The organism is Prauserella halophila, assembly GCF_024171895.1.
GTDB classification, from domain to species: Bacteria; Actinomycetota; Actinomycetes; order Mycobacteriales; family Pseudonocardiaceae; genus Prauserella; species Prauserella halophila.
In genome coordinates, this window is record NZ_JAMTCQ010000009.1 from 1048979 (window position 1) to 1104428 (window position 55450).

The window sequence follows — 55450 nt, forward strand, 5'->3', positions numbered from 1 at the left end:
GCCCGCACCGTGGGTTATTCCGATCCGTTCGGGTTCAGCGCCGCATTCAAACGCGTCCGGGGTGTCAATCCCAGTGAGTTCCGCAGGCAAGCGACCGGTTAGTCCGGGACGGTGTTGCAGGTCCGGGGACGGGGTGTCAACGAGCGCGGCCGCCGAGCTGGTGAGCCCGTCCTCTGCGCGAATGCCCGGTGCAGAACACACGTGTCCGAGTGCAGGACACGCGGTTCTGAGTGCAGGACACGCGCGGCCGGAGTTCGCGGCTCGGCAGGGCTGGTTGACACCTCGGCTCAGTGGGTAGCCACGTGTGCGGCAGATCCCGCCATCGGTAGGGAGGAGACCGTCCATGTCCGGCTTCTTCGGCGAACCCGGCCCCAGTCCGTTCGACCAGCTGCTCGCCCAGTTCTTCGGCGGTTCGAGCCGCGGTGCGATGCCGGGGCGCCAGGCCCCGCTGGGCATCACGCGGTTGATGAGCGAGCAGGCCCTGGCGCTGTTGTCGGCGTCGGTGCAGCAGGTCGGCAGGCAGGGCAGCGCCGAACTCGACTCGCTGCATCTGCTCTGGGGCGCGACGCAGGTGCCGGGCAGTCGCGAGCTGATCCAGCGCGCGGGCGGCGACCCGGACGCGCTCGCCACACAGATCGGCGAGCATGCCGAGCGCGGCTCCGCCGGCGGCCCGTCGTCGGCCCCGGTCCTCACCCCGGCGGCCAAACGCATCCTGATGGACGCCCACCAGATCTCCCGGCAGCTGCGTTCGAGCTACATCGGCCCGGAGCACATCCTGCTCGCGCTCGTGGCGCACCAGGACTCCCCGGCGGGACGGATGCTCGGCGACTCGGGCGTGACGCCGGAGACGATCCGCCGCGCGCTGGCCGGCCCGGAACCCGGCGGCGCCTCCACGGCGTCGCAGCCGGGACAGGCCACGGGCCGTGGCGGGGGCTCGGGGACGTCACGTGGCGGCGGCGGGACGGGCAACACCCCGACGTTGGAGCAGTACGGCCGCGACCTCACCGCGCTGGCTTCGGGTGGTGAGCTCGACCCGGTGGTCGGCAGGGACTCGGAGATCGAGCAGACCATCGAGGTGCTGTCACGCCGGACGAAGAACAACCCGGTGCTGATCGGTGAAGCGGGCGTGGGCAAAACGGCGATCGTGGAGGGCCTCGCGCAGCGCATCGCCGATCGGCAGGTGCCGGACATCCTCGGCGACCGCAGGGTGATCCAGCTCGACCTCACGGCGATGGTCGCGGGCACGCGATACCGCGGCGATTTCGAGGAGCGGATGACGGCCCTGCTGGACGAGATCCGCGAACACCGCGACGAGCTCGTCGTGTTCATCGACGAGCTGCACATGGTCGTGGGCGCGGGGTCGTCGGAGGGTTCGATGGGTGCGGGCAACATGCTCAAACCGGCGCTCGCCCGCGGTGAGCTGCACATCGTCGGCGCGACGACGCTCGACGAGTACCGCACCAACATCGAGACCGACCCGGCGTTCGAACGTCGGTTCCAGCCGATCCTCGTGCCGGAGCCGACGGTGGAGGACGCGCTGACGATCCTGCACGGGCTGCGCGACCAGTACGAGGCGCATCACCAGGTGCGGTTCACCGACGAGGCCCTGAACGCCGCGGTCACCATGTCCGACCGCTACATCACCGACCGGCATCTGCCCGACAAGGCGATCGATCTGATCGACCAGGCGGGCGCGCGGGTGCGCATGCGGTCGGCGCAGCGGCCGGAAGGCCTCACGGAGCTGCAGGACCGCCTCGACCAGCTGTCCCGTGACCGCGACCAGGCCGTGAGCGAGGAACACTACGAACGGGCCTCGGCACTGCGGGACGAGATCAACGAACTGCGGGAACGGATCGAACAGGCTCGCAACCAGGACCGGCCGGCCGGGGAGGCAGAGGTCGGTCGGACCGACATCGCGGAGGTCGTGTCGCGGCTCACCGGCATCCCCGTCGCACAGTTGACGCAGGAGGAACGCGAACGGCTGCTCAAGCTGGAGGAACACCTCCACCGACGGGTCGTCGGTCAGGACGAGGCGGTCGAGGCGATCGCGGAGGCCGTGCGCCGCACCCGGGCGGGCCTCGCCGAACCCGATCGGCCGTCCGGCAGCTTCCTGTTCCTCGGCCCGACCGGGGTCGGCAAGACCGAATTGGCCCGAGCACTCGCCGCGGCGTTGTTCGGTGGCGACGACCGCATGATCCGGCTGGACATGTCCGAGTACGGCGAACGGCACACCGTCTCCCGCCTGATCGGTGCCCCACCGGGCTACGTCGGCTACGAGGAGGCGGGCCAGCTGACCGAGGCCGTTCGGCGGACGCCGTACTCGGTGGTGCTGCTCGACGAGATCGAGAAGGCGCACCCGGAGGTGTTCAACATCCTGCTGCAGGTCCTCGACGACGGCAGGCTCACCGACGGCCGCGGCCGGACCGTGAACTTCACCAACACGGTGCTGATCATGACCAGCAACATCGGGTCGGAACTCGTGCTGAGCGGTACGCAGGGTGCGCTCGGCTTCGCCGCTTCCAGCGGCGACGACGGCGACGAGCCGCTGCGCGACCGGCTGATGCGCAGGTTGCGGGACAACTTCCGGCCGGAGTTCCTCAACCGCATCGACGAGATCATCGTGTTCCGCAAGCTCACCTCCGAGCAGCTGGAACAGGTGACGTCGCTGCTGTTGGAGGAGACGCGGCGCAAGGCACGCGCGCAGGACGTCGAGGTGGACGTCAGCGAGGACGCGGTGCGCTGGCTCGCCGAAGCGGGATATCAACCCGAGTACGGCGCCCGCCCGCTGCGGCGCACGATCCAGCGCGAGGTCGACAACGTCCTGTCGCGGATGCTGCTCGGCGGGGAGATCGCCGAGGGGGCCACGGTGCGCATCGACGTCGGAGGCAAGGGGCTGACGTTCGACGTCGTCGAGCCCGCGCGGGTGTGAAGCGCATGACTGGGTGACCGGGTGGCCGGATCGGAGACGTGTCCTTCGCCGGCGAGCACGTTCGCACCTTCGAGGAGGCGCGCAGCCGGTTGCTGGCCGTCGCCTATCGCATGCTCGGCACGGTCGCCGACGCCGAGGACGCCGTGCAGGACACGTTCGTCCGCTGGTCCGCGGCGGTGATCAGGAGGCGTTGCGCAGCTTGTTCGTCGACGACGCCGTCGCGCTGGCCACGGCGCGGGGTGCGTCGTGGTTCTCCGTACACCCCGCGCCGTACGCCCTTGGCGCACCGTTGCGGCGTGACGTTCAGCCGTCGCACGTCTCGACGAAGTGCTGCAGGGTGTCGTTGAAGGCGACTTCGTGCTCCAGGTTCGGCAGATGTGCCGTGCCGTCGACGACGGCGAGCCGGCCCCGGGGCAGGGCGGCCGCCGTGTCCCGGGCGATCGGCACCGGGGTGAGGGTGTCGTGCTCGCCCACGACGACGAGCGCGGGCACGGTGATCTCGGCGAGCTCGGGCCGGTAGTCGGGCCGCATCGCCCGGCCACGGAGTGCGGCGGCGGCGCCGTCGAGCGGCGTGGCGGTCATCATGCGGCGGACGTGCCGGGCGGTGGCGGGGAGTGCCCGGATGCTGTCGGGTGCCAGCATCCGCGGCAGCATGTCTCCGGCGTACCGTCGCATGCCCTCGGACAGCAGGCGGTCGGCCGTGGCACGGCGGGCTCGGACTCCGGCGGCGTTCTCGGGATGTGGGGACGACGCCGCGAGTAGCATTCCCCGGACCCGATAATGCTCCGATCTGTATCGGAGTAATCGGTGGGTTGCGAGGGCGATCTGTCCGCCCATCGACAGTCCGCCGAGGACGAAGTGCTCGACGTCGAGCTCGTCGAGCAGTGCGAGGATGTCGCCGGCGAACACCGCGAGCGGGGTGCACGTGTCCCTACTCGGGGTGTCGCCGTATCCGCGCAGGTCCGGCACGATGACGCGCCGTCCTGCGGCGGCCAGTCGTTCCCGTTGCGGCCACCACATCGACCGGTCGAAGGGGTGGCCGTGGAGCAGTACGACGGTGCGGCCGTGTCCCGCGTCGTCGTAGGCCACTCGTGCGCCTGCTGTCGTCGTAGTTCCCGTCGCCGTCATGGTTGTGACGCTAGAAGGGCATGCTGATCGGTGCAATCAAAACATTGACCTCGGTGCAATATTCTGCGACGGTGCGGGCATGGTCGGTTCCCGTGACGAGGACTATCGGGCCATCGCCGATGCGGTCGCCGCGGAGATCGCATCGGGCCGGCTCCGGGTGGGGGAGCAGTTACCGCCGCAGCGTCGGTTCGCGCGCCGTCGCGGCATCGCCGGCTCGACGGCCTCCCGCGTGTATGCGGAGCTGACCCGGCGGGGCCTCGTCGTCGGCGAGGTGGGCCGGGGCACGTTCGTCCGGGCCGCGACGCCACCCGTCGATCCTTCCGGCGGGGAGCCGGCACGGGCACGGGTCGACCTCGAACTGAACTTCCCGTCGTTGCCGGGGCAGTCGGAACTGCTGACCCGCGGCCTGTCGGGTGTCCTCCGCCCCGATGCGTTCGCTGCGGCCTCGGCGCCCGTCCCCGTGGGCGGCAGTGCCGAGGCGCGCACGGCCGCCGCGGGCCTGCTCGGGGACCTCGACCCGGACGGCGTGCTGTTCACCGGTAACGGACGGCAGGCGATCGCCGCCGCGGTCGCGGCCCTCGTGCCCCCGGGCGGACGGCTCGGGGTGGAGGCGCTGACCTACCCGGTGGTGCGCGGGATCGCCGCCGGCCGCGGTGTCACCCTCGTGCCGCTCGATCTCGACGAGGACGGACTTCGTCCCGACGCGCTCGAGCAGGCGGCGGTCGACGCCGTGTACGTCCAGCCCGCGTTGCAGAATCCGCTCGGGCCGACGATGCCGGAGGAACGGAAGAAGGCATTCGCCGCGGTGGTCCGGGACCGCGGCGTTCCGGTGATCGAGGACCGGGTGAACGCCTTTCTCTGTGACGATCCGCGGTTGGCCGACCACATTCCGGAATGCACGGTCGTCGTCGACAGCCTGTCGAAGCGGATCGCGCCCGGGTTGACCCTCGGCTTCGTCGTCGCGCCCGCGGAACGCCGGGACGACGTCGCGCGGGCACTGCGCTGCGGCGGATGGGCGGCGACCGGATTCGCGCTGGACGCGGCTACCCGGTGGATCGCCGACGGCACGGTCGGCGAGCTCGTCGCGGGGAAACGTGCCGATGCGGCTCGGCGGCAGGAACTGATGCGGACCCGGCTGGACGGGTTCGCGGTACGTGCCGATCCGCGTTCCTATCATTGCTGGTGGGAGCTTCCCGAACCGTGGCGGGCGGACACCTTCGTCGCCGCAGCGGCACGTCACGGCATTGCGGTCAGCCCGGCGGCGTCGTTCACGATCGACGAGGGGCATGCCCCGTCCGCGGTTCGGCTGGCGCTGGCCGCTCCGCCCGAATCCGTGCTCACCGACGCACTCGACGCGCTCGCACGCCTCGCACGCGGCGGCCCGGACGACACGGACCCGAACTGATCGAAAAATCGATCGGACGGGCCGGTTTCAGCAGAATTCGATCTTCATTCGCCGTGAGTGGTGCCGGAACCCGCCGAAGTGCGCCGGTCCGTGGCGAAACTTGAGCTTCGCCACATCGCGGCCTGAAATCTGCTACCCGGGGTTAACGTGAAACAAGACCGGATTTCCCGGAGAATGCATCCGGCCCCGAGTTCGCTTTTTGTTCCGCCATCCGTAGAGGGAACCGCCATGACCGCATCCGGCAATGCCGACCAGACGAACGTGGGCGCCCCGGCCGACCCCGGCACACTGGCTGCCCGTGCTGAAGACGCGACGCGCAGTCTGCAGCAGTGGGCCGCCCGCCGCGGCACGGCTCCGCGCGCCGATCACGAGGCGGAACTGCACGAAGTGCTGGGTTCGCTGCGGCAGCTCGCCGAGAACCTCGCCCGGTTCCTCCCCGAAGCGGGTACGCGGCTCGAGCAGCAGCTGTGGTCCGGCAACGTCGGTGACGACGCGGCCTACGGCGAAGCGACCCAGTCGACGTTCGAAGCGGCAGCCGCGTTGGCCCGCGCGCAGCGCATGGCCGCTCAGCTGGGGCGGGAGCTCCACGCCGCGGAACTGGCGAGCCGTTCACTCGTCACCCAGTGACTCCTCCGGTCAGGCGCCGCTCGGCGGTCTGAACGGGAACGTCGCCGGCCCGCTCGCCGGTGCGCCCTTCGCCGGTTCCCCTTCCGGCGGTGCGCTGTTTTCCGCTGCCCTGGTTGCCTGAGCCCTGGTTGCCTGAGCCCCGGTTGTCGGTGCGTGGCCCCTCGGCCCGGAGAACGGCGTCCGTTTCGCGTTGTTGCCTGACCGCTTCGATCAGTTCCGCTTTGCTCATGTGGGCGGTCGAGAAGATACCGACTGCTCGTGCCGACTCAGCGAGTTCGGCCATGTTCATATCGTCATTGTCCTGCTGTCCCGGGATGTGCACCATGTTCGGCAGATACCCGGCGGCGTGGTTTCCAAACCGAACCGAATTCGCATGAAAGTCCATTCAGGACACAAATCCCGCCTTTTGACGTGAGGTGGGACACAATTGCGGGTTCGCGGTCGGGCGAATTCGTGGCCCCGGGTGTCACCGCGGTGCGGCAGGAATGTAGGCGCGGCAGGGCCGGCGCCCGGGTGCGGGTGCCGGCCCTGCCGCGATGTCGTTCTACTTGACGTCGATCCGGCGCGCCGTGTCCTCGGGGAGCTTCGGCACGTGCACGCTCAGCACGCCGTCGGCGAGTTCGGCACCCACCTGCTCGGTGTCGACACCCTCGGGCAGGGTGGCCGCGTACCGGAACTGGCCGGTGCGGCGCGTGCGGCGACGGAAGTGGCCCTCACGCTCGGTGACCTCGCCGCTCACGGTCAGCTTTCCGTCGGCCAGGTCGACCGCGATGTCCTCGCGCTTGACGCCCGGCACCTCGATCTCGACGACGTACTCCTCGTCGGTCTCGCGAACGTCCGCGGCCGGCGACCAGGTCTGCGGGGTTCCGTCCGCCCCGCTTGTCAGTAGCCGTTGCAGTTCGGCGACGTCGTGCAGCGGGCTGCGGACCGGACTCCAGGTGTGCAGCGGACGCGGGGTGCGGGTGGTGCGCAGAACCGGGAATGCCATGTCGCTGATCCCTTCTCGGGCTCGAGGCCCGCGGCTCGGGCCTGTCACTCGGTTCAACGGAGTTGCGGCAGGCTTTGTTCCCAAACTTGAGCTTTGATTGCTCAAGTTCTTGGCTCGCATGTTCGTCACTTCTGCTGTGTCTGTGCCTCCGCTACGCCCTCACTTCCGCTGCGTCCTCACCTCCACTACGCCCTCGCCGCCGCTGTGTCCTTATAGGGGTAGGGGGTATACGATGGCGGCGTCGGAAGCGAAGGAGAGGCGTCATGCGGGGTTACAGCGGAGACAAGGATGCCTACCTCAAGCGGCTGCGCCGGATCGAGGGGCAGATCCGCGGATTGCAGCGGATGGTCGAGGACGACGAGTACTGCATCGACATCCTCACGCAGGTGTCGGCCGCGACGAAGGCGCTGCAGTCACTGTCTCTGGGTCTGCTGGACGAGCATCTGAAGCATTGCGTCGCCGAGGCCGTCGCCGAAGGCGGCGAGGCGGCCGACGAGAAGGTCCGGGAGGCCAGCGAGGCGATAGCGCGCCTCGTGCGGTCGTGACCGGGAAACGCCAGGCGATTTCACAGGGAAGGTGACAACGATGTTCGAGAAGACCTACACCGTGACCGGGATGACCTGCCAGCACTGCGTGGCGTCGGTGACCGAGGAGGTCGGCGAGCTCGACGGCGTGCAGTCCGTGAACGTCGACCTCGACACCGGAGCGGTGACCGTGACCAGCGAGGCGGAGCTGGCCGAGGACAACGTGCGCTCGGCCGTCGAAGAAGCCGGGTACACGCTGACCGCATGAGGTCGCGAACCCGTGTATCGAGTCGCGCACCCGTGAGCGACGAGCTGTGAAGGAGGCGGCGATGACGGCCGGACCGCGGACACCGGAGGGTGCCGAGGCCGCCGGGCAGGATCCGGTGGCTGAGCACGAGGTCGAGTTGGCGATCAGTGGCATGACGTGTGCCTCGTGTGCGAACCGCATCGAACGCAAGCTCAACAAGCTCGACGGCGTCGCGGCGTCGGTGAACTACGCGACCGAGAAGGCGCGCGTGTCCTATTCCGCCGGGGTGACGCCGGATCGGCTGGTCGAGACGGTCGAAGCCGCGGGCTACGAGGCGGCGCTGCCCGCCCCGGAGGTATCCGATGAGGCCGGGGCTCACGACGGGTCGGCCGCCGAACCCGTCGACCGCGAAGCGGAATCCCTTCGGCAGCGCCTCATCGGGGCGATCGTGCTGGCGGTGCCGGTGATCGTGCTGGCGATGGTGCCGCCGCTGCAGTTCGCCAACTGGCAGTGGGCCTCGCTCACGCTGGCCTCGCCGGTCGTGGTGTGGGCGGCGTGGCCGTTCCACCGCAGCGCGCTCATCAACCTGAGGCACGGCGCGGCGACGATGGACACGCTGGTGTCGATGGGCGTGTCCGCGGCGTATGCGTGGTCGCTCTACGCACTGTTCTTCGGCAGCGCGGGCATGCCCGGGATGACGCACGCCTTCGAGTTCACGATCGAACGCGGGGACGGCAGCGCGAACATCTATCTCGAGGTCGCCGCGGGTGTCACGATGTTCTTGCTGGCGGGCCGGTACTTCGAGGCGCGCGCGAAGCGGCGGGCCGGTGCAGCGCTGCGGGCGTTGCTCGACCTCGGTGCCAAGGACGTCGGCGTGCTGCGCGACGGCCGCGAGGAGCGCATCCCCGTCGACCGGCTCGGTGTCGGTGACCGGTTCGTCGTGCGGCCGGGGGAGAAGATCGCGACCGACGGAGTCGTCGTCGAGGGCGCGTCGGCGGTCGATGCGAGCATGCTCACCGGTGAGTCGGTGCCGGTCGAGGTCACCGAGGGCGACACCGTCGTCGGCGCGACCGTCAACCAGGGCGGCAGGCTCGTGGTCGAGGCGACCCGCGTCGGCGGGGACACGCGGCTGGCGCAGATGGCCAAGCTCGTCGAGGACGCCCAGGCCGGTAAGGCCGAGGTGCAGCGGCTCGCCGACCGCATTTCCGGCGTGTTCGTGCCGATCGTCATCGTGCTGGCCGTGGGCACGCTCATCGGCTGGCTGGCCACCGGTGGCGCAGTCGAGGCGGCGTTCACCGCAGCCGTCGCCGTGCTGATCATCGCGTGCCCGTGTGCACTGGGCCTGGCCACGCCGACAGCGCTGCTCGTCGGTACCGGCCGCGGCGCGCAGCTCGGCATCCTCATCAAGGGCCCCGAGGTGCTCGAATCCACGCGCAGGGTCGACACGGTCGTGCTCGACAAGACCGGAACCGTGACCACCGCGGCGATGACACTCGGTGCGGTGCATCTCGCCGAGGGGACGGCCCGCGAGGAGGCGTTGCGGCTGGCCGGTGCCGTCGAGAACGCCTCGCAGCATCCCATCGCCAGGGCCATCGCGGACGCGGCGGAGCGGGAATTCGGCGCGCTGCCGGAGGCGAGCGACTTCGCCACGACGAACGGCCTCGGCGTGCACGGTGTGGTCGAGGGCCACGCGGTCGTCGTGGGCAGGGAGGCGCTGGCGAGGGAGTGGAGCCTGACGCTGCCGGACGAGCTCGTGGCCGCGAAGGACGCCGCGGAACGCGATGGTGGCACCGCGGTGATCGCGGGCTGGGACGGCGAGGCGCGTGCCGTACTGGTCGTCACCGACGAGGTCAAGGCGACGTCGGTCGAAGCGGTGCGGCGGATGCGGTCGCTGGGACTGCGCCCGGTGCTGCTGACCGGTGACAACGACGCGGTCGCGCGGGCCGTGGCCACGCAGGTCGGTATCGACGATCCGGCCGACGTGATCGCCGAGGTACTGCCCGAGGACAAGGTGGCCGTGGTGCAGCGGCTGCAGTCGGAGGGGCGTGTCGTCGCGATGGTCGGCGACGGGGTGAACGACGCTGCCGCGCTGGCCTGCGCCGACCTGGGGCTGGCAATGGGTACCGGTACGGACGTCGCGATCGAGGCGGGCGACCTGACGCTGGTGCGCGGCGATCTCACCGCGGCGGCCGACGCCATCCGATTGTCCCGCCGGACCCTGCGCACCATCCAGGGCAACCTCTTCTGGGCGTTCGGCTACAACGTGGCCGCGCTGCCACTCGCGGCGGCGGGACTGCTCAACCCGATGCTCGCCGGCGCCGCCATGGCGCTGAGCTCGGTGTTCGTGGTGACGAACAGCCTGCGGCTACGCCGCTTCTCCTGAGGCGGGGGTTTTTCGCGGTCGGGCTCAGCGGCTGCGCCAGTGGGGTACGCCGAGAAAGATCAGGCGCAGCTTCCGCTCGGCTTCGGCCGTGATCTCCGCCGTCGCGCCGGGGCGCGCCTCCAGCAGTTCGAGCGCGGTCGCGAGCATCGCGGACACGATGAGGTCGGCCAGCATGTGCAGGTCTTCGGTGGACCAGTCGCGCAGACGGTCGAACCGCGCGAGATCCACGGCCAGCTCGCCGGCCAGGAGTTTCAGCTCCACGCCGATGGTTTGGCGCACGGCGCCGGTGCCGCCGTAGCGTTCCCGCACCAGGAACCAGTAGTGCTCCTCGTGTGAACGCACGTGCTCCGAGAGCGTCCGGACCGACGCGCGGATGAGGTCTGCCGAACCGTCGGGGGTGTTGCGTGCACCGCGGATCATCGTCCGCAGCGTGCGCATCGACTCCTCGACGAGCGTGACGCCGAGTTCGTCCATCGACTCGAAATGGCGGTAGAACGCCGTCGGCACGACACCGGCCTGCTTGGTGATCTCCCGCAGGCTCAGTCCGGCGAATCCCCGCTCGGACGCCAGCCCCAGTGCGGCGTCGAGCAGCGCGCGGCGCGTCCGTTCCTTGCGCTCGTTGCGGGTCTCCGGTGCCGTCATGGCCTTCGAGCATACGTCGGGCGGTCCTGTAACCCCGTTCACATCGACCGTGTTCACCTTGCGCCTCCACGTGATCGCCTACAGGATTGAGTGTACAGTCGTTCACTGAAAACGGAGGCGCGGAATGGCGATACCCACAGTGGTGCGGCGCGCGGCGACCCGGCCGGGATCGCTGCCCGCCTCGCTCGGGTCGCTGGCGGAAAGGCTGCTGACACCGCACGGAGTCGACCGCTACCTCGAGCTGATCGATCCGATGCTGGTGCGCACCGACGTCCGCGGCGAGGTCGTGGCGCTGCGCAGGCCGACCAGGGACTCGATCACGCTGACGGTTCGCCCGAGCAGGGCGTGGCGGGGTTTCGCCGCGGGGCAGTTCGTGCGTGTCACCGTCGACATCGACGGCGTGCGGCGCACGCGCTGCTACTCGCCGGCCGGCAGCGCTCACCGCAGCGGCGAGCTCGAATTCACCGTCAAGGCCCACGAGGGCGGGCTGGTCTCACGTCACGTGCACGAACGTGCCCACCTGGGCATGGTGCTCGGGCTCTCGCCCGCAGGCGGCACGTTCGCACTGCCCGAGCAGCGGCCGGACTCCGTCGTGCTCGTCGCGGGAGGCAGCGGCATCACGCCCGTGCTGTCGATGCTGCGGACGCTGGTCGACGAACGGTATCCGGGCGAGGTCTCGCTGCTGTACTACGCGCGGACTCCCGCCGACGTGCCGTACGCAGAGGAGCTGGACGAGCTCGCGGCGCGGCGTGGGGTGCGCATCCACGTGCGGCACACGGCCTCCGACGGCCATTTCACCGCCGAGCACCTGCGCCGCGTCGCCCCGTGGTTCGCGCGCGCCACCACCTTTCTCTGCGGTCCGCCGCCGCTGATGGACGCCGTGCGCGCGCTGTACGCGGATGCGGGGATCAGTGAACACCTGCACACCGAGGAGTTCACGCCACCGGTGCCGGCGGTCGCCGGGACCGGCGGCCGGATCCGCTTCGCGCGCAGCGGGGTGGACATCGTGAGCGACGGCAGGCCGCTGCTCGAACAGGCGGAGGACGCCGGACTGTCCCCCGAACACGGCTGCCGCATGGGCATCTGCTTCTCGTGCACCCAGCGCAAGGTCTCCGGCGTCGTGCGCACCGCGAGCGGCGAGGAATCCGCCGAGGACGACGAAGAAATCCAGCTGTGCGTCACCGCCGCGGCCGGTGACGTCGAGATCGACTGTTAGGAGCACCCATGACGGGCTTGCAGGACCGGCTCACGTCGGAGCAGGTCGAGGAATTCGGCCGCGAGATGGACGAACTGCGGCAGCGGGTCGTCGCCGACCTCGGCGCCGAGGACGTCGAGTACATCCAGAACGTCATCAAGACCCAGCGGGGCCTCGAGGTCACCGGCAGGGCACTGATGTACGCCGGGTTCTTCCCGCCCGCCTGGCTCGCGGGAGTGAGCGCGCTGTCGCTGGCGAAGATCCTCGACAACATGGAGATCGGCCACAACGTCATGCACGGCCAGTACGACTGGACGCGTGACCCGGCGCTGAGCTCGCAGCGGTTCGAATGGGACAACGTGGCACCCGCCGAGAACTGGCGATACTCCCACAACTACATCCACCACACCTACACCAACATCGTCGACAAGGACCGCGACGTCGGTTACGGCGTGCTGCGCATCGACCCGGCGCAGCAGTGGCATCCGTACTACCTCGGCAACCCGGTGTACGCGACGTTGCTGGCGATCTTCTTCCAGTGGGGCGTCATGCTGCACGACCTCGAGATCGACCGGGTCGTCAAGGGTGAGCGCAAGTGGTCGGAGTTCAGCGAGGAGCGCCGCCGCATCGGCAAGAAGATGGGCACGCAGATCGGCAAGGACTATGTGCTGTTCCCGCTGCTCACGGGGCCGCTGGCGCCGCTCACGTTCGCGGGCAACGCCGCGGCCAACCTGACGCGGAACCTCTGGTCGTTCGGGATCATCTTCTGCGGCCACTTCCCGGCCGACGTCGAGAGCTTCTCCGAGGAGGAGACCGAACACGAGACCCGCGGACAGTGGTACCTGCGGCAGATCCTCGGCTCGGCCAACATCACCGGTGGCCCGCTGTTCCACATCCTCTCCGGCAACCTCTCGCACCAGATCGAGCACCACCTGTTCCCGGACATCCCGGCGCGGCGGTATCCGCAGATCGCGGGCGAGGTGCGGGCGATCTGCGAGAAGTACGGATTGCCGTACCACACAGGGCCGCTGCACAAGCAGTTGTGGTCGGTGGCGAAGAAGATCGTCAAGTTCGCACTTCCCGGCAGCGGGGACTCAGCGCCGGAACCGGCTACAGTCGAGCGCGACCGGACACCTGCTGCGGCGTGACACCCGCAGAACACACGAGGGAGCGGTGACATGGTCGGCCGATTCGAAGCGGGTAAGGACACGGTGCAGGTACTCACCGAGCAGGCGGCGTCGCACGTCGGCAACATCGCCGGGATCATCACGGGCGCGGTGCGCGACGTCGCCCGCGAGACGGGTGACTGGATGACCGAGCTGATCGAGATGCGCGAGGCGTCCGGCAAGGCCGTGGCCGACGACGAGCGGGGCCCGTCCGACCACTGACGGCGCAGGCCGCGGGGCAGGCGCATGTGGCGTGTGCCTCCCCGGGCGGACCGGGCGTGCCCGCGGTGGTCATGATGTCGGGCGTGAGTGACGTGATGAGTACGGCAGACCTCGTCGACGAGCACGGCGAGGCGCTGCGCGTGTGCGATACCCAGTTCCGGCAGTTCGGCTCGCACCGCGAGTTCTCCGGCAGGGTGCGGACGGTGTCCTGTTACCAGGACAACGGCCTGGTCAAGCAGCTGCTGAACTCCGACGGCGAGGGCTGCGTGCTCGTGGTCGACGGCCGCGGGTCGCTGCACACGGCACTGACCGGTGACCTGATCGCGGGCGCGGCGGTGCGCAACGGCTGGGCCGGGCTCGTCGTCAACGGCGCGGTGCGGGACTCGGCGGTGCTGGGCGGACTGCCGCTGGGCGTCAAGGCCCTCGGCACCAACCCGCGCAAGAGCAGCAAGGACGGGGTCGGCGAGGTCGACATCCCGGTCGGATTCGGCGGCATCACGTTCCACCCCGGCGACACGCTGTACGCCGACGACGACGGCGTGGTGCTGCTGCCCCGCTCCTGACCGGCCGTGGGTGAGAACGCGGCTGTGGGCGAGAACGGCCTCACGGCCGCGGCGGGGCGCAGGCGAGGTGGCGGCGCCGGGCGGTCAGACTGACGGTATGCAGGCTGTCGTCTACGCCGGTTACGGCGAACCGCCCGTGCTCACCGACGTGCCGGAACCCGAGTGCCCGCCGGACGGTGTGGTGATCGCCGTCCGCGCCACCGGCGTGTGCCGGTCGGACTGGCATGCCTGGAAGGGTCACGAGCAGGTGCCGTTGCCGCAGATCCCGGGGCACGAACTGGCAGGCGTCATCACCGAAACCGGCCCCGAGGTCACCCGCTGGCACCCCGGGGCGCGGGTGACGGTGCCGTTCGTGTGCGGGTGCGGCCGGTGCGAGTACTGCGCCGCGGGCGAGGCCCAGGTGTGTCCGCATCAGACCCAGCCGGGGTTCACCGGACCGGGCTCGTATGCCGAGCGCGTGGCACTGCACGCGGCGGACCTGAATCTCGTGGCGGTGCCCGAATCCGTGGACTTCACCGCGGCGGCCTCGCTCGGTTGCCGGTTCGCGACGGCCTTCCGCGCGGTGACGGCCCACGGCAGCATCGGGCCGGGGAACTGGCTGGCCGTGCACGGCTGCGGGGGCGTGGGCTTGTCGGCGGTGCAGATCGGCGTCGCGCTGGGCGCACGGGTCGTCGCGGTCGACGTCGCGGACTCGCCGCTCGAGAGTGCCCGCACTCTCGGAGCCCGGGCCGTCGTGAATTCGGCGGGTTCCGGTGCCGCCGAGACCGCAGCCGCAGTCCGGGAACTCACCGGGGGCGGTGCACACGTGTCGCTGGATGCCTTCGGATCGGCCGGCACCTGCACCCAATCGGTGCGCAGCCTGCGCCGCCGGGGCAGGCACGTGCAGGTCGGCCTGCTGTTCGGCGAGGCAGCGACGCCGCCGGTCCCGATGGACGTCGTCACCGCGCAGGAACTGGAGATCTACGGCTCCCACGGGATGCCCGCGCGGGACTATCCACAGCTGCTGGGCATGCTCGCCGACGGCAGGCTGCGGCCGGAGGACCTGATCGGCGAGACCATCGGCCTCGCGCAGGCACCCGCTGCTCTGGCTGCGATGGACGCGCCCACCGCGGGCACGGGGATGACCGTCGTCGAACTGCCTGGCTGAGTCACCGGCGCGTGGAGCCCGGGCCGCAGCTCGGCTGTTCGCCGTGTTCGAGATCGCCCCGGAGACGGCGTTCGCGTTTCCGCTGGAGGGGACGTTCCTGCCGACCCGGTGGCGCTTCACGTGACCCGGTGCCCGGCCGCAGCCGGACTCAGTCGCGCAGGCGGTACTCCTTGAGCAGGCCCTTGCTGATGATCGTCTTCTGGATCTCGCTCGTGCCCTCGCCGATGAGCAGGAACGGCGCCTCGCGCATGAGGCGTTCGATCTCGTACTCGGTGGAGTAGCCGTAACCGCCGTGGATGCGGAACGCCTCCTGCGTGACCTCGGTGCAGTACTCACTGGCGATGAGCTTGGCCATGCCCGCTTCGACATCGTTGCGCGTACCGGAATCCTTGAGCCGCGCGGCGTTGACCATCATCTGGTGGGCCGCCTCGACCTTCGTGGCCATCTCGGCCAGCTTGAACGAGATCGCCTGGTGCTGCGCGATGGGCTTGCCGAACGTTTCGCGCTGCTGGGCGTACTCGATCGCCAGCTCGAACGCGCGGATCGCGATGCCGCACGCGCGGGCCGAGACGTTGACCCGGCCCACCTCGATGCCGTCCATCATGTACGAGAAGCCCTGGCCGGGAGCGTCGCCGAGCACCATGTCGGCGCCGATGCGGAAGCTGTCGAACACGGCCTCGGTCGTGTCGACGCCCTTGTATCCCATCTTGTCGATCTTGCCGGGAATCGTGAGTCCCGGCAGCACCTCGCCGTAGCCCTCCGGTTTCTCGACGAGGAACGTCGTCAGGTTCCGGTGTGGACTGCCGGCTCCCTCGTCGGTGCGGGCCAGCAGGGCGACGAGCGTCGACGTGCCGCCGTTGGTGAGCCACATCTTGGTGCCGTCGACGACGTAGTCTCCCTCGCCGGCAACGCCCGCGTCGGCAGGGGTGTCGCCCTCGGCGGCTACGCGGGTGGCTTTGGTGCTGATCGCGGCGACGTCGGAGCCGAGGTCGGGTTCGGACATCGAGAACGCGCCCCGGACCTCGCCGGTCGCCATCCGGGGCAGGAAGTGACGCTTCTGCGCCTCGGTGCCGTGCCGGGCGATCATGTGCGCCACGATGAAGTGGGTGTTGATCACGCCGGAGACGCTCATCCAGCCGCGCGCGATCTCCTCGACCACGAGCGCGTAGGTCAGCAGTGATTCGCCCAGCCCGCCGTACTCCTCGGGGATGGTGATGCCGAACAGCCCCATCTCCTTCATGCCTTCGACGATCTCGGCGGGATACGTGTCGCCGTGTTCGAGCTCCTGCGCACGCGGGATGATCTCGTTGTCGACGAATTTCCTGACGGTGGCCAGGATCTCGGACTGCACGTCGGACAGTCCGGTGGTCTGTGCCAGGCGGGCCATGACTGTTCCTCCTGAGGCCTGGGGCGGGGTGTGCGGATACACGGGTGGCAGCCGGGAGGCCGCACGCGACGGTGGGCGGTCGCTCGGCTGCCACCTGCCGCCGTCGTCAGCCGGTGACGCGTTCGACGACCGCGGCCAGGCCCTGGCCGCCGCCGATGCACATCGTTTCCAGGCCGTAGCGGGCCTCGCGCCGGTCCATCTCGCGAGCCAGGGTGGCGAGGATCCGGGTACCGGTCGCGCCGACGGGGTGGCCGAGGGAGATACCGGAGCCGTGGACGTTGAGGCGGTCGAAATCGCCGGCACCGAAGTTCCATTCGCGGGTGCAGGCGAGCACCTGAGCGGCGAAGGCCTCGTTGAGCTCGACGAGGTCCATGTCGGACATCGCGAGCCCGGCACGGTCCAGCGCCTGCCGCGAGGCCGACACCGGCCCGATGCCCATCGTTTCCGGTGGCACTCCGGCGAGCGCCCACGACACGATCCGCACCAACGGGCGCAGACCCAGTTCGGCGGCCTTGTCGGGGTGCGTCACGACGCACATCGCGGCCGCGTCGTTCTGCCCGCTGGCGTTGCCTGCCGTGACGGTCGCGTCCGGATCCTGCTTACCGAGCACGGGTTTCAGCCCGCCCAGTGTGTCGGCGGAAGCGTCGGCACGTGGGTGCTCATCGGTGTCCACAACGGACTCGCCCTTGCGGGTGCGGACGGTCACCGGAACGATCTCCTCGGCGAACACGCCGGATTGCTGCGCCGCCACGGCCCGTTGATGCGAGGTCAGGGCCAGCCGGTCCTGCTCCTCGCGTGGGATCGAGTACTCGCGGCGCAGGTTCTCGGCGGTCTCCAGCATGCCGCCCGGCACCGGGTGGTTCCGGCCGCCCGCCGTGATGCGGCCCCGCGCGAGCCCGTCCTCCAGCATCACGCCGGACCCCTTGGTGCCCCAGCGCATCTCGGTGGAGTAGAACGCCACGTTGCTCATGCTCTCGGCGCCGCCCGCCACGACGACGTCGCTCGCGCCGCTCTGCACCTGCATTGCGGCCTGCAGCACCGACTGCAGGCCGGAACCGCACCGGCGGTCGACCTGCATACCGCCGGTGGTGATCGGCAGTCCGGAGTTCAGCGCGACCAGCCTGCCGATCGCGGGTGCCTCGCTGTTCGGATAGCAGTGGCCGAGCACGACGTCGTCGATCGCCTCGGGGGAGATGCCACTGCGTTCCAGCAGGCCGCGCAGGGCGGTTTCGCCGAGGTCGGCGGCGCCGAGCGGACGCAGGACGCCGCCGAACCGGCCGATCGGGGTGCGGACCGGCTCGCAGACCACGGCCTCACGGGGCATTCCGGTGCTCATCACATGTACCTCCCGCCGGTGACCTCGAGGACGGTCCCGGTCATGTAGGACGACAGGTCGGAGGCGAGGAACAGTGCCACACTCGCCACTTCGGACACCTCGCCCGGCCGGTGCATCGGGATCTCGGCCATCTTCTGATCCCACACGTGCTCGGGCATGGCCTCGGTCATCGCGGAGCGGATCAGTCCCGGCTGGATCGCGTTGACGCGCACGCCGTGGTGGGCCATCTCCTTGGCCGCAGCCTTACTCATGCCGACGATGCCCGCCTTGGCCGCCGAGTAGTTGGTCTGGCCTGCCATACCGACCTTGCCGGACAGCGACGAGATGTTGACGATCGCTCCGCGTTGCTGCGCGCGCATGATCGTGGACGCCTTCCGCATACCGTTCCACGTGCCCTTCAGGTGGACGTCGATGACCTGGTCGAACTGTTCCTCGGTCATCGTCCGCATCGTCGCGTCGCGGGTGATGCCCGCGTTGTTGACCAGGACGTCGAGCGCGCCGAAGTGGTCGGTGGCGGCGGCGAGGAGCGCATCCGTGTCCGTCGGCGAGGTGACGTCGCAGCGCACGGCCGTCGCGACGGCGGAGCCGCCGAGCGCGTCCGCGGCGGTCGCGGCCGCGGCCTCGTCGACGTCACCGACGACCACCCGCGCCCCCTCGGAGACGAATCGTTCGGCGATGGCGAAGCCGATTCCCTGTGCGGCGCCGGTGAGTACGGCGACCTTGCCGTCGAGTAGACCCATGTCGTTGCGGTGTCCTTTCGGTGTGGGTGTCGGGTGGTGCTGGGTGTCGGGTGCTGCCGGGCGTTCAGGCGGGGCCTGCGACGAGACCGGCGTCGTGCAGCCTGCCGATCTCGGCCTGGCTGAGACCGAGGCGCTGGCTCAATACCGCGTCGGTGTCGGCCCCGAGCGCCGGTGCGGGGCGCGGAGGGGAGGCCTCGCCCGCGGTGCGGATGGGGCCGGCCGCGGTGGCCATCGTCCCGATACCGGGCTGGTCGATCTCCCGGACGACGGACGTGGCGTCGTCGAGCGCCGACTGCGCGGCCTCGGCCATGTCGCGGTAAGGGCCCCACAGCACGCGGGACTCGTCGAGCAGGCGGGCGACCTCGTCGTACGGGCGGGCGGCGAACCACGGCCGCAGGATCGCCTCGATCGTCTCGCGGAACCGGTAGCGGTCGGACTCGTCGGACAGGTCGGCGCCGAGGGCGGGTTCGAGCGCGGCGAACACCTCGGCGGTCCCGGTGGCTGTGCAGAGCCCGGCCCACTGTCCGGCGGTGAGTGCGACGACGATGACCCGGCGGCCGTCGGCGGTGGGGAAGTCGACGCCGAAGCTGCCGTAGGTGTGGTTGCCGATGCGCTCCCGCGCGCGGCCGGTCCGGTGCGCCTCGGCGATCCAGCCCAGGTCTCCGATCGCCGACAGTGCCACATCCGACAGGGCGATCGTCGACGACGAGCCTTCGCCACGTCGGTTGCGGCGGTGCAGCGCCGCGAGGATCGCGGTCACGGCGTGCTGGCCGCACAGGAAATCCCAGGCAGGCAGGGCGTGGTTGACCGGCCTGTCGTGGTCGGCCGGTCCGGTGACGGCCGGAACACCGACGGCGGCGTTGACGGTGTAGTCGACACCGGGTTTGCCGCCTGCCACTCCTTCGACGTGCACGTGGATCGTGTCGGCCCGGCGCGCGGCCAGTTCCCCGGAGGTCAGCCGGGCGCGGCCCGCGACGTTGTCGAGGTAGATGCCGGCATCCTGGCCGGATTCGGTGGCGAGGGCGAGGAGGAGCTCGCGGCCCTCGGGATTGCGGAAGTCGAGAGCGAGGGAACGTTTGCCCTTGTTGAGGTTCGCCCAGTACAGGCTCGTGCCGTGAGCGTCGACGGGCCAGCGGCGGAAGTCGCCCCCACCTCCGGGAGGGTCGACCCGCAGCACGTCGGCGCCGAGCCGGGACAGTGCCATGCCCCCGGACGGGCCCGCCACGAAGCTGGCGCATTCGACCACGCGGAGGCCGTCGAGCGGGGCGGAAGCCGAATCGGACGTCATGCCGGTGGTCCGGTGTCGCCCGTCGGGCGTGGGTGCGGGGCTGGCATGTGCTCGACCTCCAACGGTGCAGGCAGGAGCCTTTCTATTTTTTATAACCTAAATATATGATTTCCGGAAGGGTGGCAGGCTCGACGGCTGCGAGTGAGGTGGGTCATGGCGGACACGACGGCGCGCACCAGGGGAAAGCGCTCCCTGCCCGACCAGGTCGCCGCGCACGTGCGCGAGCTCGTCATGTCGGGGCAGCTGCGGTTTCCGGAGTTCGTGCGCCTCGACCAGGTCGCCGGTGACCTCGGGGTCAGCGTGACGCCGGTCCGGGAGGGACTGCTGGCGCTGTGCGCCGAGGGGCTGTTGCAGCTCGAGCGGCGGCGCGGGTTCATGGTCGCCCCGCTGTCCGGGGACGACGTGCGCGACCTGTTCTGGGTGCAGGCCCAACTGGAGGGTGAGCTCGCCGCACGCGCCACCCCGCGGCTGTCCGACGACGACCTCGCCCGCCTCGAGGAGCTGCAGCGCGGCCTCGCCGACGCGCTCGCCGAGGACAGGGTCACGGAGATCGAGGAGCTCAACCATCGATTCCACCACCTGCTCGCGATGGCGGGCCGGTCGCCGAAACTGACGTGGTTTCTCGGGCAGGCCGTCAAGCACACGCCGTCGCGCTACTACGAGATGATCGACGGCTGGGTGCAGGCCTCCGTCGACGATCACTATCCGATTCTGGAGGCGCTGCACGCGCGCGATGCGGAGGCGGTCCGGACCGCGATGCAGGAGCACGTCCGGCATGCGGGCGAGCTGCTGGGCAGGCACCTCGACCGACTGGACGGCGAGTGAAATCGCCGTGCCGGGCAGGCCCGCGGTCCGGTGCGGAGTCGTCCCTGTGTGTGACGGTCGGCGTCGTGTGAAACGGCTGTGATGTCCGTACTCTGCCGCGTATGAGGATCAGGAAGACGGTCGCGGCATTGGCCGCGGTGAGTGCGCTCGGTGGAGTGGCCGCCTGTGACGAGCCGGTCGAGGACGACGGCAACCAGCAGGAGGAGGACGGCGGCGGCCAGTACGGCGACGGCGAGGGCGGCGACGACGACGGCGAGGACGGCGAGGACGGCGACGACGGCGAGGGCGAGGACGGCGAGGACTGACCGTCCGCCGCAGGCGGGAATGGACACCGACTCCCTGTCGCACGCTCGCCGGATGACGGGTGTGGGCACCGGCGCCGCGGTCAGCTGCGAGGCCGAGCCGAGGGCCCGCGGCGGGCGCGTCCCGCTCGCGCGGCCAGGGCGAGCAGATCGGCCGAGGCACCGGACGGAGTCGCCTCGGGGTGCCACACGGCACGGAGGGTGCGCTGCAGCTCGACACCGGTCGTCGCGACCTCACGCAGCGATCCGGCCGCCAGCTCGGGCGCGAGCACCAGCTCACTGAGCAGCGCGGGACCGGTTCCGGTCGCCACCGAACTGCGTACCGCGGCCGTCGATCCCAGCTCCAGCAGCGGCTCCGCGGGGGTGAGCCCCGCGGTCAGGAGTGCCTGTTCAGCGGTGTCACGGGTGCCGGAGCCGATCTCCCTGGTGATCAACGGGGTGGCAGCGAGCTCGGCGGCACCGATCGGAGTCCGCCGCCGTGCCCAGGGGTGCCCCGGGGCGACCACGAGGACGAGCCGGTCCCGTGCGACGGTCTGTGAACGCAATTCGCGCAATCGCCGGGGCGATTCGATGAACCCGAGGTCGATCTCGCCGTGCCGGGCCAGCTCGCACACCCGAGTGGAGTTGAGCACCTGCAGCCCCACGTGCAGATCGGGCAGCTGCCGCCGCAGGTCGCCGATCCACGTCGGCAGCAGGTGTTCGGCAACCGTCAGACTCGCCGCCAGGGACAGTTGCGCCGAGCGCTCGCGGCGCAGCGCACGGGCGCCCTCGACGAGGCGGTTGACATCCTCGATCACGCGATCGGCCCAGCTGCACACGAGGCGCCCGTCCGCGGTGAGTGCCGATCCGGTGTGTGACCGGTCCAGCAGCCGCAGGCCGAGCCTGCGCTCGAGCGCGGAGATGCGTTTGCTCGCCGCGGGCTGGGTGGTCCCCGTCCGTTCGGCCGCGGTCGTGAGGCTGCCGTGCTCGCCGACCAGTACCAGCAGGCGCAACGACTCGACGTCGGGCAGGGTGGACATGCCTCCAGGTTATGACGTGCGAACGAGTTGACGGTACCGCCACCGGAGGGCGCGGCCCGACGATCGAGGTGTGATCAAGCACCACGCCTCCCTCGCGGGCCCGTCCCGGAAGACGGAGCTGTTGCCCGGCGTCGCCGCGGCCGCGGTGGGTACGGCGGCAGCCTTCGCCGTGTCGCTGCTGTGGTCCGCGCTCGGAGCGCTGACGGTTGCGGTGGTGCTCGGTGTCGCGACGGGCAGGTGGATCCCCGGACGGTGCCGAGCGGGATTGTCGTGGGTGACCGCACGGTGCCTGCGTCTCGGTGTCGTGCTGCTGGGCCTGCAGCTCGGTGTCGGTGACGTCCTGGCTCTCGGCCCGGGCGTCGTGGCCGCCGTCGTGGTGACCGTCGTGGCAGCCTTCTTCGGAACACTGGGTCTCGGCCGCCTGCTCGGTGTCTCCCCTGGACTTCGGCTCCTGGTCGCGACCGGGTTCTCGATCTGCGGAGCCTCCGCGATCGCGGCGATGGACAGCGTCACCGACAACGACAGGGAGGACGTGGCCACCGGCGTGGCTCTCGTGACGCTCTACGGCAGCGGAGCCATCGCCGTGGTTCCGCTGCTGGGCGGGTGGCTCGGCATGGAACCGGAGCAACTCGGAGCGTGGGCAGGCGTGTCGGTCCACGAGGTGGCGCAGGTGGTGGCGGCGGCATCGCCGGCGGGCGCCGCCGCAGTGGCCGTGGCCGTGGTCGTGAAGCTCAGCCGCGTTGTCCTGCTCGCGCCGATGGTCGCGGGCGTCGGCATGGTGAACAGGCACCGCACGGCCGGGACCGGCGCCGGAGCACGTCCTCCGCTGCTCCCGCTGTTCGTGGTGGGTTTCCTGGCGATGATGGCGGTGCGGAGCACCGGTGTCGTGCCGCCCGCGGTGCTCTCGGTGGCGGAGGTGACCTCGACGTTGCTGTTCGCCGCCGCACTGTTCGGCCTCGGAACCGGCGTCGATCCGGGAGCGCTGGTGCGGACGGGGCGACGAGGCGTGATCCTGGGTGCGCTGTCGACACTCCTCGTCGCCGCAGGCGGGTGTGCGGCATTGGCGGTGGCGGGTGCGGTCTGACGTGCCGGTCGCGTGCTGTCACCGCAGTGGGACGAGTGCTGCGTTCTGGGGCATCGTCCGGGCGCCGAACGTGTGCTTGAGATCGGTCATCTTCTTGCCGAGCACGACGCCCTTCTTGCCTGACGCGAGTGCGTACCGCACCGACTGGGTGTACATGTCGAAGTACACGTTCCGCCTGCCACCGCGATGGAGCGGCAACATCGACCACGATCGCATCACCGGCCACTGTGGATGGTCGAGGATCAGCGCGAGCGCCCGCAGCGCACCGGAGGCCGGGTCGACATAGCGCACGCCGTGCACGTCCGGCCGGCCCAGCAGGTTCTCGAGGTAGCGGGTGAACATCGGCAGGGGCACGATCGGCACGTCGTGATGCTTCTCGGCGTTGTGACGCAGCAGCGCCGCGACCTCGCCGGGGTCGGCGTCGGCCATCGGGCCGATCCTCACCTCGAGGCGGGGGTCGTCCTCGATGGCCGTTGCGATCTGGTTGAGGCTCCGTTTGCGGCTCTTGCGCAGCCCGGACATCCAGTGCTGCACGGACTCGAACGGTGCGGTGTCGAGCACGTTGACCGGTTCGGTGGGCCGCACGACGCGCAGCCGTGTGTTCATGGCTGCCGCGTCGGTGTCGCCGAGCTGCCGCGCCAGCAGCAGGCGCGCCCCGCTGCCCAGGGCGTCGCGCATGGCCGGTGCGTAGTCGGTGAGCAGCCGCTGGACCGTGCCGTCGGCGAACCACCAGCCCGGTGCGGATGCGTTGTTCGGCGCCCGGACGTCGAGTCCGCCGAACCGGCCACCGCGCATCGTGTGCGCGAAGCGGTGACGCCGGGTGGGAGGCCCGACCCATGCGGCCCACACCACACCGCACGGACCGTCGTCGCCATGGAACACCGTGACGTACTGAGGTGTTCTGGCCGCCCATGCCTGGGCGGTGAGGACGTCCCAGCTCCAGTCGGCGTGCAGTCCCGCAGTGATACGGAGCCCTGGCCAGTAGCCGGGTTCGGGGTCGAACCGCGGGTCCAGTACCTCGTAGTCGGTGATCGGTCTCGACCCCGCCCGCGTGGGAGCCGTAGCGCGGGCGCCGCCTCCCGTCGCCGCCCGGATCATCGGCACACCGGCCGCGGGGCGACGACCGACTGCAGCGGCCGGGGCGCGAACCCGAGCGAGCCCTTGACGTCCTGCATTCCGCGGCCGGACGAGATCGAAGGCCTGCCGTTGTCGATCATGAAGCCGACCACCCTGGCGTAGGCGTCGAAGTACAGGTGCCGTTTTCCTCCCCGGTCGGGGGGAACGGCTGCCCAGTGCTGGTGCAGCGGTGTCACCGCGTGGTCGAGCACGTTGGTGAACGCGAGCAGCCTCCCGGACGAGGCGTCCCGGTACGTCAGGGTGGCCACGTCGGGTCTGCGTACCAGGGCGTGCAGATACTCGGCGGTGACGGCTCCGCGGAGGTCCAGTGGAACGCGGCCGAACTTCGCCCGGTGTGCATGCAGCAGCGTGGCGAGCTCGGCTCCCTCGAGATCGTCCCTGGACCGTCCACATCGGATTGTCAGCGACGGGTCGGCGGCGATCTTCCGCCGTTGCCCGCGGATGCTGTGCCGCCTGCTCCGCGCCAGCGACGAGACCCACCCGTCGACGTCGGTGAACCCGTTCTCCAGCAACGTCGTGGGCACGGCGTCGCGCACCGCCCGGCCCCTGCCGGTGACGGCCGGCAGCTCGTCGTCACGGACGTAGCGGTGGACGACACCGCCGCAGCCGGGGCCGATGAACGACACGAGAGCACGTTCGGCGGAGCGCATGAGCTGCCGCTGCGCGGTCGGGTCGAGCCCCGGTGCGAAGACGCGGCCGGAGGTGCCGGGCATCCACGGCTGGTGCACCTCGGCGAGCCGGGGTGTGAACCGTGCGGCTCCACCGACGGGCCTGCGGCGGTGCAGGTCTCCCGGACGGGCGACGGTGACCGACAGCGCGGCGACCGGCGTGCCGCGATCACGTGCGACGACCAGCAGGTTCGGGCACCGCGACGAATTCGTCTCGAGGCGGAGCATGTCGTAGTCCCACGGTGCGGGCAGTTGCCGGGCCGCGGCGAACTCGGCCCAGTCGGCGGGTTCCGGATCGGTGCGAGGATCCAGGACGTCGATGTGCACTGTCATGTCACGCTCCCGGCGCGATTCCGGTGGATGTGCCCTGTCGTGTCGCGCGGTGTCTCCCGGTGTACCGCCTGCGGACCACGCCGGTCACCGAGGAGTGGCCGCGGTGCCGCAACGGTGTGCAGCTGCCGGGTGTCACGGAAACCGAGGGCCGCCTTCTCGTCCAGCATCGCCCTGCCCGCGGTCAGCTCGGTGCTGCCGAGGTCGATCGCCTGTGCCACGGCCTGGGCGTACGCGTGCCGGTGGAGCCCCGGCCTGCCGCCGTCCACACGGGACACGGCTGCCCAGTGGTGGAATGCGGCCGTACCGCGGTCGGTGATCATGGTGCTGAAGCCGAGCAGGCGGCCCGTCGGGGTGCGGTACGTGCGGGTGAGCACGTTCGGCCTGCGCAGCAGCGCGTCGAGATAGGCAGGTGACACGGGGCTGCGGGTGTCCAGGTGCAGCCCGGCGAACCGCGAACGCTGACCGCCCGCCCAGGCCCGGGCGTCCTGACGTGCCCGGTGTGCGTTGAGGAGTGCGGCGAGTTCGCTGGCATCCAGGTCGTCGCGGCCTGCGCCGACGTCGGTACGCACCTCCGGGTCGGCGTCGATCGCGTCGACGGTGGCGCGGACGTCGGTGCCGAGGCCCGCACGCCACTCGTCGACCGTGGCCGGTGGGTGCAGGACCGCCGCCGGATCGATCACGCGATGCGGCCGCTGTGGTCCGGACATCGCGTCCGCGAGGTCGTCGGTCATGGCCCGGTACAGCACGCCGAGCAGGCCCGGGCCGACGCGGTGCACCAGCGACCGCTCGAACTCCCTGATCGCGCCCCGGACGTCGACGCCGGAGTGGAACGCGGCGGCGGGATACCCGCTGTGCAACGGCAGGTAGACCTCTGCCCAGCGCGGCCGCAGCCGGGCCGGTCGCCGGGTGGCGGCGGGGCCGAAGCGACCGGTGCTCCAACTGCGGCACACCATGGCCTGCAGGCCCCCGACCACCCGCCCGTGCTCACGCACCACAGCCAGCAGCGGCGGGTTGCGCGCCGTCCACGCTTCGAGCCGGATCAGCGGGTGGCGCCAGACGGGATGCAGGCGCCGGTCGTTGACGAAATCCGCCCAGCCTGTCGGTTCCGGGTCCACCCGCGGATCGATGATCTCGACGTTCACCGGCCCATCACCGGCCTCGGCGCGATGACGCCGTACACGTCCCTCGGTGTGAACCCCAGGGACGTCTTGACGTCGAGTTTGCCCCGGCCCGCGGAGATCCGCGGTCTGCGGTGCGCGACGCACCAGCGCACGGCACGCATGTAGGCGTCGAAGTACAGGCCCTGCCTGCCACCGTCGTCCGGGGCGAGCGCCGCCCAGTGTTGTTTGACGACGACGTCGCGGTGGTCGAGCAGCGTGTTGAGGGCGAGCAGCCTGCCGTCGGTGTCGTGATAGGTGAGTGTGTGCACATCGGGCCTGCGCACGAACGCCTCCAGATACGGTGCCGCGATGGGTGAGCGCGTGTCGCCGGTCTGCGCGGGAAACCGGGCCCGGTGCTCGTTGAGCAGATCCGCCATGGCCTCCGGGTCGGCGTCGGCCCGCCCGGGTCCTCCGCGGATCCGGAGTGACGGGTCGGCGTCGGTCCGGCGGTGTTGCCTGCGCAGGTTCGCGCGCCGGCTCTTGCTCAGCGACGCGAGCCACTCGTCGGTGTCGGCGAACGTGTTGTCCAGCACCGCGGCCGAATCGGTGCGCCTGCGGACACGGCCCCGTCCGGAGAGAACGGGAAGCAGGTCGGGTCCGACGCCGCGGTAGAACACGCCTGCCAGGCCGGGTCCGAGGCGGCGTGCCAGCGTGCTCTCCGCCGCGCGCACCGCGACGCGGAGCCGGTGGCCGGACACCGTGGGCCGCCGGACGATGCCGGGCAGGCCGCTGAGCCACGGTTGGCTCACCTCCACCCACATCGGACCGCGTCGCGTGCGGCGCGGGGCGTAGCGGGGTAGGCGCGCCGGTCGGCAGACCAGTGCCGACAGCGCCGCCACGATGCCGTCGGCGTCGTGCACGGTGACCAGCAGCGGCGGATTGCGCGCCAGCCACCCCTCGATGCGCAGCAGCCGCGGGTCCCACACTGCGTGCGGGCGTGTGAGCTCGGCGAACTCGGCCCAGCCGTCGGGCGCCGGATCGACGCGCGGGTCGCAGATCCGGGCATCGGTGACGGTCGTACGTGTGATGCGAACCGTCATGTGTGCTCCAGTCGGCGGAAACCTCGCCCGTTGGGGCCGAGAGGAACCGATCCCTGAACTACGTGCAGACGTCGGCGACGCTCACCGGGTGGAAGAAGACCGACGAACTCGCCTTCCTCAGCGAGGTGTCCAGCGTGCCGTTGCAGCAGACGTTGCGGCATCTGCAGGGCGCGTTCACGAACTTCTTCGGTAAGCGGGCGCGGTATCCGCGGTTCAAGTCGAGGAAGAAGTCTCGCTCGTTGCTGGTCGAGACCGCCGTCGAGCACTACGCACCCACGACGCACGTCGTCGGTGTCGACGCTGGTATCGATGCGTTGGTGACGCTCTCGACTGGGGAGATCACCGACCGCAGGCGGGATTATCCGCACAAACCGAGTACTCGGCTCGTTCGTGAGAACCAAACGATCGTGCTCGAGGATCTGCACGTGTCCGGCATGGTGCGCAACCATGCGCTGGCGCGTTCCATCTCCGACGCCTCGTGGTCGGAGCTGCGTTCGATGCTGGAGTACAAGGCCGACCGGTACGGCCGCGAGGTGGTCACGGTTGACCGCTGGTCGCCCTCCAGTAAGGCGTGCTCGTCCTGCGGCAGGCTCGCCGAGTCGATGCCGCTGAACGTGCGCACGTGGACATGCTCCGGTTGCGGAGCGTCCCACGACCGGGACGTGAACGCCGCCAAGAACAGTCCGCCCGCCGGGCGGGCGGTTGCAGCCTGTGGAGACGGAGTGAGACCGACCCGACGCCAGTCGGCGAGGCATCTGTCGAAACCTCCCTTCGGGGTGAAGAAGCAGGAACTATCCGGCGTGAGCTGGATGGGAATCTCGGTCCTTGAAGGACCGAGAGGACGTCAAGTTTGGATCACGGGCGATGCGTGTTGCGGGCACGCATGCACCTCGCCCGGCACTCCGCCGCCGACGAGCACGTCGACCAGCCGGGGTGAGGTGCGTTCGAGGACGGTGAACGCGAGGCCGCCCGTCGTTTCGCGAACGTGGACGCGGCGCCGGTCGACGTGCCATCGGCCGCAGTCGCGGAGGACGCCGAGGTAACCGAGCAGCGGATCGTGGAGCAGGCCGAACGGCCCGCCGGTGAGGCGGTCGATGCGATGGTGCGGGACGCGGTCGGGCGGCGGCAACTCGGCAGGCAGTGCCGAGGACAGTGCGTCGAGGTTCTTGTCCTCGCCGACGGCCAGGACCCGCTCGCCCCGGCGCAGCGTGTCGACGATCTCTCTGAGGACGGGTTCGTCGCCCGCGGATGCGGCGGCATCCGGGTGCAGGACGCAGCCGCGGGAACCGCGTGGCAGCCCGGTGGGCGGTCGGGTGACCTCGGCGTCGACCACCACGACCAGGCGATGGGAGGGGCGCTGCGTGGCGCGGGTGAGCAGGAAGGCGAGTCCGCGAGCCGGGTCCGGCTCGGTCGATCCGCCCGCGAGGGGTGCGGTGTCGACCAGCCGGCGGCGCACCTCGTCGGCGGGCAGCGCACCGCCGTTGCTCCCGGTCTTACCCGGAACGAGTACCGGGTCGGTCCGGCCGTGCAGTGCCCAGGTCTCGCGATACAGCGGCACCGTGGCGAATGCCGAGGAGACGGCGCGCAGATAGGCGGCCCGCCACAACCGGTAGGCCAGCGAATTCCACATGGCTGGACAGTGTGCCATCGGAACGCACGAATTCGTATCGCTCATTGTGTGATTGGGCCGAAAGGTCGCGGGTCTCCCCGTTTCGGACTCGGCTGAACGGCTCAATCCGAACTCCTGTCCTTGCTGTCGCCGTGTCGTCGGACAAAACTCTCGAACCGTTCCTGCTGGGGGTAGAGCCTGCTGACGATGTAGAAACGCGAGGGCATTCATGCCACATTCGCCGAGATGGATTTGCATACGGGAATCCACCCCATGGATGGTGCGTGAGCTGTGACGGAGTCGAGTGATGACCGTACGAGGATAACGAACATCACGGTCGTGGTGCCGTGTTATAACGAAGTGGCCAATGTCTCGGCATCCTATGCGGAAATTGTCGAGGAGTTCAGCGACGTCGACCTCGAAATCATATACGTCGACGACGGGAGCTCCGACGGGACGCTCGATATCATTCGCGATCTCGCGGAACAAGATCCGCGTGTGGATTTCATGTCCTTCACGCGGAACTTCGGCTTCGAGGCAGCCTTCTCGGCCGGGTATCGCTATGCCGCTGCGCCGTGGGTACTGCATGTCGATGCCGACCAGCAGTTCCCGGCCGCCGAGGCGCGCGTGCTGATCGGCGAGGCGGAACGGGGCTACGACGCCGTCTTCGGGGTCCGGACCAACCGGCAGGACCCGATGCTGCGGCGGTGGGGGACCGCGGTGTTCCACCATCTCGCGCAACGAGTCCTGAAGGTGGAGATTCCGCGAGGTGCGACCGCGTTCCGGCTGGTGCGCACGGACCTCGCACGCCGGGTCGTCGATCTCGAGCTCGGCACCCCGTACTTCATGGCGACCGTGCCGCGGCTGACCGGCCGGTACACCACCGCCCTCGTCGGCCACCGTGCGCGGGCACGCGGCGAGTCCAAGGTGGGGTTCCGCTTCCTGGCCTCGCACGCGGTGGAACTGTTCGTCGGATTCACGCGCCGTCTGCCGGGCGTCGCCGCGGGTCTCGCGCTCGGGACCGCGGCGCTGTGCGGCTTGCTGGCCGTGGCAGCCGCGTCCGGGCTGATCGGCGGTGCTGCGGTGTCGGCCGCGCTGTTCGTGGTCCTCGCCGTGCTCACCGCGGTACTGGCGGTGGGTGTTCGCTACCTCGTCAGCGTCGGATCCGGGCAGCCGCGGCCGCGCCAGTTCTATATCCGCGAGACGTCGCTGCGCGACCGGGTCGATCCGGCCGACCTTCTCCTCGACGAGTGGCCGACGGCGCCGCAACCGCGGCGGGCGGAGGTGGCGTCGTGACGACACTGGTGGTGCTGGGTGGCGCCGACGGTTCGGTCGGCGTGTACCAGCGGGCGAGGGAACTGGGCTACCGGACGATCTGTGTCGACATCCGGCCGAGCGCGCCCGGCGTGCTGTACGCGGACGAGTTCGTTCAGCTGAGCGTACGTGCTCCGGAGCTGATCGCGAGCACGCTCGCGGGGCGCGACGACATCGTCGGGGTGCTGTGCCCGGCCAGCGACGTCGGACTGCCCGCGCTCGCGTGGCTCACCCGGCATTGGAACCTGCCCGCGCCGCTGCCCGACCTGGCGATGCGCGCCTCGGTCGACAAATCGGTGTTCCGGGAGCTGTGTGCCGAGCTGGACCTGCCCGGCTATCGCGCGGTCAGCGGTGCCCCGGACGACGACCTCGTCAAGCGCGCCCGCGAGCTGCGATTCCCCGCACTGGTCAAACCGGTCGACTCGTCGGGCAGCCGGGGAGTCGTGGCCTGCTCCGGCCCTGGTGTGCTGCGCTCGGCGTTCGCCGAATCGGTGGCGTTCTCCCCCGAGGGCAAGCTCGTCGTGGAGGAGTATCTGACGGGCATGCACCTCACCGTCGAAGTCCTCGTGCGGCACGGGCGGGTGGCCTTCCACGCCGTCACCGAGCGGACGATCACGCCACCGCCGTACTTCGTCACGACGACCCATCTCGTTCCCGCCGAGCTTCCGTCCGAAGTGGACGACGAGCTGGTGCGGATGCTCGAGCGGATCTGCGAACGGCTCGATTACCCCGACGGGCCGCTGACCCTCGACGCGGTGCTGGGTCGTGACGCCAGGCTGTACCTGGTGGAATTGGGTGCCCGCATGGGTGGCAACGGCCTGGCCGAGCTCATCGAGTCGTGCTACGGCGTGGACATCATGGCGGCGACCATGGCCACGGCCGTGGGGGAGGAGCCGGTGCTCGCTCCCCGGGAGCCGGTGCCCACGATGGTGCAGGTCTTCGGTGCCGACCGGGCGGGCAGGCTCGCCGAGATCTGCGGCCTCGGCGAGGTCCGCGCACATCCCTCGGTGGTCGACGTGCAGATGTTCGCCGAGGAAGGGACCTTCGTCCGCGCCTACGAACAGGCCGGCTACAAGCTCGGCTACGCCGTCCTCAGAGCAGCCACCACGGACGAACTGCGAGCCTCGGCCGAGGCGGTGCGCGGCGCACTGAAGTTCCGGCTCGACGACGTGGCTCAGGCGGTGCCGGGGCCGTGACGGGCACGGCGGTGAGCACGGCGCCCCGCCGGCTGATGATCCTCCGGCTTCTCCTCGGCCGCGGCTCGTTCCGGATCAGCCTTCAGCTGATGCAGGTCGTGCTGGCCGTCGCGTGGGGCACGGTGGCCTACGGCCCGTTCGCCAACGCCCTCGGCGCCTGCGGGTGGCTGGTGTTCCTGCCCAACGCCGCGGAGAAGAGCGTGCTGAAGCTGGCTCCGCGGGTGCGGGTGACGCGGGCGACCGTGACCGCGCTGGCGGTGCGGTTCGCCATCGCCCCGGTTCTCGTGTTCGCGGCGGCGCTGCTCGTGACCCTCGCGGTGGCACCGGAGTCGGCGCTGCTGCCGTACCTGGCCGCAGCCTGCTGGCACACGTGCTCCGGGATGCTGATGACGGTGTCGGGCCTGCACCGGCTCCGCGGCAGGGCATCGCTCGACGCGTGGGCGTTCACGGCGGGTGCGGTGCTCGTGCTCGGCGTGACACTGGCGACGTGGCTGGCCGACTGGTCACCGCGCACCGTGCTGCTGGTCCTGCCCGCCGGGCTGGCTCTCGTCGCGCTGGCGGCCGTCGGTGCGCTGCCCCGAGACTGGCTGCGGCCCGAACCGTTGCGGCGACGGCGGCTCGTGCTCGCCTACGGGCGCACCACGTGGCTGCTCGGCGTGCCGGAACTGCTCGATGCGCTGACCGTGGCCGTGGTGTTCTTCGTGTTCGCCGGCGTGGGGCGGGTGTCGGACAGTGGGCCGTTCTACCTGGCGATGTTGGCCGCCGGCGCGTTCTCCTCGATCGTGCGGTATCAGCTCCGGATCCACCAGCCGGGGGTGTCACTCCGGCAGCGGGGCAGTGGTGCGGGGCAGGCGCGCGCGAAGGCCATGGCGGTGCTGCGGGCCGCGGTCGTGGGCGGGATGGCGTTCGCCGTGCTGTTCGGCACCGCTCTGCTGGTGCCACCGGTCCGTGATGCGCTGCTGGCCGATACGGGGATCGCCATGTGGGCGGCGCTCGGCGCGCTGACCGTCGTCGAGATCGTCGTCGCGATCGCCGTGATGTACGGGATCTTCCTGATCGAGAACACCGGAAGCCCCTTGTTGGGCGCGAGCTTCCGGGGAGCGCTGTGCCGACTCGCCGTGACGACGGTGTGCGCCCTGTTCCTGGTGCCGCCGCTCGGCGCCGCGGGCGGGTTCGCCGCGGTCGTGCTCGCGTTGTCGGCCGAGGCGGCAGCGCTGCACCACATGGTGCGCAGACATCATTCCGGACCGCTCACCGGACGGCCCGCGTGAGTCCGGCCTGTCATCCACCACGTAACACCACGGAGCGAGAGCATGTACGTACTCGGCATCAGTAGGGTTCACGACTCGGCGGCGGCGCTGGTCCGTGACGGCACGATCGTCGCGTTCGCCGAGGAGGAACGGTTCACCCGCGTCAAACACGACGGGCGCCTGCCTGCGAACGCGATCCGGTTCTGCCTCGACCAGGCGGGCATCACGCTCTCCGAGGTCGACCACGTGGCCTACTACTGGCAGCGGTGGCAGGAGGCGATCCACGCGGCCAAGGTGTTCGCACGGTACTTCCCGGGCACGCTGGACGTCTTCCGCAACCCGGACGGCACCGGCGGCGGCCGCGCCGCCGGACTGCTGAAGACGTTCCGCAGCGGTGGGGGCAAGGGCGTCGACGACTACCACGTCGGCGGCGCCGTGCTCGCACACATCAAACGCACCTACACCCTCGAGCGTGACGTCAAGGAGGCCGTCGGTCACTCGGGTCCGGTGAACTTCAAGGTGCACCTGGTCGACCACCACCGCGCCCACGCGGGCAGCGCCTACTACATCTCCCCGTGGGACGAGTCGGCGGTGCTGACGCTCGACGGTATCGGCAGCGACGGGGCGTCCACCCTGCTGGCACACGGCAAGGGCGACACCATCACCGAACTGCGCCGGATCAAGTTCCCCCATTCGCTCGGCGCGATGTATGCGGCGGTCACCGGGTACCTCGGCTTCTACCCGACGCGGGACGAAGGCAAGATCATGGGACTGGCCCCGCTGGGACGCGACACCTATGTCGAGGCGATGCGTGAGCTGGTGCACCTCCATCCGGACGGCGGGTTCGAACTCGACCTGAGCTGGTTCGAGCACCACCGCACCGGCAAGCACGTGATGTCGCAGAAGTTCCACGACCTGTTCGGACCGGCCCGCCCGAAGACCCGGGTGACGGCCGAGAACCCGGTGCCGCAGCACTACTGCGACATCGCCTACGCGCTCCAGGTGGTGCTCGAGGAGGCCGGTCTGCACCTGGCTCGCTGGCTGCAGGCCGAAACCGGGTCGACGAGGCTGAGCGTGGCCGGCGGCGTGGCGCTCAACAGCGTGATGAACGGGCGGATCCTGTTGGAGACACCGTTCGAGGACTTCTTCGCCCAGCCGGCCGCGGCCGACGACGGCTGCGCGGTCGGTGCGGCCCTGGACGTCAGCGTCGGTACCTATCACCGTCCGCGCGCGAGCACCGGTTTCACCTTCACCGGCCCGGAATACACCGAGACCGAGATGGAACTCGCACTCAAGGACGCCGGACTGGACTACGAGCGTCCCGACGACATCGCCGCGCACGCGGCCGGTCGGATCGCCGACGGGGTGATCGCAGGCTGGTTCCAGGGCCGGATGGAGTGCGGACCGCGTGCGCTCGGGAACCGTTCGCTCGTGGCCGACCCGCGTGACCCGGAGTCGAAGACGCGGATGAACGAGAAGGTCAAGCACCGGGAGGCGTTCCGGCCGTTCGCGCCGTCCTGTCTCGCCGAGCGCGCAGGGGAGTTCTTCGCCAGTGGTTATCCGTCGCCGGTGATGCTGCTGGTGTTCGACGTGCTCGAGCACCAGCGTGAAGTGGTGCCGGCGATCACCCACGTCGACGGGACCGCCCGGGTGCAGACGGTGTCCGAGGAGGACAATCCCCTCTACTACCGGATGATCCAGCACTTCGAACGGTTGACCGGCATCCCGATGGTCGTCAACACCTCGTTCAACGACAACGAGGAACCGATCGTCATGAGCCCGGCCGACGCGGTCGCGTGCTACCTGAAGACCGACGTGGACGCGCTCGCGCTCGGCCCGTTCTGGGTGGAGAAGCCGCGCATGGAGGATGACGAGGCATGACCGCGACGATGCCGGGAGCAGATGCCGCCGCCGGAGGCCCCGGCGGCGACCACGGTAGGGGCTGGGTCGCCGCGCTGTATCGCGCGCGCGGCTGGCTGTGGGTGGTGCCCGCGGTGCCCGCGGCGGTACTGGCGCTGTTGATCATGGTGGTGCTGCCGCCCGACCAGACGCTCGACAACGTGGCCGAATGGGCGTTCAAACTGAGCCCGTTCGCGTTCGCCGTGGTGGCCGTGGCGTTGTTGCCGACGTGGCGCGCGGCGCCGGGGCTGCTGCTGCTCGGCGTGATCGGCTACATGGGCTACATCGACACCGAGATGGTCATGCGCATCCAGGAGTTCGGGCGCACGGCCGACCAGGACGGCTCGTTCGAACCGGTGTACCAGTTCGAGCTGTTCATCACCACGTTCATCGTGCTGCTCATGTTGCTGGCCTACCGGCTGGGCGGGGCCCGGACCGCGAACGTGCTCAAGACGGGCGTGGCGGCGATCCTGGTCGTCGTGTCGGGCTTGAACGACCTGACGTTCTGGGCGCTCAACGAGGTGTGGGCTGCGGGCTCGCGCCCCTCGGAGCTGCCGTGGGCCTCGCACATCGTCGTGTTCACGGGTGTGCCGAGCGTGGCGACCGCGGTGGTGTTCATGGTCACCCACGTCGTGCTGGCCGCCGTGATCATCGCGCTGCCGGTCGGCCGATGGGTGGACCGGGCGCTGGGTATCGAGCCCGCACGCCGCTGATCCCGCCGTCGACGCGGTGGGTGGCCGGTGCACCCTGACATGGCAGGCACATGTTTTCTCTTCACGACACCGGGCAGATGTCACGCCGTGGTGGCCCGCGTCTTCTGCGCCTGGCCTGCCAACAGGGCGGCGAGCTCATCGGGAACGGCGAGGAACGGGGAGTGGCCGGAGTCGAGTTCGTGGTGTTCGCCGACATGCGAGGCTCGCTCCCGTTGCCGGTCGACGCGGACCACCCGATCCCGGCGGCACACGATGTAGGCGGTCGGTGCGCGGGTCCAGGCCGGATCCTCGAGCGGCTCGGCGGGAACCGCGCTCTTCATCGGCCGGAGCCGGGACACGGCGTCCGTGGCGACCTCGTCCGGACAGTCCGGGTAGAAGGCATCGCGTGCGGCGGGGGTCGGGTGCACCCACCCGTCGTCGTCGCGCACGAGTGCTTCGCGCATGCCATCGCCGTGCCAGCTCTGACTGAGCGCGGTCTGCGACTCGCCGGGCAGCGGCAGGCGTGCCGCGACGAAGACGAGCCGGGAGGCCGCGTGTGCGGCGTCGGCGACGACGATGCCGCTGTAGCTGTGGGCGACGACGACGAGCGGTCCGTCACGGCGCAACCGTTCGACGTCCGCGCGCACCGCCGCCACGTCGTCGTCGTACGTGGTCAGCGGCAGCTCCAGCGCCTCACCCCGCACGCCGCGCGAGGCGAGGCCGTCGACGACCCGGCGCCAGCACCACGCGCCGTGGTGGGCGCCGTGCACGAGCAGGACGACTGCGGGCGGGTGCGGGGTTGTGGCGGGCACTGGGATGATCGAGCGCGTCAGCGCACGTCGTTGTTGGGGGTGTGGTCGCCGCTCAGCCACCGCTTCAGGTCGTCGTGCGCGGTGCGGAGCCGGATGCGGTTCAGTTCTTCCACGTTGGGGGCGTCGACCGTGAACTCGAGCAGCAGCCCGTTGGGGTCACGGGTGTAGAGGGACCGGCAGTAGCCGTGGTCGAGCACGTACGTCTCGTCGGGGTTCCACCCCTCGGCCGAGAGCCGGGTCTCGATGGCCTGCTGGACGCCCTCGGTCACCTTCAGCGCGATGTGGCTGAACGGCGATTTCGGCATCTTCGGGCCGAATTCCTTCTGGTCTTCGGAGTCGGCGAACTGGAAGAACGCGAGCGCGCTGTCGTCGCCGAGTCCGTAGAAGGTGTGGCAGTAGGTGCGTTCCTTGCCGAAGAGGTCCTCCACCTCGGCCCACGTCGCGATCAGCGGCAGCCCGATGAGCTCCTCGTAGAAGGCCCGCGTGGCTTCCTGGTCCTCGGTCACGAACGCGTTGTGGTGCAGGCGCGCCGGCAGCGTCTGGTGGTCGGGCTTGCCGGAGCGCTCGGATACGGCCTGGGTCATGGTGACGGCTCCTTTGTCGCACTTCGTCGGACGGATGTCCGCTCAACGGACACTTAGGTCACTTTTGCTCCCGGAAGTGGCGTTGTCAAGGTTTCGCGCGTGCTGTTCCGTGGTCCGGCAGGAGGGTTCGAGCTGTTCCCGTGATCAGGAAGAACGCTGTTCCGGATGGTCGCGGGGCGGGGCAGCGGGCGTCGTAGTGTGTCCGCTCTACGGGCGGATGTGGTGAAAGCGCGGGAGTGTCCTCTCAGTGACTCTGATAATCCGCAGTTCAGATCGGATTCGTAAGCCAGACCGATGTGTCCGAACAGCGGACATTCGGCTGATAGCGTGATCCGGAACGAGGTCTAGTCGAGGAGGTCGAGGTGGCGCGAGAGGGTGCCGGACCGGAATTCATCGAGGCGTTGGCACGCGGACTGGAGGTCATCGCCGCGTTCGAACCGGCGCGGCCGGAGATGTCGTTGACCGATGTCGCGTCGGCGACCGGGCTGTCGCGTCCGACGGTGCGCCGGATCTTGCTGACACTGCAGGAGCTCGACTACGTGCGGTCGACGGACGGCAGGTTCGTCCTGACGCCGCGGGTGCTCGAACTCGGTATGGCGTACGTGTCGTCGATGGGCCTGTGGGAGGTCGCGCGGCCGCATATGCAGGATCTGGTCGCGAAGGTCGACGAGTCCGTGTCGATCGCGCAGCTGGACGGGCCGGACATCGTGTACGTGGCGCGCGTGGCGGTGCCCAAGATCGTGGCGCTGCGGGTCGAGCTGGGGACCCGGTTCCCCGCGCTGGCGACCTCGTTGGGCAAGGTGCTGCTCGCCGCGTTGCCGTCCGACGAACTCGACCGGACGCTCGCCGAGTCGACGCGTTCCGGTCTCGTGCCGCGGTGGCAGCCCGACGTCGAGGAGCGGGACGCCGTGCTGCGGGAGGTCAGGGCACGCGGATGGGCCGTCACCGACCAGGACCTGGCGCTGGGGATCCGCTCGATCGCCGTTCCGCTGCGGGACGGTGCGGGCCGGGTGATCGCCGCGCTGAACGTCAACAGCCATGCCGCGGAGACGTCGATGGAGACGATCACCGAGAAGTATCTGCCGCTGTTGCTGCAGGCCGCGGGTGCCATCAGTGCCGATTTCGCACGAGTGTCGGCGCTGCCGCGGGTGGAGGGCTCCGAGGTCGGTTGACCCCGTCGGGCTGCTTGACGCGCCTGGTCCGTTCCCGCAGACTGCAAGTGCGGACAATCGTCCGTAGGGCGGACAACGGAGGCTATCTGTGGGAGTACCAACGGGATCCGGTCACGGCGGCCCACTGTCGGGCGTGCTCGTGGCGGATTTTTCACGCATCCTCGCGGGGCCGTACGCCACGATGTTGCTCGCGGACCTCGGGGCCGAGGTGATCAAGGTCGAGGGGCCGCACGGCGACGACACGCGTAGCTGGACACCGCCGGTGCGCGACGGGGTGTCGACCTACTACCTCGGCGTGAACCGGGGCAAGCGGTCGATCTCCCTCGATCTGCACGACGGACACGACGCCCGGCTCGCGCGCGAGCTGGCCGACAGGGCGGACGTGCTGATCGAGAACTTCAAACCCGGCGGACTGACGAAGTACGGACTGGACTACGACACCGTCCGCGCCTCGAACGAGGGCGTCATCTACACCTCGATCAGCGGCTTCGGCTCCGGCCCCGGCAAGGACGTGCCCGGTTACGATCTGATGGTCCAGGCGATCTCCGGTCTGATGAGCCTGACCGGAGATCCGGAGGGGCCGCCCTACCGCGCCGGGATCTCGGTGTTCGACGTCATGGCGGGCAATCACGCCGCGATCGGGATTCTGGCCGCGCTGCGGCATCGTGACACCGGAGCCGGGGGACAGCACATCGAGATCAACCTGCTGTCCTCGGCGCTGACGGGCCTGGTCAACCACTCCTCGGCCTACGCCGCGGGTGGCACCGTGCCGTACCGCATGGGCAACGCGCACCCGAGCGTGTTCCCGTACGAGCCGCTGCCGACCGCGGACAACGACCTCATCATCACCGCGGCCAACGACCACCAGTTCCGGACCCTCTGTAAGGTCCTCGACATTCCCGAGATCGCCGACGATCCGCGGTTCGCCCGTAACGCCGACCGGACGAAGAACCGCGAGGAGCTGCGGCCGATCCTGGTCGGTCAGCTGACGCGGCGGCCCGCCCTGGAGTGGTTCGACCTGCTCATCGAGGCGGGGGTGCCCAGCGGGCCGATCAACACGATCGACGGCGGATTCGCCATGGCCGACCGGTTCGGCCTCGACCCGATCGTGGACGCGGGCACCGGGGACAAGGCGGTGCCGTCGACGCGCAACCCGATCCGGTTCTCGGAAACCCCCGCGACGTACGAACTTCCGCCGCCGGAACTGGACGAGCACGGTGAGGACCTGCGGCGTTGGCTGGAGAATCCCGCATGACCGACGATGCCGTGACGAACCGATACCCGACCGCGCTCGGCGCCTCGTCGCGCGAGTCCATCACGCTGCTCGGCGAGGACCTCGCCGCGGACGTGATGGGCAACGTGGGGTTCGGTGAGCTGGCGTTCCGGCTCGCCACCCAGCGGCGTCCCGAACCCGGCGAGACGAGACTGTTCGAGGCCGTGCTGGCGGCGCTCGCCGACCACGGCTTCACCCCGACGGCGATGGTCACGCGGTTGACGTACCTGTCGGCGCCCGATTCGATCCAGGGCGCGCTCGCCGCCGGGCTGCTCGGCGGGGGTTCGCGGTTCCTCGGCGTCACCGAGGACTGTGGCCGGTTCCTCGACGACGTGCTGCGCGACGCCGAGCGGCCGTCCGACGACGAAGGCTGGGACGCGCTCGCCCTGGCGACCGTGCGTGCCCGCCGCGAGGCCGGACAACTGATCCCCGGCCTGGGCCATCACGTGCACAAGGACGGCGATCCGCGCACGCCACGGCTGTTCGAGATCGCGCGCGAGGAAGGGCTGTTCGGGCCTCATCTGCGCCTGTTCGAGGCGATCGGCCGGGTGCACCCGCAGGTGCTCGGCAAGACGTTGCCGCTCAACGGAGCCGGGGTGTGCGGGGCGGCGCTCGCCGACCTCGACCTGCCGCTGCAGCTGCTGCGGGGTTTCGCGCTGCTGGCCCGCACCGCGGGACTGGTGGGTCAGCTCGCCGAGGAATTGCGCAATCCCGTGGCCGACGACATTTTCCGGTCCGTCGATCTGAACAACGTGCCGGTGGAACCGGAGCCGTACCGCTCGGACGGATGAGCACGCCCGCAGTCGTCCGCGACCGGCCGGTTCAGCCGGGTGCGCAGGTCATCGCCAGGCCGCCGTCGACCGGCAGGCACACCCCGTTGACGTAGGCGGCCTCGTCGGAGGCCAGGAACAGGCTCGCGTTGGCGACATCCCACGGGGTGCCCATCCGCCCCGTGGGGCTCGCCGCGTGGCGGTCGGCCATGAGCTCGTCGACCGACCCCGCTTGGGACGCCAGCTGCTGGCGTACGAGGGGCGTCTCGATGAAACCGGGTGCCACGGCGTTGGCGCGGATGCCGCGGGCGGCGTACGTCAGCGCCAGTGACACCGTCGCCTGGTTCACCGCGGCCTTCGCCGACATGTATGCCGGGTACTCGTAACCGACGTGGCGCAGCGCCGCGAGCGACGAGACATTGACGATAGCCCCGCTGCCGCGGTCGAGCATGGCAGGCAGCACGTGCTTGCACGCCAGGAACACGCCGTCCACATTGAGCGCAAACGCGCGGTGCCATTGCTCCAGGCTCAGCTCCATCGGACCGCCCAGCACCGTGACACCCACGTTGTTGTGCAGGATGTCCACAGGCCCGAACGCCTCGACCGCACGGCCGACGGCGTCGGCGACCTGGTCTCCGTCGGTGACGTCCGCGGTGATCGCCGTCGCGGAACCGTTCTCGGCGCGGATCGCCTCGGCGGTGTGGTCCGCCGCCTCCGCGCTGACGTCCACCGCGGCGACCGACGCCCCGTGCCGGGCGTAGGTCATCGCGGCGGCCTGACCGTTGGTCGCTCCGTCCGGCCCGCCACCGCCGCCGAACACGAGCGCAGTCCGGCCGGCGAGTCGTGGAGTGTCGGTCATCCTGGTGCCTCCTCGGCCGGGTTGTCGACGTCGCGGGATATCGCACCGGAATCGGCGCGCTCGACGTACAACTCGAAGGTCACCGCCACCGGGTTCTGCCCCGGCAGCACCAGGCCCGAGTGCACGTCACCGTTGCGGTCCACCAGCGACGCGGTGAGCACGGCATCGCCGTCGTCGACGGTGCCGGTGAGCGAGGTGAACTCGGTGGCCGGCCAGTCGGCCTCCGCGATCCGCCCGGGACCGGTGCGCAGCCGGGCGCCGACGGCGCTGCCCAGGCTGGAGCGGACCACCGCGGAACGGAAACCCGCCCGTGCCGCCACGTCCGTGACCGCGGTGTGCAGGTCTTCGCCGGGGCGGATGCGCGCCGCGACGGCCTGCGTGGCCGCCGCTTGCCCACGCGGGTGCGGGGTGAACGCGGGCATGGTCGTCTCCGGGCAGGTGTCGCTGACGTAGGCGACGTCGTGCAGCAACCGCATCGTTGCCTCGATCGGCACCGCGCCGACCGTCGTGTCCGGTAGCAGATGGCCGCCGCGGACACGTCCGTGCTCGTCGAGCCAGGTGGCGTGCACGTGTGCGAATCCCGAGCCCTCGCGGATCCCCACGGTCGCGGAACCGCCCAGCACGAAACAGGGACCGGCGGGTTCGCAGGTCTCGCTGAAGTAGGCGGGACGCTCGGTGCCGACGGCCGGGTGCACGTAGCGCAGCGTGCCGAAGCTGCCGTGCGCCAGTTCGACGCACGCCGCCCGGTGACCTGCGGACTCGACGATCCGCCACAGCTCCGCTGCGACGCTCGCGCCGGGCGGCAGTTGCGTCCGCACGATCGTCACGCCGGTGGGCACCCACACGATGCGTTCCGGCGAGCGGGGTCCGGGGTGCTGCAGCGGGAACCCGGACCGGTGCGCGGTCACGACTCCGCCAATCGCTGCTTGATGGTGCGCTTGACCACCTTGCCGTATCCCGACTTCGGGATCTCGTCCCACCACACGAAGCGTTTCGGGATCTTGTACCGCGCGAGCGAATCCCCGAGCCACGACCGCAACTCCTCGTCGTCGGCCGCGTTGCCGTCGGACGAGACACAGACGGCCACTCCGATCTCGCCCCACTTCGGATCCGGCACACCCACGACCGCCGCCTCGGCCACGGCCGGATGGTGCAGCAGGCGTTCTTCGATCTCCCGCGGGTACACATTGGACCCGCCCGAGATGAACATGTCGGACGCCCTGCCCGTGACGTAGACGTATCCCTCGGCGTCGACCATGCCCAGATCCCCGGTGCGGAACCAGCCGTCGCGGAAGGACTCGGCGTCGGCCTCCTCGTTGCGCAGGTAGCCGGCGAACACCGCAGGGCCCGCGACACAGATTTCGCCCTGCTCTCCCGTGGGCAGTTCCGTGCCGTCGGAGCCCTGGATGCTGACCTGCATGCCGGTGCGCGGATAGCCACAGGTGCCGTACTCGACACCGTCCGGCGGCCTGCGGTCGTGCTCGTCCGGTGGCAGCACCGTGATGTTGCCGGTGACCTCGCCCAGTCCGTAGTACTGCACGAGCACATCGCCGAGCACCGCGCGGGCGCGTTGCTGGTCGGCGCGGTACATCGGTGCGCCTGCGTAGATCACGTAGCGCAGGGAGCCCAGGTCGTGGTGGGCCGCCTCGGGCGCCTGGGTGAGCGTTGTGAGGATCGTCGGTACGGTGAAGGCGTTGGTGACACGCTCGGTCTCGACGAGCTGCCAGACTTCCGCGGGCTCCAGCCGGGTCGACGCGGGCAGCACGGTCTTCGCGCCCCGGGCGACCTGCGGCAGCAGATGGATCCCGGCGCCGTGGGACAGCGGCGCGACGACGATCTGCGCGTCGTCGGCGCCGAGGCCGGGCATCAGGTCGCAGAGGTGGTTGTTGACGACGAATCCCAGCTGGTCGTGGGTCAGCACGACGGCTTTGGGCCTGCCACTGGTGCCGGAAGTGAAGAAGTACCAGGCGTGGTCACCGTTCCACACGGGCTCGTCCGGTTCGCCGGCCTGCGGGGTGGGCAGGCCGGCGATGGCACCGTCGGCACGGGACGTGGCGCCGATCCACAGCGTGCCGCCGGTGAGTTCCGACGCCGCGGCGACGGCATCGGCATGGTCGGCGTAGTCGGTGTGGCAGATGAGCGCAGCGGGCGTCGTCAGTTCGGCCAGCCCGGCTACCTCGGACGGGGTCAGGCGGAAGTTGGCGGGAGCGAACACCGCGCCGGCGCGCCACACCCCGAACATCGCCGCGAGGAACTCGACGTGGTTGGGCGAGTGCACGAGCACCGCGTCACCACGGCCGATGCCGCGGCTGCGCAGCTCGGCCGCGACCGCGGACGCACGCGCGTCCAGGTCCTGCCACGTCAGGCGCGCCGAGCCGGACACGAGGGCGTCGCGGCCGGACAGCCGGGTGGCCGTTGCGGTCAGCAGATGGGACAGGTTGACGGCACGCAGCGTCATCGCACCCGCTCCAGCACCGAGCAGTAGTTGGCGACCGCGACGCCGCCCATGTTGAACACCGCAGCCAGTCCGGCGCCGGGGACCTGCATCTCGCCCGCGTCGCCGGTCAGCTGCAGGGCGGCCATGATGTGTTGCGAGATCCCGGTCGCGCCGATGGGATGCCCCTTCGACTTGAGCCCGCCCGACGGGTTCACCGGTAGATCGCCGTCACGTTCCGTGCGTCCGGAGTCGATGGCGGTGGCACCCTTGCCCGGCTCGGCGAGGCCGAACGCCTCGTACTGCAACAGCTCGGCGACGGTGAAGCAGTCGTGTGTCTCGATGAGGTCCAGGTCGGACAGTCCGGCCCCCGCCTCGTTCGTGGCGCGGGCGAACGCCGATTTGGCGCCCGCGAAGGAGAGCACGTCGTCGCGGCGGCTCAGCGGCAGGTGATCGTTGGCGTGGGCCCGGCCCCGCCAGCCCACGGCGCGCGGTGCGCTCGCGGCGACGTCCGGGGAGGCCACGACCAGCGCGGCCGCACCGTCGGAAACCAGCGAACAGTCCGTACGGCGGAGCGGGTCGGCCACGAACGGGTTGCGATCCGACACCTCGGCGCAGAACTCGAAGCCGAGGTCCTTGCGCAGGTGCGCGTACGGGTTGTCGACACCGTTGCGGTGGTTCTTCGCGGCGATGTGGGCGAGCGTGTTCCGGTGGTCGCCGTACCGCTCGAAGTAGTCACGGGCGATCCCGGCGAACACGCCCGCGAAACTGCCAGCCTGCTCGTCGTCCTTGCGGTAGGAGGCGGTGAGCAACGCATCGCTCACGACCTCGGGCTCGGCCGCCGTCATCTTCTCCGCGCCGGCGACGAGTGCGATCCGGCCGCGGCCCGACTGCACGAAGTCCAGCGCCGTGAACAGCGCCGACGATCCGGTCGCGCAGGCGTTCTCGGTGTGTACCGCGGGCACGGTCGCCAGCTCGGGCCTGCCCGCACCGACCAGGCCCGCCTCGAAACCCTGCCGGGAGAACCCGCCGTTGAACACGCCGACGAAGATCCCGTCGACGTCGCCGGGCTCGGTGCCCGCATGGTCGAGGGCCGCGCCGGTGACACCGGCCAGCAGTGCTTCGACGTCCGGCTCGGACGCCTTACCGAACTTCGAATGCGCCCAGCCGATGATCGCGGGGGTGGTTGTCATGGTCGTCCTCTCGCGGATCTGGACTTCTGAGAATCGGTCAGTGCGGCATGGATGGACCGGGCCTCCGCGTGCAGCAGTGCGGCGAGCTCGTCGCGCCGGGCGCCGTCGAAGCGCTCGGCGATACTGGCGACGCTGAGTGCGGCGACCGGACGGTCGGCGGCGTCGTGCACCGCGACACCGAGTGCCCAGGACCCGGCGATGACACGGCCGTCGTTCAGCGCGTACCCGTCGTGACGTGACCGGTGCACGAGGTCGTGCAATGTGTCGTCGTCGAATCCGGGGTAGTGGTCGCGGGTCGTGGCCGTCGAGGCCAGCACGTCTTCGACGTCGTCGTCGGACAGTGCGCCGAGAATGGCGAGACTGCCCGCGCCGATGCCCAGCGGATGCCGGTCGCCGACGGCCAGGGCGTAGTTGCGGATCGGGCCGGGACCCTCTTGCCTGCGCGTGCACACGGCGTAGCTGCCGTGGCGCACGGTCAGGAACGTCGTCTCGGTCGAGGCGTCTGCGATCCGGATGAGACTGTCGGTGCTCGCCTCGCCGAGGTCGTCGGCCCGGTTGCCCGCCAGCTCGCCGAGCACACCGGCCTGCAGCCCGAGGCGGTAGCACGCCGTGTCGGGATCCTGCTCGACGTACCCTTCGGCGACCAGGGCGACGAGGATCCGGCGCACACTTGCCTTCGGGCGGCCGCTGACGCGCGTGAGCTCGGCGAGTGACACACCGTCCGGCCGGTCGCGCGCCAGCACACCGACGAGGTTCAGCAGCACGAGTGCCCGCTGGATGCTCTGCGATCCGGACGGCCGTTCGGCGGCATCGTCGGCGGTGTGAGCGATGGTCCATGATGCGGACCTGCGAGCTGCGTTTCCGAGTTTGGGAGGTGGCGCGGCGGGTCGCGGCGCGTCGGCATTGGCGCTCACAGCAGCCATCATGGATCGATTTACGCCGAACCGCAATGGTCCATATTGTGGACTATCGATCGCGAATGCGCATTGACATCGCTGATCGGCTTCTCTCAGGATCGGTGTTCCCTTCCGGGGCGGACGAGGAGAAACGGACAATGATGTCGAAGCGCCTTCGGGGCGCCGTCGCGCTGCTGGCCTGCCTGGTGCTCGGTGCATGCGGCTCGGCGACGGCCACACCGGACAGACCGGTCTACACCTGGGACATGACTGTCACGGTCGGTGAGTCCTCCACCTGGTACCAAGCGGCGGAGCGGTTCGCCGAAACCCTGTCACGCGAGTCCGGTGGCCGGATGGAGCTCCGGATCTTCACCGGCGAACAGCTGTCGGCGGGCGACCCCGCCGCCGGGGTCGAACAGCTGATGAACGGCGACAAGGACTTCTCCTACAACTCCACGATCATCTACGCGGGCATCGACCCGCGGTTCGGCGCGATCAACGCCCCGTTCCTGTACCGCGGCTACGACGAGGCCGACCGTGCCCTGGACGGCGGTGCGACCGCCGCCTACGAGAAGCTCTCCTCCGAGATCGGCGTGAAGATGCTCGGGTTCGGCGAGAGCGGCTTCCGGCAGTTGACCAACAACGTCCGCTCGGTGAGCAAGCCTGCCGACCTGTCCGGCATCAAGGTGCGCATTCCCGGCATCGGCATGTTCACCGACATCTTCCGCAGCCTCGGCGCCAACCCGACGACGATGAACTTCTCCGAGGTGTTCACCTCGCTCCAGCAGGGCACGATCGAGGGTCAGGAGAACCCGATGGACGTCATCTCGTCGGCCGGGCTCGCCGAGGTGCAGCGGCATCTGACAGTGTGGAACTATGTCTACGACCCGCTGATCCTCGGGATGAACCAGGACCTGTTCCGGTCGCTGAGTCCCGAGGACCGGAAGATCGTGCAGAAGGCCGCGGCCGACGCGAACTCCTTCCAGATCGAGACCAACAGAGGGCTCGAACAGCAGCAGATCGACGAGCAGTCGAAGCTGATGACGACGACCGAGCTCACCGATGCGCAGGTCGCCCGCTTCCGCGCGGCGGTGCGGCCGCTGTACGAGTCCTACGAGCCGGTGTGGGGGCCCGCGATGGTCCGTGCCGTGAGCCCGGAGCGCTGAGTCATGCAGAAGTCGACTTCGGAACGCGTGCTCACAGCCGCGGAGAACGTGCTGGCCGCCGTCCCGTTCGCGGTGGTGACTGTGGTCGCGTTCGTCAACGTCATCAGCCGGTACTTCCTCAATGCCTCGTTGGCCTTCACCTCGGAACTCACCGTGAACCTGGCGGTGTGGATGGTGATGATGGGCGCGGTGATCGGGCTGCGGGAAGGTGCCCACCTGGGATTCAGTGCGCTGCACGAGAAGGCCGCCGGGGTGGTGCGGCAGGTCATGACGGCTCTGATCACCGTGGCGATACTGACGTTCCTGGCCGTGCTGCTGTACTTCGGCATCGACATGGCGATCGCTCAGCTCGGCAGCGGCAGGGCGACACCGTCGATTCGGATTCCGCAATGGTTGTTCACCGCCGCTGTCCCCGTGGGTGCGATCTTCGGTGTGTACCGCACGTTGCAGGCGAGTCGGGTCGGCTTCCGAAGGTCCACAGTGGATTCTCAGCCGAGTGAGGAGGCCGACCGGTGATCGGTGTCGTGCTGTTCGGCAGCTTCTTCGTGTTGCTGCTGCTGGGTGTTCCCGTGGCGTTCTCGCTCGGGGTGGCGGCCTGCGTCTCGCTGGTGGCCATGGGCGGTTTCGGTGAACTGTCGATCGTGCCGAACGTCTTCACCGCCTCCGTCGCATCGGAGACGTTGCTGGCCATTCCGTTCTTCATCCTCGCCGGCGTGATCATGGAGTATGCCGGCATCTCGCGCAGGCTCGTGGACTTCGCACACGCCTGTGTGGGCAGGCGCAAGCACGGCTTGGCGATCGTCGTCATCATCGCCGCGTTCTTCTTCTCGGCCATCTCGGGATCGGGTCCCGCCACGGTGGCGGCCATCGGGTCGATCCTCATCCCGGCGCTGATCCGTCAGGGCTACGCAGCCCGGCACGCGACGTCCCTGCTCGCCAGTGCGGGTTCGATGGGCATCATCGTGCCGCCCAGCGTCGCGTTCATCATCTTTGCGGTGGTCGTCAGTGATTATGCGGGCGTGTCGATCGTGCGCCTGTTCGTGGCTGGCATCGTGCCGGGAATCCTGCTGGCTGCCGCGCTCGTGGTGGCCAGCCTGCTGCTGCCGCGGACGCAACCCGTCGCGGTCGCGGCAGGCACCGCAGGCGGTGACGGCGGCAACGGCGGTCGCACTGGCGGCGGTCACAGTGGCGGCGGAGGTCACAGTGGCGGCGACGCGGATGCGCCTGCCGCCGGCGACGGTGCCGAGGTGGCCGCGGCGCACGGGCTCGCCGCCTCCTTCGGGAAGGCGATCCCGGGCCTGCTGGTCCCGTTGATCATCCTCGGCGGTATCTACGGCGGCATCGTCACACCGACCGAGTCGGCGGTGGTCGCGGCAGTCTACGCGCTGCTGGTCGGCCTGTTCGTCTACCGGGAGATCAGCCTCCGGCAGCTGTACCGCATCCTCGTGACCGCCTCGGCGCAGTCGGCCGTGGTGATGTTGATCGTGGGTGCGGCCTCGGTGTTCGCCTACGTGGTGACCGTCAACGAGATCGCGGAGAACATCTCCGAGGCGCTGCTGGGGCTGACCGGCAACACCGTGCTGATCGTGCTGATGGCCATCGTGGTGCTGTTGATCGTCGGCGCGTTCATCGACGCGGTGTCCGCGTTGTACCTCTTCGTGCCGATCATCGCCCCGGTGCTGCTCGAAGCGGGCGTCGACGTGACGACCATCGGCGTGATGATGGTCGTGAATCTGGCGCTCGGGCTGGTCACACCGCCCGTCGGCATCAACCTGTTCGTGGCGGCCGGTATCGCGAAGGTTCCGCTGGCCGAAGTCGTCAAGGGCATCCGCCCGTTCTTCGCCGCCGGCCTGGTCGTGCTGCTGCTCGTCGCGTACGTGCCCGCGCTGTCCAACTGGCTTCCGGATCTGCTGGGCTTCTAGAAGGGAGCATGGGAGTGAATTTGTTCGACCTCACCGGCCGGGTCGCCCTCGTCACCGGCGCCGCGCGTGGTATCGGACTGGCCGTCGCGCGGGGCCTGGCGGGACAGGGCGCGCACGTCGTGGCTGTCGATCTGGCCGATGCCGGCGAGTACGTCACGGCGCTTGCCGCCGACTTCCCGCAGCAGCACGTGGTGTACCGAAAGGTCGACGTGCGTGACGAGGAGGCCGTGCGCGCCTCGGTCGATGCCACGGTCGACGAGCTCGGTTCGGTCGATGTCCTGGTCAACAACGCGGGCACGGCCAGCAGGAACGGACTGGACACACTCACCGACGACGAGTGGTACCGCGACCTGGACACCAACCTGCGCGGCATGTTCCTGTACTGCCGCGCCGTCGAACCCCACATGAAGGCACAGGGAGACGGGCGGATCATCAACATCAGCTCGATCTCCGGGATCATGGGCGGCCCACGGTCGGGAGGTACCGGCGGCGGCCGGTCCGGCCCCGCGTACGCGGCGTCCAAGGGCGGCGTGATCGCGTTGTCCAAGTGGCTCGCCAAGGAGCTCGGCGAGGACGGGATCACCTGTAACTCGGTCGCCCCTGGCCCGATCGCGACGGCACTGACCGCCGACGTCGCCTACGCACTGGACGATCAGGTGATCAAACGTATGGGCACGCCGGAGGAGGTGGCCGCGGCCGTGGGATACCTGGCAGGACCGGGCGCCGGATACGTCACGGGCCAGGTGCTCAAGGTCTGCGGTGGTGCAGCCATCGGCTGAGACCGCCACCCGGCGGCTGTTGCGCCGTCGGAGAAGCGTGGCGAAGGCAATGCTTCCGAGTGGCGCTCACCCCGTCGCCGGGGCCAGCGTGTATTCCGCCGGAGCGAGTTCGTAGGCCGCCTCGCGCATCAGCGCGCCGGTCTCTGCCAGCCGGTCGGTCGTCATGCGGTCGGCGGGTCCGGTGACGCTGATCGCGACGTCCTGTGAGGCCACGGACGTGAGAGCGATCCCGACGCACGCGATGCCGGGTTCGTTCTCCTGATTCTCGACGGCCCACCCGAGGGTGCGTGCCGCCTCGACCGCATCCCGGAACCTGCCCGCGAGCGTCGAATACTCACGGTCGGGGTCGGCTTCCTCGACGTACCCGGTCAGCAGCGAATCGTTCGGGGGAGCGGTGGCGACGAGCGCCCGCCCCAGTGCCGTGCTCGCGATGTGTGCCCGCCTGCCGACCCGCGACCACACCCGGACCGAACGCTCCGGTTCGATCTTGTCGAGATAGACGACGCGACGTCCGTCGAGTATTCCGAGGTGGACGAGCTCCTCCGTGCGGCGGGACAGCTCGAGCAGCAGCGGCCGGAACAGCAGTGGCAGGTTCTCGTCGGCCCCGAACGTCCGCACGATCCGCCGGAGCGACTCGCCGAGGACGTAGTTGCGGTCGTCGCCGTCGCGGGTCACGTACTCGCGATGCGCCAGACCGCGGAGCAGGCGGTGGACCGAGCCCTTGTTGATTCCCGTGTGCGCCGCGATCTCGCCGAGCGACATGCCTTCCGGGCCCGCGGCGGCGACCGTCTCGAGCACGACGAGCGCGCGATCGAGGCTTGTCATGGGCGGGGTGTCCGAGGTGGGTTCGGTGTCCATGGCTCCATTGTCACCGGGGTCGGTATTGCGTCGCGTGCAGTGCCAGTCTATCTTACGGTCCGACATACAAAACGACCGGTTCGTAATATGAAACGCAGGCTTGCGGGTGATGCACACGTGCCGCTCGCGGGCCGCGGAGGGACAAGGACGTCATGGCACAGTCACTCGGGCGGAAGAACGTGCCCGCGGGGTCGCTCATCGGAGCCTCCGCTCCGGACCGGACCGGCATCGTGCACCTCGGTCTGGGGAACTTCCACCGCGCCCACGGCGCCGTCCACACGGCGCAGGCGATGGCCGCGGCAGGCGGCGACTGGGGCATCCGCGGTTTCGCGCACTCCTCGGACCGGGTCGTCGCACCGATGCGTGCCCAGGACAACGTCTACTCGATCCTGCAGCTCACCGAACACGGTGCGCGGGCAGGCGTCGTCGACGTCCACCGTGACACCGGCGTGGCGGCCCAGGACCCGGCAGCGGTCGTCGCCGCGATCGCGGACCCGGCCCACCGCATCGTCTCGCTGACCGTCTCCGAGGTCGGCTACACCCGCGATCCGGCCACGGGCCGCCTGGCGCTCGACCGTTCCGACGTCGCTGCCGACTTCGTCGCAGGCTCGGCCCCGCGCACGGCCGTGGGCATGATCGCGCGCGGGCTCGAACGGCGCGCCCACTCCGGCGAGCCGGTTGCCGTGCTGTCGTGCGACAACCTCCAGTCGAACGGCGACGTCACGCGTGCCGTGGTCGAGGAGTTCCTCCAGGCGGCCGGTGCGAGCGACGACGTCCTGTCCTTCGTGGCTACGTCGGTGTCGTTCCCGAACGGCATGGTCGATCGCATCGTGCCGAAGACGACGGACGAGCACGCGGCGCGCGTCGCGGACCTGCTCGGCGTGACCGACCGCTGTCCCGTTCCCGCCGAGGACTTCAGCATGTGGGTCCTCGAGGACGACTTCGCGGGCGGTCGTCCGGCATGGGAGCAGGCCGGCGTGACGTTCTCGACCGAGATCGAGGCGTACGAGATGGTGAAGCTGCGGCTGCTCAACGGATCCCACTCGCTCATCGCCTACCTCGGCATTCTCGCCGGTGCGCCCACGATCGACGCCGCCTGGAGCCAGGACTTCGTACGGGAGGCGGTGCTCGGCGGGATCGCCGGCGACTACCTCCCGACGTTCACCCCGCCCACCGGATTCGACGCCGATGCGTATGTGTCCGAACTGGACGCTCGCTGGCGCAACCCGCTGATCGGGCACGCGACCACGCAGGTCGGCTCCGACGGTTCGGTCAAGCTGCTCCAGCGCATCCCCGACGCGGCGCTGTTCCACCTCCGGCGCGGCACCGTGCCGCACCGGCTCGCGCTGTGCACCGCTGCGTGGATCGCGTGCGTCGCCCCGCCCGCGGGCTTCACCCCGGACCCTCTCTCCTCGCGTATCGCCGAACCCGCTCGCGAGCGGCTCGCTGCCGCCGTCGACGGCGCCGTGACGGTGCCCGACCACGTGCGCCGGATCCTGACCGGCGGCTTCTTCCCCGACGCCCTCGCCGAGCAGGACGACTTCACCGCCCGGGTGGCCGACCTGCTGACGCTCATCACCCGCGACGGGGTGCGCGCCGCGGCCGCCGACGTGGCCGCAGCCTCCCGTTGAGCCCGCCGTCTCCCGATCCGTTACCGACCCCCTGGAGCTGATCACCGATGAAGGGCCTGTTCATCCACGGTGCCGAGGACATGCGCCTCGACGACGTCGCCGTGCCCGCACCCGGCGAGGGCGAAGTGCTGCTGCGCGTGCGCTACGTCGGCATCTGCGGTTCCGACCTGCACTACTACTTCCACGGCAAGAACGGCGAGAACCTCGTCCGCGAGCCGTTCGCACCCGGGCACGAGTTCTCGGCGACCGTCGAATCCGACCCGAGCGGGGAGTGGGCGAGAGGTACGCCGGTGACGGTGCACCCCGCGCGGTACGGCCGCCCGGTGGCGGGCCTCGACGATCGGCCGCACCTGTGGCCCGGCGGTGACTACCTCGGCAGCGCCGCGGACTTCCCGCACCGCCAGGGCGCGGCGGCGGAGTACGTGGTCGTCGGCAAACCCATGCTCCGCAGGTTGCCCGACGGGCTGTCGCTGCGGGACGCGGCGCTCGCCGAACCCCTCGGCGTCGCATTGCACGCCCTCACCGTCGCGGGCGAGCACCCGGGCGACCAGGTTCTCGTCCTCGGCGCGGGGCCGGTCGGGCTGCTCACCGTCGCGGCGCTTGCGGCCCGGGGCGTCGGCCATGTGGCGGTCGGCGACGTCCAGGAAGCCGCCCTCGACCGGGCCCGCGCCCTCGGCGCTCACGAGACGTTCCTGATCGGACGCGACGACGTGCCGGCGGCCGAGTACCCCGTCGTGTTCGAGTGCTCGGGCGCGCCCGCGTCGCTCACCCAGGCGGTCACGTCAGCGGCCCGGGCCGGTGTCGTGGTGCAGGTCGGGATGCTCGCCGACGCCGCGATCGGTGTGAACCTCGCACCGCTCGTGTCGAAGGAACTGCAGCTGCGCGGCACCTTCCGCTTCTCGACCGAGATCGACGAGGCCGTCGAGATGCTCGCGGCCCACCCCGCCATCGCCGGGGTCGTCACGCACGTCCTCCCCGCGGCCGACGCGGTCGAGGCATTCGCGACGGCGACGGACTCGGCCGCCTCCGGCAAGGTCCTCATCGAGTTCTGACTCCTTTCCCCTCTCACGTCTCCATCGACCCTGCAGAAGGAACAACGATGTCCACTTCAGCACCGCCGCCCGAAGCCGACACCGCCGGTGACGGACAGGCCGAACGCAGCACCGGTGATCTCACGCGTGCCGCGATGTCCGGTTGGCTGGGCACTGCGCTCGAGTTCATGGATTTCCAGCTGTACTCGCTCGCCGCCGGCCTGGTCTTCGGCCAGCTCTTCTTCGTGGGCGACAGTGCCGCACTCGCCGTCGTCGCCGCGATGGCCACGTACGCCGTCGGCTATGTCGCCCGCCCCGTCGGCGCCTGGTATTTCGGACGACTCGGCGACCGGGTGGGCCGCACGAAGGTCCTGTTCATCACGATCGCGCTCATGGGCGGTTCGACGACGCTCATCGGTGCGTTGCCGACGGCGCACGACATCGGCATCCTCGCTCCGATCCTGCTCGTGGTGCTGCGCCTCGGGCAGGGATTCGGCGCAGGCGCGGAGATCTCCGGTGCCGGTGTCATGCTCGCCGAATACGCACCGCGGCGGCGGCGCGGCGTGATCGCCTCGCTCGTGGCACTCGGCACGAACTGCGGCACGCTCGGTGCCTCCGCGATCTGGGGCGTTCTCGTGGCTGTCCTGTCCGAGGAACAGCTCCTCGCGTGGGGCTGGCGCATCCCGTTCCTGGGTAGCGCGGTGATCCTGCTCGTGGCCGTGTGGATCCGGCTCCGGCTCAAGGAGAGCCCGGTGTTCGAGGAGAGCTCCCACGTCGACAACGGCGTAGCGCTCTCGGCCGACGAGGTGCGGGCGAAGGCCGAGCGCGACAACGACACCCGCATGCTCGAGGCGCTCGAGCAGAAGAAGTGGCGCGCGCTCGTGCCGGCGTTCCTGCTGCGGTTCGGGCAGGCGGGCAACTCGGGAATCCTGCAGACCTACATGGTCTCGTTCATCACCGTCACGCTCGCGATGTCGGCGTCGGTGGGAACGAGCGTCGTGATCATCTCGTCGTTGTGCGCGTTCGCCACGGTGCCGATCGTCGGTGCGCTCGGTGACAGGTTCGGCAGGCGCCGCATGTACCAGGTGATGAGCGTGATCTCGCTCGTGCTCATCGTTCCGACCATGATGCTGATCGCCGGAGCGGACGTGCCACAGGTGTTCGTCGGCTACATCGTCATGCACAACGTGTCGGTCATGGCGCTGGCCTCGCTCGAGAACCTCACTCTGCCGGAGATTTTCGGCTCCCGGCACCGCTACGCCGCGACCGGCGTCATCCGGGAGATCGCCGCGATGATCGCCACCGGCATCGGTCCCGTCGTCGCGGCCGCGTGGGTCGCAGCGACCACCGGATCGTGGATTCCGGTTGCGGTCCTGCTCGGGTTCTTCACGCTCTGCCCGCTCATCGGGACGCTGCTCATGCCGGAGGTCGCGGGCCGCGACCTGAGAGATCCGCGCAACGCGGTATGAGCCGATCCGCGCCGTACCCCGGGCGCGGTCCCACGCCCATAGCGGTACCCACCGTCCACTGTCGACATATCTGCCCGGAAGGACTCCAGCCCTCGTGAGCATCTCGACCGCCGACGTCATCGTCACCAGCCCGGGACGCAACTTCGTCACCCTCAAGATCGTCACGTCCGACGGCCTCGTCGGATGGGGCGATGCGACGCTCAACGGGCGGGAGCTGTCCGTGGCCTCGTATTTGCGGGATCACCTCGCGAGTACGCTCCTCGGCCGGGACGAGGACCGCATCGAGGACACGTGGCAGTACCTCTACCGCGGGGCGTACTGGCGGCGCGGGCCGGTGACGATGGCCGCGATCGCCGCGGTCGACACGGCGCTGTGGGACATCAAGGCCAAGAAGGCGGGCGTTCCGCTGTACCAGCTGCTCGGCGGGGCGAGCCGGGACAAGCTCCGGGTGTACGCGCACGCCTCCGGTAACGACTACCCGTCGCTGGCGCGGGCGATCCGCGGGTACGTCGACGAGGGCTACACCGCGGTGCGCATCCAGACGGGCGTTCCCGGTCTCGAACGGGTGTACGGCGTCTCGGACACCGCGGAGCCGGGCGAGCGTTACGACTACGAACCCGCGCATCGCGCCGCCGACGGGAGCGCGGCGACGCGGCCCGAGGAGGAGGACTGGGACACACCCGCCTATCTGCGGCACGTTCCGGCGATCTTCGAGAAGGTGCGGGAGGAGTTCGGCCCGGAGCTGCGGCTGCTCCACGACGCGCACCACCGCATGTCGCCGATCGAGGCCGCGCGGCTGGCCAAGTCGCTCGAACCGTACGACCTGTTGTGGCTCGAGGACGTGACACCCGGCGAGGACCAGGAGGCGTTCCGGCTGGTGCGGCAGCACAGCACGACACCACTGGCCACCGGCGAGGTCTTCAACTCGGTGCACGACTACCGGACGCTGATCACCGAGCGGCTCATCGACTACGTGCGGTCGGCTCCCACGCACACCGGCGGCGTCACGGGGATGAAGAAGCTGCTCGACTTCGCGGCGATCTACGGCATCCGCTCCGGCATCCACGGCCCGACCGACGTGTCGCCGGTCGGTATGGCGGCCGCACTGCACCTCGACCTGGCGATCCACAACTTCGGTATCCAGGAGTACATGCCG

At 70.0% G+C, this 55450-nt stretch carries 54 protein-coding genes and 1 pseudogene (2 of these 55 cut by a window edge); 33 read left to right on the forward strand and 22 right to left on the reverse strand.

The genetic code is table 11. The features are described from left to right. From LY41_RS11075 to LY41_RS24065, 3 genes are all read left to right on the forward strand, one after another. Nucleotides 1–102, forward strand: partial view of an AraC family transcriptional regulator gene (locus LY41_RS11075; protein WP_253863784.1) — the 3' end only. It extends 822 nt beyond the left edge of the window; 102 of the gene's 924 nt are visible here — the last part of the coding sequence; its start codon lies beyond the left edge, outside the window; it ends in the stop codon at nt 100–102. Nucleotides 103–343: 241 nt separating this feature from the next. Then, the gene (locus LY41_RS11080; RefSeq protein ID WP_253863785.1) at nt 344–2929 is read left to right on the forward strand and encodes an ATP-dependent Clp protease ATP-binding subunit; all 2586 of its coding nucleotides are present in this window, start codon (nt 344–346) and stop codon (nt 2927–2929) included. 110 nt (nt 2930–3039) lie between these two features. Further along, nucleotides 3040–3276, forward strand: a complete 237-nt coding sequence (locus LY41_RS24065; protein ID WP_372493228.1) for a hypothetical protein — start codon at nt 3040–3042, stop codon at nt 3274–3276. Here LY41_RS24065 and LY41_RS11090 read toward each other — a convergent pair. Beyond that, a complete protein-coding gene (locus LY41_RS11090; RefSeq protein WP_253863786.1) occupies nt 3233–4057 on the reverse strand; it encodes an alpha/beta fold hydrolase in 825 nt (274 codons plus the stop codon). The genes LY41_RS24065 and LY41_RS11090 overlap by 44 nt on opposite strands. A gap of 79 nt (nt 4058–4136) precedes the next feature. On the opposite strand from LY41_RS11090, the gene LY41_RS11095 reads away from it, so the two are divergent. Then, nucleotides 4137–5462, forward strand: a complete 1326-nt coding sequence (locus LY41_RS11095) for an aminotransferase-like domain-containing protein (protein ID WP_253863787.1) — start codon at nt 4137–4139, stop codon at nt 5460–5462. Between the two features lie 228 nt (nt 5463–5690). Beyond that, nucleotides 5691–6089: a hypothetical protein gene (locus LY41_RS11100; protein ID WP_253863788.1), complete on the forward strand. Its 399-nt coding sequence runs from the start codon at nt 5691–5693 to the stop codon at nt 6087–6089. On the opposite strand, the gene LY41_RS11105 is transcribed toward LY41_RS11100, so the two are convergent. Next, nucleotides 6079–6474 carry a Rho termination factor N-terminal domain-containing protein gene (locus tag LY41_RS11105; protein ID WP_253863789.1) on the reverse strand — a complete coding sequence of 132 codons (396 nt, stop codon included), beginning with the start codon at nt 6472–6474 and terminating at the stop codon, nt 6079–6081. The two genes, LY41_RS11100 and LY41_RS11105, sit on opposite strands and share 11 nt — an antisense overlap. A gap of 159 nt (nt 6475–6633) precedes the next feature. Next, nucleotides 6634–7077, reverse strand: a complete 444-nt coding sequence (locus tag LY41_RS11110) for an Hsp20/alpha crystallin family protein (RefSeq protein WP_253863790.1) — start codon at nt 7075–7077, stop codon at nt 6634–6636. Nucleotides 7078–7340: 263 nt separating this feature from the next. On the opposite strand from LY41_RS11110, the gene LY41_RS11115 reads away from it, so the two are divergent. From LY41_RS11115 to LY41_RS11125, 3 genes are all read left to right on the forward strand, one after another. Next, nucleotides 7341–7622, forward strand: a complete 282-nt coding sequence (locus LY41_RS11115; RefSeq protein WP_253863791.1) for a metal-sensitive transcriptional regulator — start codon at nt 7341–7343, stop codon at nt 7620–7622. A gap of 40 nt (nt 7623–7662) precedes the next feature. Next, nucleotides 7663–7869, forward strand: a complete 207-nt coding sequence (locus LY41_RS11120) for a heavy-metal-associated domain-containing protein (protein WP_253863792.1) — start codon at nt 7663–7665, stop codon at nt 7867–7869. Nucleotides 7870–8020: 151 nt separating this feature from the next. Next, the gene (locus LY41_RS11125) at nt 8021–10231 is read left to right on the forward strand and encodes a heavy metal translocating P-type ATPase (RefSeq protein ID WP_253864086.1); all 2211 of its coding nucleotides are present in this window, start codon (nt 8021–8023) and stop codon (nt 10229–10231) included. A 24-nt stretch (nt 10232–10255) separates the two neighbouring features. Here the strand turns inward: LY41_RS11125 and LY41_RS11130 are convergent, their stop codons facing one another. After that, nucleotides 10256–10873: a TetR family transcriptional regulator gene (locus LY41_RS11130; RefSeq protein WP_253863793.1), complete on the reverse strand. Its 618-nt coding sequence runs from the start codon at nt 10871–10873 to the stop codon at nt 10256–10258. 124 nt (nt 10874–10997) lie between these two features. On the opposite strand from LY41_RS11130, the gene LY41_RS11135 reads away from it, so the two are divergent. From LY41_RS11135 to LY41_RS11155, 5 genes are all read left to right on the forward strand, one after another. Beyond that, the gene (locus tag LY41_RS11135) at nt 10998–12089 is read left to right on the forward strand and encodes a ferredoxin reductase (protein ID WP_253863794.1); all 1092 of its coding nucleotides are present in this window, start codon (nt 10998–11000) and stop codon (nt 12087–12089) included. Nucleotides 12090–12097: 8 nt separating this feature from the next. Then, nucleotides 12098–13216, forward strand: coding sequence for a fatty acid desaturase family protein (locus LY41_RS11140; protein WP_253863795.1), 1119 nt, complete (start codon nt 12098–12100; stop codon nt 13214–13216). Nucleotides 13217–13246: 30 nt separating this feature from the next. Continuing rightward, entirely contained in the window at nt 13247–13456 is a 210-nt protein-coding gene (locus LY41_RS11145) for a hypothetical protein (RefSeq protein WP_253863796.1), read from the forward strand. A 95-nt stretch (nt 13457–13551) separates the two neighbouring features. Next, the gene (gene rraA / locus LY41_RS11150) at nt 13552–14019 is read left to right on the forward strand and encodes a ribonuclease E activity regulator RraA (RefSeq protein WP_253864087.1); all 468 of its coding nucleotides are present in this window, start codon (nt 13552–13554) and stop codon (nt 14017–14019) included. A gap of 97 nt (nt 14020–14116) precedes the next feature. Then, on the forward strand, nt 14117–15166 hold the full coding sequence (locus LY41_RS11155) for a zinc-dependent alcohol dehydrogenase family protein (protein WP_253863797.1): 1050 nt from the start codon (nt 14117–14119) through the stop codon (nt 15164–15166). A gap of 148 nt (nt 15167–15314) precedes the next feature. Here LY41_RS11155 and LY41_RS11160 read toward each other — a convergent pair whose 3' ends face one another. The 4 genes from LY41_RS11160 to LY41_RS11175 all read right to left on the reverse strand — a co-directional run bounded on the left by LY41_RS11160 (nt 15315) and on the right by LY41_RS11175 (nt 19917). Further along, nucleotides 15315–16553, reverse strand: a complete 1239-nt coding sequence (locus LY41_RS11160) for an acyl-CoA dehydrogenase family protein (RefSeq protein WP_253863798.1) — start codon at nt 16551–16553, stop codon at nt 15315–15317. A 106-nt stretch (nt 16554–16659) separates the two neighbouring features. Beyond that, on the reverse strand, nt 16660–17889 hold the full coding sequence (locus tag LY41_RS11165) for an acetyl-CoA C-acetyltransferase (protein ID WP_253863799.1): 1230 nt from the start codon (nt 17887–17889) through the stop codon (nt 16660–16662). Further along, complete coding sequence (gene fabG, locus LY41_RS11170) at nt 17889–18629, reverse strand: 3-oxoacyl-ACP reductase FabG (protein WP_253863800.1); 741 nt, start codon at nt 18627–18629, stop codon at nt 17889–17891. Before fabG ends, LY41_RS11165 begins: the two co-directional genes overlap by 1 nt. A gap of 64 nt (nt 18630–18693) precedes the next feature. Continuing rightward, nucleotides 18694–19917 (reverse strand): CoA transferase, encoded by a 1224-nt coding sequence (locus tag LY41_RS11175; RefSeq protein ID WP_253863801.1) that lies wholly within the window; start codon nt 19915–19917, stop codon nt 18694–18696. Nucleotides 19918–20070: 153 nt separating this feature from the next. Between LY41_RS11175 and LY41_RS11180 the strand changes: the two genes are divergently transcribed. Together LY41_RS11180 and LY41_RS11185 are read left to right on the forward strand one after the other, a co-directional pair. Next, a complete protein-coding gene (locus tag LY41_RS11180) occupies nt 20071–20742 on the forward strand; it encodes a GntR family transcriptional regulator (RefSeq protein WP_253863802.1) in 672 nt (223 codons plus the stop codon). A 101-nt stretch (nt 20743–20843) separates the two neighbouring features. Beyond that, complete coding sequence (locus LY41_RS11185) at nt 20844–21047, forward strand: hypothetical protein (protein WP_253863803.1); 204 nt, start codon at nt 20844–20846, stop codon at nt 21045–21047. Between the two features lie 80 nt (nt 21048–21127). Here LY41_RS11185 and LY41_RS11190 read toward each other — a convergent pair whose 3' ends face one another. Then, nucleotides 21128–22063: a LysR substrate-binding domain-containing protein gene (locus LY41_RS11190; protein WP_253863804.1), complete on the reverse strand. Its 936-nt coding sequence runs from the start codon at nt 22061–22063 to the stop codon at nt 21128–21130. Between the two features lie 70 nt (nt 22064–22133). Here LY41_RS11190 and LY41_RS11195 point away from each other — a divergent pair, with 70 nt between their 5' ends. Next, nucleotides 22134–23147, forward strand: coding sequence for a YeiH family protein (locus LY41_RS11195; RefSeq protein WP_372493191.1), 1014 nt, complete (start codon nt 22134–22136; stop codon nt 23145–23147). An 18-nt stretch (nt 23148–23165) separates the two neighbouring features. On the opposite strand, the gene LY41_RS11200 is transcribed toward LY41_RS11195, so the two are convergent. From LY41_RS11200 to LY41_RS11215, 4 genes are read right to left on the reverse strand one after another with little or no spacing between them, the layout of a single operon-like run. Beyond that, complete coding sequence (locus LY41_RS11200; protein WP_253863805.1) at nt 23166–24245, reverse strand: GNAT family N-acetyltransferase; 1080 nt, start codon at nt 24243–24245, stop codon at nt 23166–23168. Beyond that, nucleotides 24242–25285, reverse strand: coding sequence for a GNAT family N-acetyltransferase (locus LY41_RS11205; RefSeq protein ID WP_253863806.1), 1044 nt, complete (start codon nt 25283–25285; stop codon nt 24242–24244). The genes LY41_RS11200 and LY41_RS11205 overlap by 4 nt, the downstream gene beginning before the upstream one ends. After that, on the reverse strand, nt 25282–26427 hold the full coding sequence (locus LY41_RS11210) for a hypothetical protein (RefSeq protein WP_253863807.1): 1146 nt from the start codon (nt 26425–26427) through the stop codon (nt 25282–25284). Before LY41_RS11210 ends, LY41_RS11205 begins: the two co-directional genes overlap by 4 nt. Then, nucleotides 26424–27485, reverse strand: coding sequence for a GNAT family N-acetyltransferase (locus tag LY41_RS11215; RefSeq protein WP_253863808.1), 1062 nt, complete (start codon nt 27483–27485; stop codon nt 26424–26426). Before LY41_RS11215 ends, LY41_RS11210 begins: the two co-directional genes overlap by 4 nt. Before the next feature lie 317 nt (nt 27486–27802). On the opposite strand from LY41_RS11215, the pseudogene LY41_RS11220 reads away from it, so the two are divergent. Beyond that, nucleotides 27803–28153: pseudogene (locus tag LY41_RS11220) on the forward strand (RNA-guided endonuclease TnpB family protein); the annotation flags it as partial. 176 nt (nt 28154–28329) lie between these two features. On the opposite strand, the gene LY41_RS11225 reads toward LY41_RS11220, so the two are convergent. Then, nucleotides 28330–29115, reverse strand: a complete 786-nt coding sequence (locus tag LY41_RS11225) for a hypothetical protein (RefSeq protein WP_253863809.1) — start codon at nt 29113–29115, stop codon at nt 28330–28332. A 321-nt stretch (nt 29116–29436) separates the two neighbouring features. Between LY41_RS11225 and LY41_RS11230 the strand changes: the two genes are divergently transcribed. From LY41_RS11230 to LY41_RS11250, 5 genes are read left to right on the forward strand one after another with little or no spacing between them, the layout of a single operon-like run. After that, nucleotides 29437–30390 carry a glycosyltransferase family 2 protein gene (locus LY41_RS11230; protein ID WP_372493229.1) on the forward strand — a complete coding sequence of 318 codons (954 nt, stop codon included), beginning with the start codon at nt 29437–29439 and terminating at the stop codon, nt 30388–30390. Then, nucleotides 30387–31604, forward strand: a complete 1218-nt coding sequence (locus LY41_RS11235) for an ATP-grasp domain-containing protein (RefSeq protein WP_253863810.1) — start codon at nt 30387–30389, stop codon at nt 31602–31604. Before LY41_RS11230 ends, LY41_RS11235 begins: the two co-directional genes overlap by 4 nt. After that, nucleotides 31601–32875, forward strand: a complete 1275-nt coding sequence (locus tag LY41_RS11240) for a hypothetical protein (protein ID WP_253863811.1) — start codon at nt 31601–31603, stop codon at nt 32873–32875. Before LY41_RS11235 ends, LY41_RS11240 begins: the two co-directional genes overlap by 4 nt. 42 nt (nt 32876–32917) lie before the next feature. Then, nucleotides 32918–34735: a carbamoyltransferase family protein gene (locus LY41_RS11245; RefSeq protein WP_253863812.1), complete on the forward strand. Its 1818-nt coding sequence runs from the start codon at nt 32918–32920 to the stop codon at nt 34733–34735. Beyond that, nucleotides 34732–35466, forward strand: coding sequence for a hypothetical protein (locus tag LY41_RS11250; protein ID WP_372493192.1), 735 nt, complete (start codon nt 34732–34734; stop codon nt 35464–35466). Before LY41_RS11245 ends, LY41_RS11250 begins: the two co-directional genes overlap by 4 nt. A gap of 80 nt (nt 35467–35546) precedes the next feature. On the opposite strand, the gene LY41_RS11255 is transcribed toward LY41_RS11250, so the two are convergent. Together LY41_RS11255 and LY41_RS11260 are read right to left on the reverse strand one after the other, a co-directional pair. Continuing rightward, the gene (locus LY41_RS11255) at nt 35547–36257 is read right to left on the reverse strand and encodes an alpha/beta hydrolase (protein WP_253863813.1); all 711 of its coding nucleotides are present in this window, start codon (nt 36255–36257) and stop codon (nt 35547–35549) included. Between the two features lie 17 nt (nt 36258–36274). Then, nucleotides 36275–36841: a VOC family protein gene (locus LY41_RS11260; protein ID WP_253863814.1), complete on the reverse strand. Its 567-nt coding sequence runs from the start codon at nt 36839–36841 to the stop codon at nt 36275–36277. A 362-nt stretch (nt 36842–37203) separates the two neighbouring features. Here LY41_RS11260 and LY41_RS11265 point away from each other — a divergent pair, with 362 nt between their 5' ends. The 3 genes from LY41_RS11265 (at nt 37204) to LY41_RS11275 (ending at nt 40077) form a co-directional block, all read left to right on the forward strand. Continuing rightward, nucleotides 37204–38013: an IclR family transcriptional regulator domain-containing protein gene (locus tag LY41_RS11265; protein WP_253863815.1), complete on the forward strand. Its 810-nt coding sequence runs from the start codon at nt 37204–37206 to the stop codon at nt 38011–38013. A gap of 88 nt (nt 38014–38101) precedes the next feature. Continuing rightward, on the forward strand, nt 38102–39268 hold the full coding sequence (locus tag LY41_RS11270) for a CaiB/BaiF CoA transferase family protein (protein WP_253863816.1): 1167 nt from the start codon (nt 38102–38104) through the stop codon (nt 39266–39268). Further along, complete coding sequence (locus LY41_RS11275; protein ID WP_253863817.1) at nt 39265–40077, forward strand: citryl-CoA lyase; 813 nt, start codon at nt 39265–39267, stop codon at nt 40075–40077. Before LY41_RS11270 ends, LY41_RS11275 begins: the two co-directional genes overlap by 4 nt. 31 nt (nt 40078–40108) lie before the next feature. Here LY41_RS11275 and LY41_RS11280 read toward each other — a convergent pair whose 3' ends face one another. The 5 genes from LY41_RS11280 to LY41_RS11300 are packed head-to-tail and all read right to left on the reverse strand — an operon-like array spanning nt 40109 to nt 45456. Continuing rightward, nucleotides 40109–40915, reverse strand: a complete 807-nt coding sequence (locus LY41_RS11280) for an SDR family NAD(P)-dependent oxidoreductase (protein WP_253863818.1) — start codon at nt 40913–40915, stop codon at nt 40109–40111. After that, a complete protein-coding gene (locus tag LY41_RS11285; protein WP_253863819.1) occupies nt 40912–41823 on the reverse strand; it encodes a PCC domain-containing protein in 912 nt (303 codons plus the stop codon). Before LY41_RS11285 ends, LY41_RS11280 begins: the two co-directional genes overlap by 4 nt. Further along, a complete protein-coding gene (locus LY41_RS11290) occupies nt 41820–43373 on the reverse strand; it encodes an acyl-CoA synthetase (RefSeq protein ID WP_253863820.1) in 1554 nt (517 codons plus the stop codon). The genes LY41_RS11285 and LY41_RS11290 overlap by 4 nt, the downstream gene beginning before the upstream one ends. Further along, nucleotides 43370–44542, reverse strand: a complete 1173-nt coding sequence (locus LY41_RS11295; protein ID WP_253863821.1) for an acetyl-CoA acetyltransferase — start codon at nt 44540–44542, stop codon at nt 43370–43372. Before LY41_RS11295 ends, LY41_RS11290 begins: the two co-directional genes overlap by 4 nt. Beyond that, entirely contained in the window at nt 44539–45456 is a 918-nt protein-coding gene (locus LY41_RS11300) for an IclR family transcriptional regulator (RefSeq protein WP_253863822.1), read from the reverse strand. The genes LY41_RS11295 and LY41_RS11300 overlap by 4 nt, the downstream gene beginning before the upstream one ends. 143 nt (nt 45457–45599) lie before the next feature. Here LY41_RS11300 and LY41_RS11305 point away from each other — a divergent pair, with 143 nt between their 5' ends. From LY41_RS11305 to LY41_RS11320, 4 genes are read left to right on the forward strand one after another with little or no spacing between them, the layout of a single operon-like run. Beyond that, the gene (locus LY41_RS11305; RefSeq protein ID WP_253863823.1) at nt 45600–46604 is read left to right on the forward strand and encodes a DctP family TRAP transporter solute-binding subunit; all 1005 of its coding nucleotides are present in this window, start codon (nt 45600–45602) and stop codon (nt 46602–46604) included. A gap of 3 nt (nt 46605–46607) precedes the next feature. Then, a complete protein-coding gene (locus LY41_RS11310; RefSeq protein ID WP_253863824.1) occupies nt 46608–47120 on the forward strand; it encodes a TRAP transporter small permease in 513 nt (170 codons plus the stop codon). Beyond that, a complete protein-coding gene (locus LY41_RS11315; RefSeq protein ID WP_253863825.1) occupies nt 47117–48526 on the forward strand; it encodes a TRAP transporter large permease in 1410 nt (469 codons plus the stop codon). The genes LY41_RS11310 and LY41_RS11315 overlap by 4 nt, the downstream gene beginning before the upstream one ends. A gap of 8 nt (nt 48527–48534) precedes the next feature. Then, the gene (locus tag LY41_RS11320; protein ID WP_253863826.1) at nt 48535–49305 is read left to right on the forward strand and encodes an SDR family NAD(P)-dependent oxidoreductase; all 771 of its coding nucleotides are present in this window, start codon (nt 48535–48537) and stop codon (nt 49303–49305) included. A gap of 66 nt (nt 49306–49371) precedes the next feature. On the opposite strand, the gene LY41_RS11325 is transcribed toward LY41_RS11320, so the two are convergent. After that, nucleotides 49372–50163 (reverse strand): IclR family transcriptional regulator, encoded by a 792-nt coding sequence (locus tag LY41_RS11325; RefSeq protein WP_253863827.1) that lies wholly within the window; start codon nt 50161–50163, stop codon nt 49372–49374. Between the two features lie 152 nt (nt 50164–50315). Between LY41_RS11325 and LY41_RS11330 the strand changes: the two genes are divergently transcribed. The 4 genes from LY41_RS11330 to manD form a co-directional block, all read left to right on the forward strand. Further along, nucleotides 50316–51794, forward strand: a complete 1479-nt coding sequence (locus LY41_RS11330) for a mannitol dehydrogenase family protein (RefSeq protein WP_253863828.1) — start codon at nt 50316–50318, stop codon at nt 51792–51794. Between the two features lie 47 nt (nt 51795–51841). After that, nucleotides 51842–52846 (forward strand): L-idonate 5-dehydrogenase, encoded by a 1005-nt coding sequence (locus tag LY41_RS11335; protein ID WP_253863829.1) that lies wholly within the window; start codon nt 51842–51844, stop codon nt 52844–52846. 47 nt (nt 52847–52893) lie between these two features. Continuing rightward, a complete protein-coding gene (locus tag LY41_RS11340; protein WP_253863830.1) occupies nt 52894–54294 on the forward strand; it encodes an MFS transporter in 1401 nt (466 codons plus the stop codon). Between the two features lie 94 nt (nt 54295–54388). Further along, nucleotides 54389–55450: the 5' portion of a D-mannonate dehydratase ManD gene (gene manD, locus LY41_RS11345; RefSeq protein ID WP_253863831.1), read on the forward strand. Its footprint extends 183 nt past the window's final position; the window shows 1062 of its 1245 coding nt (coding positions 1–1062); it begins with the start codon at nt 54389–54391; its stop codon lies off the right edge, out of view.

Coding starts and splice junctions, on each gene's coding strand:
- LY41_RS11215 (WP_253863808.1), bottom strand. CDS start 27,485: ATGACGGTTCGCATCACACGTACGACCGTCACCGATGCCCGGATCTGC.
- LY41_RS11225 (WP_253863809.1), bottom strand. CDS start 29,115: ATGTGGAATTCGCTGGCCTACCGGTTGTGGCGGGCCGCCTATCTGCGC.
- LY41_RS11320 (WP_253863826.1), top strand. CDS start 48,535: ATGGGAGTGAATTTGTTCGACCTCACCGGCCGGGTCGCCCTCGTCACC.
- LY41_RS11245 (WP_253863812.1), top strand. CDS start 32,918: ATGTACGTACTCGGCATCAGTAGGGTTCACGACTCGGCGGCGGCGCTG.
- LY41_RS11180 (WP_253863802.1), top strand. CDS start 20,071: ATGGCGGACACGACGGCGCGCACCAGGGGAAAGCGCTCCCTGCCCGAC.
- rraA (WP_253864087.1), top strand. CDS start 13,552: ATGAGTACGGCAGACCTCGTCGACGAGCACGGCGAGGCGCTGCGCGTG.
- LY41_RS11260 (WP_253863814.1), bottom strand. CDS start 36,841: ATGACCCAGGCCGTATCCGAGCGCTCCGGCAAGCCCGACCACCAGACG.
- LY41_RS11340 (WP_253863830.1), top strand. CDS start 52,894: ATGTCCACTTCAGCACCGCCGCCCGAAGCCGACACCGCCGGTGACGGA.
- LY41_RS11090 (WP_253863786.1), bottom strand. CDS start 4,057: ATGACGGCGACGGGAACTACGACGACAGCAGGCGCACGAGTGGCCTAC.
- fabG (WP_253863800.1), bottom strand. CDS start 18,629: ATGGGTCTACTCGACGGCAAGGTCGCCGTACTCACCGGCGCCGCACAG.
- LY41_RS11305 (WP_253863823.1), top strand. CDS start 45,600: ATGTCGAAGCGCCTTCGGGGCGCCGTCGCGCTGCTGGCCTGCCTGGTG.
- LY41_RS11205 (WP_253863806.1), bottom strand. CDS start 25,285: ATGACAGTGCACATCGACGTCCTGGATCCTCGCACCGATCCGGAACCC.
- LY41_RS11295 (WP_253863821.1), bottom strand. CDS start 44,542: ATGACAACCACCCCCGCGATCATCGGCTGGGCGCATTCGAAGTTCGGT.
- LY41_RS11155 (WP_253863797.1), top strand. CDS start 14,117: ATGCAGGCTGTCGTCTACGCCGGTTACGGCGAACCGCCCGTGCTCACC.
- LY41_RS11125 (WP_253864086.1), top strand. CDS start 8,021: ATGACGTGTGCCTCGTGTGCGAACCGCATCGAACGCAAGCTCAACAAG.
- LY41_RS11135 (WP_253863794.1), top strand. CDS start 10,998: ATGGCGATACCCACAGTGGTGCGGCGCGCGGCGACCCGGCCGGGATCG.
- LY41_RS11280 (WP_253863818.1), bottom strand. CDS start 40,915: ATGACCGACACTCCACGACTCGCCGGCCGGACTGCGCTCGTGTTCGGC.
- LY41_RS11115 (WP_253863791.1), top strand. CDS start 7,341: ATGCGGGGTTACAGCGGAGACAAGGATGCCTACCTCAAGCGGCTGCGC.
- LY41_RS11330 (WP_253863828.1), top strand. CDS start 50,316: ATGGCACAGTCACTCGGGCGGAAGAACGTGCCCGCGGGGTCGCTCATC.
- LY41_RS11095 (WP_253863787.1), top strand. CDS start 4,137: ATGGTCGGTTCCCGTGACGAGGACTATCGGGCCATCGCCGATGCGGTC.
- LY41_RS11140 (WP_253863795.1), top strand. CDS start 12,098: ATGACGGGCTTGCAGGACCGGCTCACGTCGGAGCAGGTCGAGGAATTC.
- LY41_RS11290 (WP_253863820.1), bottom strand. CDS start 43,373: ATGACGCTGCGTGCCGTCAACCTGTCCCATCTGCTGACCGCAACGGCC.
- LY41_RS11100 (WP_253863788.1), top strand. CDS start 5,691: ATGACCGCATCCGGCAATGCCGACCAGACGAACGTGGGCGCCCCGGCC.
- LY41_RS11335 (WP_253863829.1), top strand. CDS start 51,842: ATGAAGGGCCTGTTCATCCACGGTGCCGAGGACATGCGCCTCGACGAC.
- LY41_RS11120 (WP_253863792.1), top strand. CDS start 7,663: ATGTTCGAGAAGACCTACACCGTGACCGGGATGACCTGCCAGCACTGC.
- LY41_RS11200 (WP_253863805.1), bottom strand. CDS start 24,245: ATGATCCGGGCGGCGACGGGAGGCGGCGCCCGCGCTACGGCTCCCACG.
- LY41_RS11105 (WP_253863789.1), bottom strand. CDS start 6,474: ATGGACTTTCATGCGAATTCGGTTCGGTTTGGAAACCACGCCGCCGGG.
- LY41_RS11130 (WP_253863793.1), bottom strand. CDS start 10,873: ATGACGGCACCGGAGACCCGCAACGAGCGCAAGGAACGGACGCGCCGC.
- LY41_RS11175 (WP_253863801.1), bottom strand. CDS start 19,917: ATGACGTCCGATTCGGCTTCCGCCCCGCTCGACGGCCTCCGCGTGGTC.
- LY41_RS11185 (WP_253863803.1), top strand. CDS start 20,844: ATGAGGATCAGGAAGACGGTCGCGGCATTGGCCGCGGTGAGTGCGCTC.
- LY41_RS11110 (WP_253863790.1), bottom strand. CDS start 7,077: ATGGCATTCCCGGTTCTGCGCACCACCCGCACCCCGCGTCCGCTGCAC.
- LY41_RS11160 (WP_253863798.1), bottom strand. CDS start 16,553: ATGGCCCGCCTGGCACAGACCACCGGACTGTCCGACGTGCAGTCCGAG.
- LY41_RS24065 (WP_372493228.1), top strand. CDS start 3,040: ATGCTCGGCACGGTCGCCGACGCCGAGGACGCCGTGCAGGACACGTTC.
- LY41_RS11145 (WP_253863796.1), top strand. CDS start 13,247: ATGGTCGGCCGATTCGAAGCGGGTAAGGACACGGTGCAGGTACTCACC.
- LY41_RS11310 (WP_253863824.1), top strand. CDS start 46,608: ATGCAGAAGTCGACTTCGGAACGCGTGCTCACAGCCGCGGAGAACGTG.
- LY41_RS11165 (WP_253863799.1), bottom strand. CDS start 17,889: ATGAGCACCGGAATGCCCCGTGAGGCCGTGGTCTGCGAGCCGGTCCGC.
- LY41_RS11250 (WP_372493192.1), top strand. CDS start 34,732: ATGACCGCGACGATGCCGGGAGCAGATGCCGCCGCCGGAGGCCCCGGC.
- LY41_RS11080 (WP_253863785.1), top strand. CDS start 344: ATGTCCGGCTTCTTCGGCGAACCCGGCCCCAGTCCGTTCGACCAGCTG.
- LY41_RS11275 (WP_253863817.1), top strand. CDS start 39,265: ATGACCGACGATGCCGTGACGAACCGATACCCGACCGCGCTCGGCGCC.
- LY41_RS11325 (WP_253863827.1), bottom strand. CDS start 50,163: ATGGACACCGAACCCACCTCGGACACCCCGCCCATGACAAGCCTCGAT.
- LY41_RS11190 (WP_253863804.1), bottom strand. CDS start 22,063: ATGTCCACCCTGCCCGACGTCGAGTCGTTGCGCCTGCTGGTACTGGTC.